This is a genomic window from Echinicola vietnamensis DSM 17526 (assembly GCF_000325705.1).
GTDB classification, from domain to species: Bacteria; Bacteroidota; Bacteroidia; order Cytophagales; family Cyclobacteriaceae; genus Echinicola; species Echinicola vietnamensis.
Genome location: NC_019904.1, coordinates 2028657 through 2086327, shown reverse-complemented (window position 1 = coordinate 2086327; position 57671 = coordinate 2028657). Strand labels below are relative to the sequence as shown.

Sequence of the window (57671 nt, the reverse complement as noted above, 5' to 3'; positions counted from 1 at the left end):
GGGCTGGATTCCCGTTACATCCAACCCATTGAAGTGGCCAAAAAGGTGATCGACGGCCTATATGACGGTGTCACCACTTCAGAGCTGGATAACCTGGCAGCAGAAGTCTGTGCGTCCATGACCGTAAAACACCCGGATTATGCGATTCTTGCTGCACGGATCGCCATATCCAACCTGCACAAGACGACAAGCCAGTCTTTTTCAAACACCATGAAAAGACTCTACACCTATGTCAATCCAAAAACTGGAGACAATGCCGCCCTCATCGCGCCAGACGTATACGGTATCGTTAAAAAACATGCCGCTCGTCTTGATGAGATCATTGACTACAGCCGGGATTTTAACTACGACTTCTTTGGGTTCAAAACCTTGGAGCGAAGTTACCTTATAAAGCTAGACGACAAGGTAGTAGAACGTCCTCAGCACATGCTAATGCGGGTGGCCATCGGAATCCATAAGGAAGACTTGGATGCAGCCATCGAAACCTATCACCTACTTTCCGAAAAATGGTTTACGCATGCTACGCCAACGCTGTTCAATGCAGGTACACCAAAGCCACAGCTTTCTTCCTGCTTTTTGCTTACGATGAAAGAAGACAGCATTGACGGCATTTACGATACCTTAAAGCAATGCGCCAAAATCTCCCAATCAGCCGGAGGAATTGGCTTGTCCATTCATGATGTGAGGGCAAAGGGCTCCTATATCCGAGGCACAAATGGTGTTTCCAATGGCATCGTTCCCATGTTGAGAAACTTTGACATGACGGCTCGTTATGTGGACCAAGGAGGCGGAAAGCGAAAAGGAAGCTTTGCCATTTACTTGGAGCCTTGGCATGCCGATATTAAGGATTTCCTTGAGCTTAAGAAAAATCACGGAAAGGAAGAACTACGGGCTCGAGACCTTTTCTATGCGCTTTGGATTTCTGATCTGTTTATGAAAAGAGTGGAAGCCAACGAAGAATGGTCACTCTTCTGTCCAAATGAAGCGCCTGGACTTTCGGAATGTCACGGGGAAGAATTCGAGAAATTGTATGAAAAATACGAAAAAGAAGGCCGTGCACGGGAAACGGTAAAAGCACAGGAACTTTGGTTTGAAGTCTTGGAGTCTCAGATCGAAACGGGAACACCTTATATGCTGTACAAAGACGCAGCAAACGGCAAATCCAACCAAAAAAATCTCGGAACGATCAAGTCATCCAACTTGTGTACCGAGATCATGGAATACACATCTCCGGATGAGGTGGCCGTATGTAACTTGGCTTCCATCGCCTTGCCAAAATTCATCAAAACGGACAGCCAAGGCAAAAAGTCATTTGACCACCAAAAGCTCTACGAAATCACCAAAGTGGTCACCAAAAACCTCAACAGGGTTATTGACATAAACTATTACCCTGTAAAAGAGGCAGAAAAATCCAACTTCCGTCACCGACCAATCGGGATCGGGGTGCAAGGATTGGCAGATGCCTTCATTATGCTAAGAATGCCATTTGACAGTGCAGAAGCTGCTGGCCTCAATGAAGACATCTTCGAGACCATCTACTATGCTGCTATGGAAACATCCATGGAACTGGCCAAAGTCCATGGCACTTATGAAACCTATGAAGGCTCACCTGTATCCCAAGGCCAATTCCAGTTTGACCTGTGGGGAGTAACGCCTAAATCCGGCAGATGGAACTGGGCTGACCTAAAAGAAAGAGTGGCCAAATTTGGCGTGAGGAACTCCCTATTGGTGGCTCCAATGCCTACAGCCTCTACTTCTCAAATCCTTGGCAACAACGAATGTTTCGAGCCGTACACGTCAAATATTTATACCAGAAGAACCCTTTCCGGAGAATTCATTGTGGTGAACAAACACCTGATGAAAGATTTGATCAGATTGGGGCTTTGGAATGATTCCATGAAGAACAGGCTCATCGCCGCCAATGGCTCTGTACAGGATATGCCTGAAGTGCCACAAAACATCAAGGATCTCTACAAAACCGTTTGGGAAATCTCCCAAAAAGTGGTCATCAACATGGCCGCTGACCGGGGAGCATACATCTGCCAGTCCCAAAGCATGAACGTTTTCATGCAGGAGCCAAACTTTGGAAAGCTGACCTCCATGCACTTCTATGCTTGGAAAAAAGGACTAAAAACCGGTATGTACTACTTGCGTTCAAAAGCCGCAACCAGTGCCATCCAGTTTACCGTGGACAAGGAAAGCCTCAAAAACTCCCAGCAAGCTACGGCAGCGACAGAGGAGCCAAACAAAGCCAACAGTCAAGACGCGATTGCTTGCTCATTGGACAATCCGGATGATTGCGAAATGTGCGGAAGCTAAAATTTAATCCATACAACAACAAAAAGCCTGGCAATCGTCAGGCTTTTTGTTTTATTAATGGTGACGTCACTGCACCTTTAGGTTTTTTTAAACCAAAGCTACACCATCCTGGAAATAAAAGTGTTATATTTCGAAATTACAATCAACCACATGAGCTAATCATATCGTATTCTCAATAGGTATAATAGATTGAAGTACAAGCGAAATGCATATTGAATGAAACACATCACACTGGTCATTGCTTTTATCACCCTGATTCCTTTAACGTCTTTTTCTCAATCCCGAGAAGGAACGGATCGGTTATACAAACCTTTTAAAGTCGATGCCAGTATTAACCTCACCTTCCCTACAGCATCCGATCTTACCACGGGAGGAGGTTTTTTTGTGGAACCGCGATATGGTATTAATGACCACTTTAATATAGGACTCCAGCTCGGAAGCAATATTCTGGGAGAAGGTGAATCGCTTTTCAACCACCAAGAGGCCACTTACAGGGCTCAGGCCATTTCCAATCTTTCCTTAACCGGTGAATACCTCTTTGGAAAAGAAAATACCCGCCCATTTGTGGGCATCATGGCCGGAATGTACCGAAGAAGCGATTATGAAATCGTGGATTCTGACGACGGCACCATTTTTAACAAAGAAGGAAATGAAGTGAACTTTGGCTTTGCCCCACGAATAGGGGTATTGACAGGGAAGTTTCGCATGAATGTCACCTACCATGTTACCGGTCAAAACATCAGTAACTTTATCAGCATTGGATTGGGCATCCAATTTGGCGGGGGTAGGATCAAAAATGAACCCAAGAAAAATTATAGTACTTGGGAATAGTCCTAATCCCCAGTCAACTTGGAAAATTCTCTCCGCAAAATCATCCAACGTAATCTTTCAGGACCTTTTCAGCTCCTGTTTAGAAAACCACCTTCATGTAAGTGTGTCGTAAATCATAATTTCGGATCAAGCAGGAAAGATGGGGGGGAGCCTATTTCGATGGGAAAATATCTTCTTCGCCACCTTTGGTGGCTATTTGGCCACGGATGAACGCTGATAGAATGCTTAAGGCGTTGCAAATCTGTGTTCAAATCTTTTATCAGTAGCTTACTTAACTTAAAAGTTTACGATGCCCATGCCTTTGGCTATGAAAAGGACTTCTCGGCAACGCTTGGATTCATCCAGTTCATAGATGAAATAGCATCCTTTTAAATAAAGCTGCCCTCGGAAATATTGCTTGATCCGTGGTGTTATGTATGAAGTACACTCGAAAACCAGAGGTTATCTCATAAGTTCTCGTCATTGCGATTCCGATGGATATCGGAAGAAGCAATCTCGTCATACGTGCAATGAAAGCACATCGAGATCACTTCACTCCGCTCGTGATGACGGATTATTTATTTTTGAAACAACCTAGGCACATTCATAGCCATGGGTGAAGCCCATGGTAAATTAACCCATTCAACGTTTTCCGTTTTAGCCGCATTGACCGCCCTATTCTCCACCACTTCCCGCTAAAACCCATTCGAGCGGATGGAGGAAAAGCATCGTTTTAGCGGTGTGAAATTTTCTTTCATAAGAGCATGTCGAAAATCATCCCCCAGAAACATTGCTTGATCCATAATTTCTTCTTTCTACTGGCTTCTCGTACTGATTTTTCCTAAATTAAGTCTGTTCCATTTTTAACCCATTACAAAACCCTATGAACAGAGCCCATAACCTCCGCCCTTTAGCAAAAAATCAACTTTGGGATATTGTCATTATTGGTGGGGGCGCTTCCGGGTTGGGAGTGGCGCTGGATGCACTATCAAGAGGGTTGAGCGTAGCACTTTTTGAAAGAGCTGATTTTGCAAAAGGCACTTCCAGTAGAAGCACTAAATTGGTGCATGGTGGCGTCAGGTACCTGGCACAAGGCGATATTTTGCTGGTATGGGAAGCCCTTCGGGAGCGGGGAAGGATCTTAAAAAACGCTCCGCACTTGGCCCATGCCCAGCCCTTCATCATTCCCATTTACAGTCATGCCACCAAGTACTACTACACCGTTGGCCTGAAGTTTTATGATTGGATGTCCGGCTGGCTCAGCTTAGGAGACTCCAGCTTTATTTCAAAGAAAGAAACCATAAAGCGGTTACCAGAAATAAAAACAGAAGGATTACTAGGTGGTGTCGTGTATCACGATGGAGCGTTCGATGACGCCCGCCTGGCCATTGCGGTAGCTCAAACGTGTGATGACATGGGCGGATGCATCCTCAATTACATGAAAGTAACCAGCCTTACCAAAGACGGTGCGGGCATCATAACCGGTGTCAAAGTAAGGGATGCCATCCATAAAAAGAGCTATGATGTGAAAGCGAAAATGGTGGTAAATGCCACGGGGGTTTTTGCGGATAAGATTTTACAGATGGATCAGAAAGGAGCCCCCAGAATGATTCAGCCCAGCCAAGGAGTACACTTGGTATTGCCGCAGCATTTCCTTGGCGGCCAAGACGCCCTGATGATCCCCAAAACCTCCGATGGCAGGGTGTTATTTGCTGTCCCATGGCAAGGAAAACTTGTCGTGGGCACGACCGATACCATTCGCGCCAAGACCAAAATGGAACCGGAAGCCCTTTCCCGTGAAATCAATTTCATCTTAGCCAATGCAGGACAATACTTGAGCAAAAAACCAACGAGAAAAGACGTCCTGACCGTTTACGCAGGATTGCGCCCCCTTGCCGCGCCAAAGGGAGAAAGTGTAAAGACGAAAGAAATATCTAGAAACCACAAAGTCATCATTTCCGATTCCGGCCTGACCACCCTCACGGGAGGAAAGTGGACCACATTCCGCAAAATGGGAGAAGACACGGTGGACCATTTCCCACGAGTCACCGGGGAGGAAATAAAAGAAAGTCATTCTTGGGAGATCAAACTTCACGGCCATGGTGACCCTACATTAGATGACAAACACTGGAAAATTTATGGAACGGATGCTGTGAAAATTCTCCAACTCATCAAAGAGAATCCGCCATACGCCAAACTGCTCCATCCCCAATATCCCTATGTAGCCGGAGAGGTGATTTGGGCTATCAGGGAAGAAATGGCCATGCATATAGAAGATTTCCTTGCGAGAAGAATCCGTATCCTCCTGCTGGATGCTGCGGCTGCCATAGCCATGGCTCCCTTGGTGGCCTCACTCATGGCCGCAGAGCTCAAAAAGGATAAAAACTGGATAGATAACGAAGTCAGTGCATTTACCAAAATCGCTGAAAAATATTTGATCAAACCATAACATAATGACCCAAAATAAACAATTCATCATGGCGCTGGACCAAGGCACTACCAGCTCTAGGGCCATACTTTTTGACCAAAGCGGCCAATCCATTGCCATTGCCCAAAAAGATTTTAAACAACATTTTCCGAAAGCAGGCTGGGTGGAGCATGATGCCAAGGAAATCTGGACTTCCCAAGCAGCTGTCATTCTGGAAGCCATTGCACAAGCTGAAATCGAGCCCGGCCAAGTAGCGGGCATTGGTATCACCAACCAACGGGAAACGACCATTCTCTGGGACCGAAAATCAGGAAAGCCGCTGTACCGTGCCATCGTCTGGCAGGATCGACGTACTTCCGCTTATTGTAATCGACTCAAGCGGGAAGGATATCGTGACATGATCAATCAAAAAACCGGTTTGATCATTGACGCCTACTTTTCGGCTACGAAAATCAAATGGATACTGGACAATGTAGAAGGCGTGAGGGAAAAGGCCGAAAAAGGAGAGGTTTGTTTTGGGACAGTGGACAGCTGGCTGGTATGGAAGCTCACCAATGGCCAACAACACCTCACAGACATCACCAATGCCAGTCGTACCATGCTGTTTAACATCCATGATAAACAATGGGACGAAGAGCTATTGGAGCTATTTGACATTCCCAAGTCCATTTTACCGGAAGTACGGTCCAGTAGCGAAGTATACTGCACCACGGCAGGAGATATTTTTTCTGCAAAAATACCCATTGGCGGCATCGCCGGAGATCAGCAGGCCGCCCTCTTCGGCCAACGCTGTACCCAGCCCGGAATGGTCAAAACCACATACGGTACCGGCTGCTTTATGGTCATGAACACAGGTGAAAAACCCGTACAGTCCAGCAATCAATTGCTAACGACCATCGCTTGGGAAGTAGCGGGAAAGGTCCATTATGCCTTGGAGGGGAGTGTCTTTATCGGTGGTGCTGCTATCCAATGGCTCCGCGATGGACTCGCCATCTTTGAAGAAGCTGAGCAAAGTGAATCGCTGGCCACCAGTGTAGAAGACAATGGAGGCGTCTATTTTGTACCAGCCCTCACCGGCTTAGGAGCACCCTACTGGGATCAGGATGCACGAGGGGCGTTTTTCGGCATCACCAGAGGCACTACTCAAGCCCATTTCGCCCGCGCAGCTTTGGAAGCCATTGCTTTTCAGGTCTTCGATGTCTTGGCTGCCATGGAAAAAGATGCTGGTGCCAAGACCAAAGAAATGCGCGTGGACGGAGGAGCATCTGCCAATAATTTCCTGATGCAATTTCAAGCCGACTTGCTCAGAAGTGAAGTCAAACGCCCACAGATCACGGAAACAACCGCTTTGGGGGCTGCATTTTTAGCCGGTCTGGCCGTGGGCTACTGGAAAGACCAAACGGAACTGCAGCAGTTATGGAAAGAAGAGGCATCATTTCCCCCAAAATCTGATCGAAATGTTACCGATGAGCTGCTTCACTTTTGGCACAAAGCTGTCCAAAGGAGTAAAGACTGGGTGGAAGAATGAGGTGAAAATTTTCGCGACAAAATCGTCCTCACAAACCGGCAGCCTATTCCATGTAAATCCATCTTCTTACTACCCAACGAAAGTCTCGGACGCTTTACATACCCAAAACCCATAACCAAATGAACATATACATTGCTGAATTCATAGGTACAGGCCTACTCCTACTCATGGGGGCTGGTGTCGTCGCCAATGTCGTCCTGAAACAAACCAAGGGAAACAATAGCGGTTGGATCGTCATTACTACGGCTTGGGCACTCGGAGTGTTTATCGGGGTGGTGGTCGCTGGCCCTTACAGTGGTGCGCACCTTAATCCTGCTGTCAGTGTTGGTTTGGCTGTAGCAGGATTATTTGAATGGTCATTGGTACCGGGTTATGTGCTCGCACAAATCTTAGGGGCCGGTGCTGGATCATCTTTGGCTTGGCTGATATACAAGGATCATTTCGACCTTACGGATGACCCCAACCTGAAATTCGCACCATTCGCAACAGCTCCAGCCATTCGAAACCTCTCCTCAAACTTCCTTTCGGAAGTGGTTGGCACCTTTGTCTTGATATTGGTAATTCTTTATTCCACCGGTGCCAACCTGGAGGATCCAAACAATACCCCTATTGGTTTGGGTGCCTTGGGTGCATTACCTGTGGCGTTACTGGTATGGGTGATTGGATTGGCATTAGGGGGGACCACTGGCTATGCCATCAACCCTGCACGGGACCTTGGTCCACGGCTTGCCCATCAATTTTTACCCATAAAGGGCAAGGGAAGCAGTGACTGGGCATACAGCTGGGTGCCGATAGTAGGCCCTCTCATGGGAGCCTCATTGGCTGCCGCCACATTTCTTATTTTAGGATCCTAACGACGACTTAACCTCATATGATTTTTACACAACACTTTCCATTTTTGGCTACCCTCATGGCCTTCTTCATATTTTCATGCACAAAAAAACAAGCGAAAACTGAAGAAGACGGGCTACAAAATATTGTCATCAACACAAATGAGGTAAAAGACACCGTAGACATTTCCAATAGGATCAAAAACGTCACCATATCCCGACTCGAAGAAACCGAGGGAAACCATTTGGGTATGGTGGGAAAGATACTGATCGGGCCTGACCACTATATCGTTATAGACAGACATGAAACCAATCAAGCTTTTCTTTATGACAAAAAAGGCAATTTTATCAAAAACCTTATCCCTCTTGGCAATGGGCCCTTGGAAATAAATCAGCTAAACGATTGCTGGATCAATCATACGGGAACGCTAGAGGTTTATGATTACTCCCTTAAAAAAGTGGTGGTTTATAATGAGCAATTTGAACCTGACAGCACCTTTAAAACTTCTCCATCAATCATCTTTTCTAACATCTCCCCACTAAAGAACGGCGGCTATCTGGCCTACAATGAATATAGCGGATACAACGGCCCCTTCGAAGGAAAAAACTATAAGGTAGGATTTTTAAACGGCAAATTTAACCTGCAAGCCATCGCACTTCCTTATCCTGAAGGATTAAATGAAGCCCTGATTACAAGTCCGCTGAATCCGTTTTGGAAAGTAAAAGACAGCATCCGGTTTTACCAAAACTATAACCCCTATATCTACGATGTTCTGCCCAATCAACAACTTGCCAAACGGTTTAAATTAGATTATCAGCCAAATCCACTCCCCGATAATTACGAGGAAGAAATTTTCCTTCCAAACGTCAAGCTCATCTCTGACATCAGTATTCCTTTCCAAGATAAAGCCAAGGTTTATGAAGGGTATGCTGGATTTAGTGGAGCATGGAACGAATCACAGGATATTATCATGTTTTCATCTTTCGATGAGAAGCATAAGCGATTCATATCGCTGTACGATAAAAGAAAAAAAGAATCAATTGTCTCAGCCCATTCACTAGTAGAAACAGAGCGGTTCAAGATAGCGTTACTACCCTATCTGGCGTTTGATGCCGGAAAAAAAGCCTTTATTGGCGTATTGCAAGGTTGGATTCTGGAAGAATACCTGTTATTAGAAGGAAGTCCATTTAAGCCGCAAATCGGCACTGATAAAGAAAGTAATTTTCTCATCGAAGTGGTTTTCAAGTAAACATTAAGACACGTTTAATATGGAAAGGGTTAGTTCCTTTATTACAGTTCCTTTTGAAAATAAAAAAAAGCGAACCATTGCTGGTTCGCTTTCATTCATATCATTATTCTTGGATCAATCCAGCACCTTTTCAGCGAGCAGGACGATTTCATTTTCTCTCACTTCCACTACGCCTCCATCCACTTCTAAGGACTGTTTACCGTCATTAGTGGTATAAGAGACCGTTCCTTTTGCCAGTGCAGATACTACAGGAGCGTGGTTTTTCAACACTTGGAAAGCACCTGAAGCGCCAGGAAATGTTGCTTCCGAAACCTCTCCTTGAAATACCTTTTTGTCTGGTGTTATGATTTCTAAATGCATGTCTACCATTAGTTTGGTGTTAAAAAATCACAGGAATGAGCTGACGAATATGCTCATTTCCTGTGATTTGTGCCCCTCATTACAGTGGGAATAATTATTTAACCTCGGCAAGCATTTTCTCACCCTTAGCGATGGCATCATCAATGTCACCGACCAAGTTAAATGCTGCTTCAGGAAGATGATCAAGTTCACCGTCCATGATCATGTTAAATCCTTTGATGGTATCTTTGATATCTACCAACACCCCTTTCAATCCGGTAAACTGCTCGGCTACGTGGAATGGCTGGGACAAGAAACGCTGTACCCTTCTTGCTCTGTGTACGACAAGCTTATCTTCTTCAGAAAGCTCTTCCATACCAAGGATGGCAATGATATCTTGAAGTTCTTTATAACGCTGTAGCAATTCTTTTACGCGCGTAGCACATCCATAGTGCTCGTCACCCAGAATGCCTGGCTCCAAAATCCTAGAAGTAGAATCCAAAGGATCCACCGCAGGATAAATACCTAGCTCGGCGATTTTACGGGAAAGTACCGTAGTGGCATCCAAGTGGGCAAACGTAGTTGCTGGAGCGGGGTCAGTCAAGTCATCCGCAGGTACGTAAACGGCTTGTACGGAAGTAATGGAACCGTGCTTGGTAGAGGTAATTCTCTCCTGCATGGCACCCATTTCTGTTGCCAATGTAGGCTGGTAACCTACCGCAGATGGCATACGTCCCAGAAGGGCTGACACCTCAGAACCTGCTTGGGTAAATCGGAAAATATTATCAATAAAGAAAAGGATATCCTTACCAGCACCATCGCCTTCACCGTCTCGGTAATATTCAGCAAGTGTAAGACCAGTCAATGCCACACGTGCACGGGCACCTGGAGGCTCATTCATCTGACCAAACACAAAGGTTGCTTTGGACTCCTTCAATTTTTCAACGTCTACTTTAGAAAGATCCCAGCCACCTTCATTTTCAAGAGATTCTACGAAATCATCACCGTAAGTCACAATACCTGATTCGATCATCTCTCTAAGAAGGTCATTTCCTTCACGGGTTCTTTCTCCTACCCCGGCAAATACCGAAAGACCAGAGTAAGCTTTGGCGATGTTATTGATCAACTCCTGGATCAATACCGTCTTTCCTACACCGGCACCACCGAAAAGACCAATTTTACCACCTTTTGCATAAGGCTCGATCAAGTCGATAACTTTAATACCTGTATACAGCACCTCTGTCGAAGTAGAAAGGTCTTCGAACTTAGGAGCGTGTCTGTGGATAGGAAGCTTGGTAGTGGACTCTACTGCAGGAAGGCCGTCGATAGGCTCTCCTACTACATTGAAAAGTCGGCCTTTGATGCCTTCTCCTGTGGGTACAGAGATCGGAGCGCCTAAATCGATCACTTCCAAGCCTCTTCTTAAGCCTTCGGAAGAATCCATTGCAATCGTTCTAACACGATCTTCTCCTAAGTGCTGCTGAACCTCCAATACTACTTTTTGACCGTTCTCCTTAGTGATTTCGAGTGCGTCCAGGATATTCGGCAACTTCCCCCCTTCGAAAGAAATATCTACTACGGGGCCAATCACCTGAGTTATCTTACCAGTATTCGCCATTTTTGTGTATTAATGTAAAAGGAATTAATGCATTACTATTATTCGACTGCAAAATTAACTAATAAAGATTAATACCAAAGGATGTTTTAAAAATTAATCCACTTTATTGGCATTTTCTTTTTGCTAATTCCCTAAAAATTAATGAACAAACATCCCTTCTCCAAACGTCCCTCTCCTAACCAGGGTTATTCCTGGCTAAAAATACCTCCTTGCCCTGACAAACCTTGGTTTCCAGTAGGGTGAGGCCAAATTATCCTCCGTGACACCCAAAGAGGAGGAAGAATGGATAAATTGAACGCCTCGCCTTCCCTTATCCGTCACAATGCCCGCATGGGTCACCTTGTTCTTTCTCCTTCCAGTGGCAAAAAACACCACATCCCCTTTTTCCAATTTTCGCTTGGGAACTTTCTTCCCTACTTTACTTTGTGCTGATGAGCTTCGGGGAAGCTGAATGCCTGCGCGCTGAAAGGACAGGTAAAGCAGGGCCGAGCAGTCCATGCCTGACCGTGTGGTACCTCCATAGCGGTAAGGGGTCCCCCGATAGGATTTGGCCGTTTGGATGACCGTGTTGACATTTTTACGGTATGCTTTTTTTGAAGCCGAACAGGAGCTCAAAGCCATGGCAACCCATAGCGAGCAAATAATAACCAGGGAGATCTTTGGACGTCGGACCGAATACTGACTCATGAAGATTTCAAATTTTCTCAATAATAGTTAAGTCTTGGCCATGATGCAACTTTTGTACAAAAAGGGATATTTCCAAAAATGTAAATAAATTATCCCACCGTGAAACTTGAACTTCAAACATTAGGTTTATAGCTTTATAGCTTCTTGAAAAGAAACCACCCCAATACACTGACTACAAGATGATTAGAGAAGAGTTCAAAAAACTACCTTTGCATAAAAAGATCCATAAACTCTATACGGAAGGGACTTTCGTAGTAGGGATCAGGTATTATGCACATAAGGTGAATTTATACCTTCTCGACAATGAATACATTGAGGTTTTCTACAACCATAAACTGGACAAGATCGACAAGATCGATTTTCTGAATCAAGACCATACCCGAATGAAATTTTACCTTGACCAGATCAACCTTAACATCTAACCAACTGCCTGTTCCGGACATCTTTTTCTCAGGCTTTCTCGGACAATGCCTTGTGAACTTTCATCACTTGAGGAATCAACATTTGATTTTCCTTATTAGAGATCGTAAAATCGGCCTGTTTATTTTTTTGGGTATCGGACCATTGCCGCTCCATAATGGCCAGAACCTGCTCCCTTGATCGATGGGCATCCCTGGACAACACCCGCGAAATCCTTAAATCCACAGGGGCAAAAACATGAATGACATGATCCAAATCCTGATAGGAACCGGTCTCAAAAAGCAAAGCAGCTTCCTTCAGCACATACGGGGCATCTTGTCGTGCTGCCCAAGCTTCAAAATCATCCTTTACAGCAGGATGCACCAGTCCATTGATGCGTTTGGTCTGTTCGGGATCTGAAAACACTTTCCCAGCCAAAAAGGGCCTGTTCAGGGTCCCGTCTTCATGGTAAGCCTCCTTCCCAAACTGCGCAGCAATTTGCTCCTTTAGCGAAGGGGAATTTGCCATCAACCATTTGGCACGGTCATCTGCATAGTACACCGGAATCCCCAGCGTTTGAAAAATTTTGGCGGCCGTGGTCTTTCCTGCTCCAATACCTCCAGTAATCCCGACCAGTAAGGGCTTATGGTTCTGCATATAATAACTTAAATGTGTTTGGCTCCACCTCTACGGAGGTAATATAGTCAGGCATTCCTTTTACCTCCAGCACCACGGTACTGTCTTCCCGATTCCTTTTCCGATAATCGACGACCGCTTCCAGCTCCAGTTCCCGCAATGACTGAACCTCTCTTTCATCCACTCGATAGGTCATTAAAACCGAATTGAGCTCATTATCAAGGGTTACGTTTTCTGGAAAGTTAACCTTTTTCAGCTTCAAGCGTTTATTCCCCTCCAAAAAAGCCACCACTTCAAATTGCACATGAACAGTCTTGGGCGTTACACTTACCAGTGAGTGGTACCGCTCAGGAAGTATCAAGGGAACATATTGGTCAAAATCATCCTCTATATCGGTTTCTTCAAGGGTAAGCACCAACTCCTCTCCCAGTTCCGCTACTTTACTCTCGGCACCCTTTAAAACCACCGTAGCAGGATCCCACGAAAGGTCTCCCCCAAACTGATGGTGAGGGGCCAATGTCATCCCTCCGGTATCCAGCACAATTTCCGTTTCATGCTCCACAATCCTATCAAAGTCAAACTTCAAACTGTCAGTTAAAACAGCCACCAGACTGGTCGGCTCCAAGATCTCCGCCAGATTGCGCCTGTATTCAGATGAGAGCAAATAATTACGTTCATCAGGATTGGTCAGCTCAATATTAAAGGGCGTTACATTGAATTTGAAATATTTTCGAAAAAGGTCCCAGCCATTGCCATTGATTTCAATCCTTATCTCAGAAGGCAAGTCCTCGATGGCCATGTACTCCTCTGCATTATATTGAAAAGCAATCGGATAATCCACCACCGTCACGTAATTATCCTTATTGAGGGCATTTAAAACCCAAAAAGTGGTGGCCGCTATAACGCAGAGGACCACCACTTTGATATCAGAAGTTTTATTTTTCTTTAACTTTCCGAAGTATTTTTGAAACCTGTTCAAGACCCCGTCCTATTTAGTTCCGCTGGATTTTTTTGAAAACTCCGCTGATACGGCTGATTTTTCCACTTTGATTTTCAAGCCTTTGTCCAGTTCAATCAGGACAGTTTCACCTTCTATGGCATATACTTTTCCATGGATACCTCCAATGGTCACCACTTGGTCGCCCTTTTTGATGGACTCTATAAAGTTCTTGGCGTCTTTTTGTTTCTTTTGCTGAGGCCTGATCATAAAGAAATACATAATCAGGATAATTCCTCCAAAAAGGAATACTTGCCCCATAATGCCGCTGCCTCCGGCTCCTTGTGCTTGTAATAAAATTGTATTGGTCATGGTTACTTTTTCACTGGACCAGCTACATTGCTGGCTGTACTGTTTGTATTTACGGTTCCTTTTAGTTTAAGCTTGGTGATGCTTGGAGAGGTATTGGCCGTAATGGTCACCGTGGGGCTTTGCGCACCGGATTTATGTGCGGAATTAAACCTGACCTTTACATGTCCCTCTTCACCCGGTTTGACAGGTTGCTTGCTCCAATCGGGCGTGGTACACCCGCATGAGGCCTGTACATTGGAAATAATCAATGGAGACTGCCCGTCATTGGTGAAGGTAAACGTATGCTCTACTACTTTGCCTTGGTCAATGGTACCAAAGTCAAACTGCATGTCATCAAATTTAAATTTGCCCAATGAAGACGGATCTATTTGGGCCACGCTCTGTACGTTGGAGGGTTGCCGAGGCTGGGCGGCTTGATTTTGCTCCAGCTGGGCGATTTTCTGCTCCAACTCCTCTATTTTCTCCTTGTTTTTGCTGTCACAACTTCCCACAAAAAGAGAACCTGCAAGTAATATTGCAGGCAAGAATGAATATTTCATAACTGAAACTGGTTAGTTATTTTCTTTATTGATCTGGTCAATAAGCTTATTGACATCGGTCAGCAGGTTTTCTGCTTTGTTTTTCGCGTCTGTGATTACCTTTTTACCTTCAGACTTCGCCTCATTTAGCGGAAGGTCTTTCCCTTCTACCAAGTCCTTGATAATATCCTCCAGCTCTGCCTTGTATTTTGACAGTTGATAGGACAGCTTATCCCTGGTATTGTTACCGGAATCAGGTGCAAATAAAACCCCGAATGCCGCACCTACACCAGCACCGAGTACAAAAGCCAAAATCGAATTACTCTGTTTGCTCATAGTTAAATAATGTTTATTTGTTGTCCAAAAGCCCTCTGCCACTTTTACGGATTTTTCCCTGATCGGTTAGCTCTTTGGCTAATACATCTAGTAAACCGTTGACAAATTGCTTACTTTTAGGCGTACTGTACGTTTTTGAAATATCAATATACTCATTGATGGTTACTTTCACAGGGATACTTGGAAAAAATAACATCTCTGTGACCGCCATTGAAATGATAATCTTATCCGTAGAGGCGATTCGCTCGATATCCCAATTCTTGGTCTTTTCTGCGATCAAAGCCCTATTTGCCTCGTCGTTTTCAATGGTCAAGTTAAAGATATTTTGAAAAAATTCCTTATCCTCTTCCCAGTTTATCGCAATTTCAGGAAGGCTGTATTCCTCCTGATTTTCTGCTTCCAGTACATTCTTAAGTACCTTGATCGCCAAACTTCTTACCACGGCCTTGTTTTCGGTCCAACTAAGGTCTTTCTCTGAAAAAAGGCTTAAAATAGCATCTGTTTTAAAAAGAATCTTCTTGGTCAAATCCATTAAAATATCAAGATCCTCTTCCATGGTCGGCTCACTCAGCTGCATGTATTCTTGATAGCGCTCCCAAGGTTTTACGTACTCACGATACCACTCTTGGATTTCCATTTCCAGATCTTCCACATCGGCCTGCTGACGTATACTGGCCGTCGTAAAAGCCGGAGCTCCTTTCAAATAATCAATGACTTTGTTATTTGCCAAATTCAGCTCTCCACTAACGGAGGAGACCTGCTCTTGGTTCAGCTTCCGCTTGCGGTCATACTCCCGCTGAACGTGCTCACTGAAACCGACAAGGATCTGAATCGCCAAAAGGTAAAGTGCTGGAATATGCTCGGCCGCATCCACCATGTTGTTGCGCAGAAAATCCAAATCCTTTTGGTTTTTCTGATGGTAGAGATTGATGGCCTTGATGGCTTCTGATTTTACCTTGGTGGCATAATCCCCGGAAGCAATCAACGCTTTATTGTTCAGGTTTTTGGAAAAAAGGGTGATGGTCTCTTCGGCATCCTTCCGCAGTTGACCCTTATCCTGCACTTCCATGCTGTTCAGGTCAGGCTGAAACGCATCTCTGACATAATCCTTGGCTAGATTGAGATTGGAAGCCTTGCACTGCTCGTAAGCATACAAACTTTGGAAAGCCTTGACTCTAAGAATTCTTCTGTTTAACATTACCTGAATATAAAGAACGTAATTTTGATTTGGTTTATCAGCAAGGACCTCTATGGCGCCCCCACTGTTTGGTTAAGTGCAAAGTTATTAAATAAAAAAACCAAATGCACGGAATTTATGTTCCATTGCATTTGGTTTCTAAAAGAGTTAATATTTCAATAATCTTTTAATAAGATGACTTCACCTTTCCGATGCTCTGGATCCTGTTCCAAGCCAGTTCGATCGCTGCTTGCTGTGCAGGAATACGCTCTTTCTCTGATTTGTTAAGAATGGCCAAACAAGTGTCATAGATTTTTTCTGCCTGTTGATAGGCTGCTTCCCTATTGTATCCACCCAGGTATTCCGCATAGACATTAATCAGTCCACCTGCATTGATCAAAAAGTCCGGTGCATACACCACTCCTTTTTCCAACAACAACTGTCCATGCTTCTGCTCATCTTCCAGCTGGTTGTTTGCCGCACCAGCAATCACCGAGCATTTCAACCGATCGATCGTCTTATCGTTAACCGTCGCACCCAACGCGCAAGGAGCATAAATATCCATGTTTACATCATAGATTTCATCCGGGGCCACAACCGTAGCACCGGTAGCTGTCGCCACTTCTTTCAGCCGGTCTTCAAAAATATCGGTCACATAAATTTCAGCGCCTTCTTTTACCAAATGATCGATCAAATGCCTTCCCACTTGACCAATCCCCTGAACGGCCACTTTTTTTCCTTTCAAAGCATCGGTTCCAAAGGCTTTTTTAGCAGACGCCTTCATTCCCAAATATGCGCCGTAAGCAGTTACGGGAGAAGGATCACCACCTCCACCGTGGATTTCTGGAAGCCCGGTTACATGGGACGTCTCCATGGCAATGTACTCCATGTCCCTCGTCTTCATGTTTACATCTTCGGCAGTGATATACCGACCACCGAGACTCTCTACAAACCGTCCAAACCTTCTAAGAAAGGCCTCACTTTTGAGCTTGGGATCACCTATGATCACGGCCTTACCACCCCCGATGTTCAAACCGGAAATAGCAGCCTTGAAGGTCATCCCCCTCGAAAGGCGCAACACATCCGTAATGGCCTCCTGCTCGGAAGTATAATTCCACATCCTGGTACCGCCCAATGCAGGCCCAAGTACCGTATTGTGAACGCCAATAATGGCCTTCAAACCGGTAGGTTCATCATAGCAGATGACCAATTGCTCATGTCCTAAAGAAGTGATCTGTCCGTATATCGATCCCTCTTTTATTTTTTCCTCCGTTTTAACCTCTATCATATGAACTTTGACGTTTAGATTGTGTTATATTTGGGTAAGTCTTGCCGCAAAGGTAATGCTTTAAAATTAAATTCTAAAGCATGCTACAATAAAGCTAATAAAAAGACTATTGTAAAACAAAATTAACTATTTAAAAATTTTTATTTCGTGAGCTCACTCTGGAGACTGAACAAATACCTCTATAAATATAAAGGATATCTGCTTTTAGGGATACTCTTTACTATTATTTCCAATATTTTCGTCATGATCCCTGCCCAACTGGTAAGGGTCGCCATCGATTATGTCGTGGAAAGTTTCAGCTTTTATCAGATGTTTGAGCAAGGAGCAAGTACCGCAAGCATTCGTGCTGCTTTCCTGGATTTCATCTTTGTATTTGGGGTACTGATCCTCGCCATGGCCTTTCTAAGGGGGTTCTTTCTATTTCTGATCAGACAAACCATCATTGTGATGTCTCGATTGATCGAGTATGATTTGAAAAATGAGATTTTCGCGCATTACCAACAGCTGCCGCTAAGTTTTTACAGGAAAAACAGCACCGGAGACCTGATGGCCCGCATTACTGAAGACGTAAGCCGCGTACGAATGTATTTCGGCCCTGCCTTAATGTATGGCATCAACCTACTGGTACTCTTCCCATTGGTAATTGGCTACATGCTGACCGTCAATGTTCCGCTGACCATTTATTCCCTTTTACCGCTTCCGGTACTCTCCATCAGCATTTACATTGTCAACAACATGATCAATGAGCGCTCTGAGAAGATCCAGCGCAGCCTTAGCGGACTGAGTACCTTTGTACAGGAATCCTTTTCCGGCATTCGAGTGCTCAAAGCTTTTGTCCGGGAGGAAGACAGCAGCCATAAATTCGCAACAGCAAGTGAAGATTACAAGGAAAAATCCATCAGCCTCACCAAAGTACAAGCGCTATTCTTCCCCCTGATCATGGGACTGGTCGGCATAAGCACCATCATTACCGTATACGTAGGTGGAAATCAGGTGATCGACGGCACCATTGGCTATGGGGTAATCGCGGAGTTCATCCTCTACGTCAACATGCTGACCTGGCCAGTAACTTCCCTAGGATGGATTACCAGCATTGTGCAGCGGGCCGCTGCTTCCCAGACCAGAATCAATGAATTCCTGGATGAAAAAAACACCATCACCAGTGACGAACACCTTACCGAAGACATCCATGGCACAATAAAGTTCCAAGACATATCTTTTGAATACCCTGATTCTGGAATCAAAGCCCTGAAAAACGTCTCCTTCTCCATCCATGCTGGAGAATCACTCGCAATCATCGGCACGACGGGATCCGGAAAATCCACCATCGCCAACCTGCTCATGCGAATGTACGACCCTGTATCGGGTGAGATTATCGTGGATGACCATCCCTTAAAAGCTTACGACCTTTCACACCTCCGTAAAAATATCGGCTACGTACCTCAAGATGTTTTCCTTTTTAGCGATAGCATTTCCAACAACATCGGCTTTGGACTGGACCACATCCCGCAAGAAGTAGTCGAAAAAGCGGCAAAAGACGCCGATGTATACCAAAACATCATGGATTTCCCTAATGGATTCGAAACCCGACTTGGAGAACGGGGCATCACCCTTAGTGGTGGACAGAAACAACGAGTCTCCATTGCCAGGGCCATTGCCAAAGATCCTTCTATTTTATTGCTTGACGACTGCCTTTCTGCAGTGGACACCAAAACGGAAAATGTCATCCTCAATGCTCTCAAAGGCATTATGGAAGGCAGAACCTCCATCATCATCTCTCACCGGGTATCTTCTGCCAAACTGGCCGACAAAATCATCGTACTCGATGATGGCAAACTCGTGGAAGAAGGGTCGCACGAAACATTGATGGCCAGCAAAGGTGTGTATGCTGAACTTTACGAAAAGCAAACACAATCCGGCGAAACCATGGAAAAGTAACGTACCGGAAAAACTCATATATAAAAAAGGCTTTGGCAGGGTTTAACCCCGCCAAAGCCTTTTTTCATTTCATAACTGCTGCGCTGTGCCCTTGACCTATTGTCAGTTTAGCTAGCTGACACCACTTATCAAAGCTCCTCTTCCCGCTCCAGCATCAAAATGGCACTTTGCGAAACAATGTAAAACTTCTCTCCCTCATAGATGACTTCATGTGCCCCGTTTAATAGAAATATAGCCAAATCACCCTCTTTGGCCTGCAAAGGCACATAACGGATATTCTCATCTTTCTCTTTCCAAGGCTCATCCTCTTCTACATGCATGGGAATGGGATAACCAGGACCAGCTTTCATGATATAGCCTTGCTGTACCTTCTCTTTTTCCTGTACCCCTGGTGGCAGGTATAAACCACTGGAAGTTTTCTCATTTGCCTTTTTGAGCTTGATTAACACCCGGTCTCCCACGACCACCAATTTTTTCAATTTATTGTCTTCTGTCAAACGCATGGTTTCCTGCTTTTCTCAAATTTCTACCAAAACGACCCCATTACTTAAGGCGTTGCTTCACCGAAACCGCAAGGAATCACCGCTAGACGCCAATTCCTTTAAGTCCAAGATATAGCATCCATTTGGTGTCTTTGGGACGTTATGGCATTTTTATTTATTCGTGGTTTTACCAGTAAGCAAACTGCCAATCCCCAACTTTTCGGATTGATCCTCGAAAACCGAAAGCGGCATCACCGATGCCTGACTTGCTCTTGGGGAAACTAATGGGGCCAAACAAACAAAAAGCACCTCGATTGCTCGAGATGCTTTTGTTTTAGGAATCCCGAAGAATATTATTTCTTATCTTCTTCGTTTACTTCTTCATAATCTACATCAGACACGCCATCACCAGATTCCGCTCCGGCATCAGCAGAGGCTCCCTCTCCTGCACCAGCTCCAGCAGCACCTTCCGCACCGGCAGCTCCTTGGGTGGCATTGTACATCTCAGTGGATGCTGCTTCCCAAGCTTTGTTAAGCTCCTCGATGGCTGGTGTGATAGCAGCCAGATCCTGTGATTGGTGTGCAGTCTTCAGTTTTTCCAACGCACCGTTGATATTGGTCTTGTTAGCATCGGATAGCTTATCACCAAATTCTTTCAGCTGCTTCTCCGTTTGGAAAATCAAGCTGTCTGCTTGGTTAAGCTTCTCGATTTTTTCTTTCTCTTCTTTATCAGAAGCAGCGTTAGCCTCTGCTTCTTTTTTCATTCTTTCGATTTCGTCATCTGAAAGTCCAGAAGAAGCTTCGATCTTGATCTTTTGCTCTTTTCCTGTGCCCTTGTCTTTGGCCGACACATGAAGGATACCGTTCGCATCAATGTCAAACGTCACTTCAATTTGAGGAACGCCTCTTGGTGCTGGCGGAATATCCGCAAGTTGGAACCTACCGATGCTTCGGTTGTCCTTCGCCAATGGACGCTCTCCTTGAAGCACGTGGATGTCCACAGCCGGCTGGTTATCTGCAGCTGTAGAGAACACCTCTGACTTCTTGGAAGGAATGGTCGTATTCGCCTCGATCAACTTCGTGGACACACCACCCATGGTCTCGATACCCAAGGAAAGTGGCGTCACATCCAATAGCAATACGTCTTTCACCTCTCCGGTCAATACACCACCTTGGATCGCTGCACCAATGGCAACTACCTCGTCAGGGTTTACGCCTTTGGAAGGCTTCTTACCAAAGAACTTCTCTACTTCTTCCTGGATTTTAGGGATACGGGTAGAACCCCCTACCAAGATCACTTCATCGATTTCAGAAGCAGATAGTCCTGCATCAGAAAGCGCTTTCTTACATGGTTCGAGAGAACGTCTCACCAAATCTTCGGAAAGCTGCTCGAATTTTGCACGGCTCAGGTTTCTTACCAAGTGCTTCGGACCGCTTTGGGTCGCAGTGATGTATGGCAAGTTGATTTCTGTAGAGGAAGAACTCGAAAGTTCGATTTTAGCCTTTTCAGCAGCTTCTTTCAAACGCTGAAGGGCCATTGGGTCTTGCTTCAAATCAATATCTTCTTCACTCTTGAATTCATCCGCTAGCCAGTTGATGATCACTTGGTCAAAGTCATCACCACCCAAGTGTACGTCACCGTTGGTAGACTTCACTTCAAATACACCATCACCCAACTCAAGGATTGAAATATCGAAGGTACCACCACCAAGGTCATACACCGCGATTTTCATGTCTTGATCCTTCTTGTCCATACCATAGGCCAAGGCTGCGGCAGTAGGCTCGTTAATGATACGTTTCACGTCCAGCCCGGCAATTTGGCCAGCCTCCTTGGTCGCTTGACGCTCAGCATCATTAAAGTATGCTGGAACGGTAATCACGGCTTCTGTGACTTCCTGACCCAAGAAATCTTCTGCTGTGGACTTCATTTTTTGAAGAATCATAGCAGAAAGCTCCTGAGGAGTATAGCTTCTGTCGCCTATCTTTACGGCTACCGTATCGTTAGCTCCTTGCTCTACTTTATAGGAAGCATGCTTTTTCTCATCGGATACCTCAGAGAATTTTTTACCCATAAACCTTTTCACGGATGAAATGGTATTGGCTGGGTTGGTGATAGCTTGTCTTTTGGCAGGATCACCTACTTTTCGTTCTCCATTTCCATTGTCCAAAAATGCCACAATGGAAGGAGTGGTTCTTCTTCCCTCACTGTTTTGGATAACCACCGGTTCGTTACCCTCCATTACGGCTACGCAGGAGTTTGTGGTTCCCAAGTCTATACCAATAATTTTTCCCATAACTAATTGTATTTCTTAATTTATTTCTTGTTTTCGTAATTCGCTTATTTGCTCGAAAACATAATTAACAAGTCATGTGCCAACCCATTTTTTGACTTTACCTGTGCCAGATTGGCAGCAAATATGACATCCTCTCTTCCACTCCGGTCATTATGCTGTCAAGGATCTCCTGAAATCATGCATCCTTGTCACCTTTTTTGGATCTTCACCACACTACTCACCCCATCCCTTCATTTTTCTATTCCCTTTTTCGCAGTTTTCCTGTTTAACTGCCCCTTAATTTTCTTCTTGTCCACATGCTTTTATCATCCCATCCCTTTCTGCCAGCAGTTGGTCACATTTATTTTAAAAAAAGCACGATTCTGAAGAAATTCATGCAACCATTTCACCTAAAGGTGCATCTATTCTTTAGAAGGGCATGACTAGCACATGCTCGGAGCCACTTGGGCTAGGCACTTTTGTTTTGAAATCACGGCACATTATTAAGAACATTAAATAAATTTTGACATGAATGCTTCGCGGCGGAATGAACGACTTAGATGGTTACTGGTACTGCTCATCGGGATGCTTGTGTCCTTTTTCATTTCTGAATGGAAAGAAGCGTCTCTATCCGAAAACAATATGACACATGTCAACCCCAAGACAAGCACTTCATCCCCTGAACACGTCATATCAAAATGTTTCCCTATCCCCCCTGACCGACCACAGGAATTCCTGAAAAGTTGGGAATCACTTTAAAAGCGGCAGTTGCACTCGGGCCGTGTACCTTTTACCTCACCTCTTTTTCCAATCTTGATGCTTTCTTTCCATGATTTTTTCAGTCCAAAAACTTAAATTAGACCATTAAAATAAAGACATGGAAGTTCAGGACTTATACATCTATCCCATAAAATCCCTTGGAGGAATCCGATTAAATACCTCTACAGCATTTATCAAAGGCTTCCAATGGGACCGAAGATGGATGTTGGTGGATCATGCGGGTAAATTCATGACCCAGCGGTCGTTGCACATCATGGCCCTATTGCAGGTGGAACTCACTGACCAAGGGCTCACAGTACACCACAAACACCATCCGGACCAGCAAATTTCCGTCCCCTTCACCCCTGAAACCGACCATTTTATGGAGGTGGAAATCTGGGACGACGTGGTGCTGGGGCAAAAGGTCAAGCCCGAAATAGACCAATGGTTTTCAAAGATGCTGGATATGCCATGCCATTTGGTGTTCATGCCGGAAAACACCAACCGGTCAATCAAGGAAAAATATGCCGTCCATGATGAAACAGTCAGTTTTGCAGACGCCATGCCCTATCTCCTGATCAGTCAAGCCTCCCTTGACGACCTGAACGGCCGCCTGGAACACCCCGTCCCCATGGAGCGCTTCCGCCCAAACATCGTAGTCAATGGATGCGGAGCATTTGAAGAAGATCAGTGGAAGTCTATCCAAATAGGATCATGTACTTTCAAGGTAACCAAACCCTGTGCTCGCTGTGTCTTGACCACCGTGGACCAGCAGACCGGCACCAAAGGAAAAGAGCCCCTGAAAACCCTGTCTAAATATCGGCTTAGAGAAAAAAAAGTCCTTTTCGGCCAAAACTTGATCGCCCTGGGAAAAGGGGTGGTAAAGGTAGGCGACCAGCTCAAGGTCCTCCCTTAACCGTCATCAATACGCCAACAGGGCCATTAATTTATCTTTAAAGCGATTTTCGGGGAGGAAATTCTCCTCTAAGTTTGCCGCGAATGGCACTGGCGTATCCAAACTCCCCTCCCGCATCACTGGCGCATCCAAGCACTCAAAACAATGCTCGCTGATCCAAGCGGCTATTTCTGCCCCGATGCCGCCAGTCAAGCAGTCCTCGTGCAGGATCATTACTTTGTTGGTTTTCTTCACGGATTTTTCCACCGCCTCCTTGTCCCAAGGCAACAAGGTCCTCAAGTCCAACAAATCAACACGGACATCAAGGGACTCCATGACCCTTTTCGCCCAATGCACGCCCATGCCATATGTCACCACGGTCGCTTGGTCGCCTTCCTTCACCAAGTGTGCCTTCCCTATTTCCACGGTATAATATTCATCCGGAACTTGACCTATAACGGAACGATAAAGGGCCTTATGTTCAAAAAACAGGCAGGGATTGGGGTCCTCAATGGCGGCGGCAAGCAACCCCTTGGCATCCTGCGGAGAAGATGGATAGAGAATTTTCAGCCCAGGCGTATGGAAAAACCAAGCCTCATTAGACTGTGAATGAAAGGGACCTGCTCCCACTCCAGCACCCGTCGGCATTCTGATGACCACATCGGCATGCTGTCCCCATCGGTAATGGACCTTGGCCAGGTTATTGACGATCTGGTTAAACCCACAGCTTACAAAATCCGCAAACTGCATTTCCACCACCGATTTAAATCCTTTTACGGAAAGCCCCAATGCTGCGCCAATGATCGCACTTTCACATAGCGGCGTGTTGCGCACCCGTTCCGCACCAAATTCACTTAAAAAACCTGCTGTCACCTTGAAGGCCCCTCCATACTCGCCAATATCCTGCCCCATCAGGACCAAATTTGAAAATTGCCGCATGCTTAAACGCAAACCATCGCTGATGGCATCCACCAATCTTTTTTCTGTCGTAGCGGAAGAATGTGGCTCTTTGGGCTTCCCCTCAGAAGGGCAATACACATCCGCAAGTTCTTCTTCACCTGCCACAGGAAATTCTGCCGAAAAGGCAGAAGCCAGTCCTGCCTCTATCTGCTCCGAAAGTCTCTTCTCTATCACACCCTTAGCAGACTGGTCAAGCACTCCTATTTCCTGCAAGTAGTCCTCAAAATTGCGTACTGGATCGTACTTTTCTCCTTCCTCAAAATACGCTTTTGGCACATATTTGGTCCCTGATGACTCCTCATGCCCCCGCATGCGGTACGTCATGGCCTCCACCAAAAAAGGCCTTGGGCGGTGCCGAATGTCTTCAGCGATTCCGGACAATGCATGATACAGCTCCAGCACGTTGTTGCCATCCACTTTCACGGCTTCCATGCCATAGCCAGGCCCTTTATCGATAAATTGCTTAAAACGAAATTGCTCAGCACTGGGAGTGGAAAGCCCGTAGCCATTATGCTCTACTACAAAAATCACCGGCAGCTGCCAAACAGCAGCTACGTTCAGCGCCTCGTGAAAGTCCCCTTCAGAAGTGGCCCCGTCTCCGGTAAACACCAACGTCGCCTTGCGCTCTCCTCCCAGCTTGCTCGCCAATGCAATCCCGTCGGCCACGGCTAACTGTGGTCCCAAGTGGGAAATCATCCCCACCACATGATGAGCGACCGATCCAAAATGGAATGACCGGTCACGGCCTTTCGTAAAACCGGAATACTTCCCTTGAAATTGGGCAAACAACTTCCCCAAAGGAAGCCCCCTGCCGGTAAAAACACCCAGATTTCGGTGCATGGGCAGCAAAAACTCGTCCTCTCTCATGGCCATCACCGCGGCGATGGAAATGGCTTCCTGTCCCCAACCACTAAACCATTTGGATATTTTGCCTTGCCGGAGAAGCAGGAGCATCTTCTCCTCGATCTTACGTGGCATGAGTAACATTTCATAAAAATGAAGGAGATCGCCATCCGACAAATCCTTCCTGTCAAAAACCATGTTTGGAGCCATAATCTAACAATCTGGTTACAACAAAGCTACTCCAGTCCATCCAATTCTTCAACATTGCCCCCAAAATATGTTTGCAGCATCATAACCATACACCTCCACGCAAAACCCATCACCTATCCACCACTCATCTTCCCTTAAACCAGCTTCATCTCTTCCCGAAAAAACAAAACCTAGCATGCCTAATTTCGGTATAAGAGAGTATGGCTGAATTATTAGTTAGAAACATGGTCTGTCCACGCTGTATCATGGCTGTGGAAAGTACATTAAAGGAACAAAACATATTTTTTGACAAGGTAGCACTTGGCAAAGTGACGCTGCCAAGCCTACCAGAGGCCTCCCAAATCAAAGCACTGGAAGCCCAATTGGAGAAGTTGGGGTTTGGGCTAATACAAACTCCTGAAAACCGCCTCATCGAACGCATCAAAAACCTGTTGCATGAACTGCTGTTATTGGAGGAAATTCCAGCATCCCTGAGTCTGGCCAAGCACCTTGGAAATGAAATTGGTGAAGATTACAGTAAGATGAGCCACCTTTTCAGTATCCGAGAGGGCATCACCATCGAAAAGTACTTCATCAAACTAAAATTAGAAAAAGTAAAAGAACTCCTTTTCAATCAAGAGCTTCAATTGAGTGAAATTGCTTGGAAGCTTGGCTATAGCAGCGTCCAGCATTTGTCCGGACAATTCAAAAAAAACACCGGAATGACGCCTTCTTCCTATAAGAAGCTGAAGGAAAAACCGCGTGTCGGGCTAGACAAACTAACTTGACCGCCAAGGAGGGTTTGAACCCGCATGATGTGGGATCAGGCATTATTTCTGGGGGGATGAATTTTAATATGTTCTTGTGAAAGAAAATTCCACACCGTTAAATGATGGTTTTGCGCTATCCGCACGAATGGGTTTTAGCGGGAATTTATGGGGAATAGAGAGGGAAATGCGGTTAAAACGGAAATGTTGATGGGCAAATTTACCATGGGCTTCACCCATGGCTAGGAAGGTGTTGAAGCAATCTCGTCATACGTGCAATGAAAGCACATCGAGATCACTTCACTCCGTTCGTGATGACGGATTATTTATTTGTGAGACAGCCTCTTTGTGGCATTTTTTTTACTAGTGATTTTGCCATGTCGTAAAACTGGCAGCCCCAACTTTTCCGCTTGACCCAAGATGTGATGCATTATTCTATGGAATGCGAACCCATGAGCAAAAAAAATGGCGGCCCTCTACGGACCGCCAATTGGTGATTTTTAGCATCGAGTTAAAATAGCCGGAGTCCCAGCGAAACAATGAGCTGATTCTGTCGCTGATCGGTATCAAATCCGGCAACACTTTCCGCCTGATTGCTCAGCGACCCTTCATATTTCAAATCGATAATCATATTCGCTATATCAAATCCGATCCCCGCTTGATATCCTACCGTAGCATTCTTATACTCGGGCTCAGGATCTGGAGTGATGTTATCTTTAAATTTTGAATTAAGCAAGAAACTGGCCACCGGCCCGCCTTGTACCCTAAACACATCCCCAATTTTGAACCCCACCATAATGGGCACATCAAAACGATTGAAGGAGGCTTCATAGGTCCGATCACCCGCCCCTTGGGTTTCCTTGATCTCCCCACCTGTGTTTACATACAGTACTTCAGGCTGCAGGTAGAGTGAATTTCCTCCCATTCTCACGAAAGCACCCACATGGTACCCTAACTTTTCACTGCCACTTTCATATCCGTCGCCATCTACCTTAATATTCCCTTGGGAAATCCCCAATTTAGGTCCGATACTGAAATCCTGTGCTTGGGCAGCTGTCCCCATGCTTATCAGGGCGAGGACCAAAATCCAAAATCTTTTCATTTCTCTGCGATCATTTAAATAAACACTTGCTTGACAAGTATTCTAAATTTCAAATACCTTGCCAATAGGAAAGACTTTCCCTAAATGGTAGACAAAGCTTCTATTTTTGTGATTTTATAGCAGCCAAATACCTTTTCAGCTCAAGTTTCACTTTTGGAAACAAGAAAAACAGCCCGATCATGTTCGGAAACACCAAAGCAAGGATCATGGCATCGGAGAATTTCACCACAGCATTCAGGGTGGTAGATGCCCCGATCACAATAAACGCAATGAAAAGCAACTTATAAGTCAAATCAGCGGCCTTGCTTCTTCCAAACAGATATTTCCAAGATTGAAGTCCATAGTATGACCAAGAAATCATTGTGGAGAATGCAAACAAAATGATGGCCACAGTCAGCACATATGAGAAATGAGGAATAACTGAATCATACGCCATGGTGGTCAGTTCTACACCGCCAATGGAAGCACCAGTTTCCTTAAGGACCACATTTCCACTGCCGTCACCACCGTAGTTAAAAATACTTTCCACATTGTTCAACCCTCCATCGATATTAAAGAAGATGATTACTAAGGCGGTCATGGTACACACGATCACGGTATCAATCAAAGGCTCCAATAATGCCACCACTCCTTCACTAGCTGGAAACTTCGTCTTTACAGCTGAGTGAGCAATGGCCGCAGAACCTGCACCTGCTTCATTGGAAAAGGCAGCTCTTTGGAAGCCTACGATGAGGACCCCTAACATACCTCCTAGACCTGCCATCGGCGTAAATGCACCTTCAATGATCAACCCAATGGCATCGTCCACATAATCATAATGTGCCCCCAGAATAATCAAGGAAGCCAACACGTAAACGGCTGCCATAAACGGCACTACTTTCTCTGTGATGGTCGCAATCCGCTTGATCCCACCGATGATTACAATGGCTACCAAAACGGCCAATACTACCCCTATCCAGAATCCATTGGTTTGGAAATTAATGTTCAGCAAGTTAGCCAACTGGGATGATGCTTGATTGGACTGAAAGGCATTTCCACCTCCAAAAGAAGCGCCCACACAAAGCACGGCAAAAAGGCCACCTAAAAACTGCCCCAAACGGCCTTTCTTCAGGTCATGCCCCAATCCACGGGAAAGGTAGTACATCGGGCCACCATGCACCGTGCCATCATCTTCAATGTCTCGATATTTTACACCAAGGGTACATTCCACGAATTTGGTACTCATCCCCAACAATCCGCAAACGATCATCCAAAACGTAGCACCAGGGCCACCCAAGGCAATGGCCACGGCCACACCTGCAATATTTCCCAAGCCGACTGTCCCGGAAACTGCGGTAGCCAAGGCCTGAAAGTGACTCACTTCGCCGCCTTTGGCCTCATCAGGAATGACATCGGGATTTTCAGGATCTCTATAGTTTCTTTCTAGGTCATCATACTTACCCCTTACCGTATTGATAGACAAGGGCATTTTGGTAATCCCCGGCACAGCAAAATAAATGGTAAAAAAAGTAGCGCCGGAAACAAGTAAAATCAGCACAATGGGAATGTCATACCCGGCAATTGGAATAGGATAAAGTACTAAGCTCTCCCAAGCATCCGCTAATGGCTGGAAAGATCGGTCAATTCTTTGTCCAAAACTCAATTCTTCGGTCGGAACAGCCTCTTGCGCCAGAAGGGACATCGGGAAAAGAAAAATCAAGAAGGATAGAAGTTTTCTATACATGATATGTTTATTATATGATTGGAATATTAAAGCCTTTTAAAACACAAACCTCCATCTATTTCATCCCAACACCACGGTTACCTGACTTGAATATTCCTTCATCCTTCTTTGGAGAACGCATTATAACACGAACGCCCACCTTCCCTTGTTGGGGACGTTGCCTTTGTCACAAAGGAAACCATTGATTTCGGGGATATAAGCCATAAGGTAAAGAGGCAAAATTGGATTAATTCTGATGAATGTTCTTTTTTTCAATTGGCTAAATTAAGCTGTTTTGCTAGAATTTCAATTCCTTCTGTAAAACTTTTTGGTTTAAAATTCAACTGATCTTTAGCTTTTTGAACGACAAAACCCGTTTTCATGGGTCTTTTTGCCGTCTGACGAAAGGCACTCGAATCCGTTTTGTTGATCTTGGTTTTGTCCAATTTAAAAAATTCAGCCGTTTGAATGGCCATATCATATGGCGTAAGGAGCTCGTCTCCGGAAATGTTAAACACGCCCTTTGCACGCTGCTCGGCCATGAGAATGCACCCCTCTGCCAGATCTTCCGCCAAGGTAGGGGTCCGCAACTGATCATCCACCAACTGAAGGTCCTTTCCCTCTTCCAGCGACTTCTTCACCCACAGCACAATATTGGAACGGCTCATGTCATGTGAGATTCCGTACACCAGCACTGTCCGTGCGATTCCCCAGTTTAAAGATGACTGCTGAATCAGCGCCTCGGCCTGTAGCTTGGTCTCCCCGTAATAGTTGACTGGATTGGGAACGGCATCCTCTGTATAAGGCCCGGCCTCTCCATCAAAAATAAAATCCGTGGACACATGGACCAAAAAGCTATGGTATTGCTCCGCCGCAACGATGATATTTCCTACCGCCGCTACATTTTGCTGATAGCAGGCCTCCTGGGCCGTCTCGCATTCATCCACGTTGGTCATGGCTGCGCCATGGATGACGACCTCAGGGCTGTACCGCTGAAAGACTTCCAACACGTTCTCTTTATCGGTAATGTCCATGGAAGCATAAGTAAACCCTTCCCATGTTTGGGGCAACCTGCAAGCGCCCCTGCCTGTGGCGATCACATGGAAGGAATCTTTCTCAAGGAGTCGATTGACCAACTTTTGGCCAAGCAGGCCATTCGCGCCCGTGACCAGCAGGGTTGGTTTATTTTTCTTCGGGGTATTCAAAGCCGTATTCTTTTGTGATTTTCTTCTTCAGTACTCTTTCTACTTCCACCGTAATATATATTGGATCCACAGGCCTGTCCATGGCAGCCGTCTCTACTGCAGAAATCTTCTCCACTACATCCATCCCATGGATGACCTTCCCAAATACCGTATACCCGCCCTCATCCAAATGCGGGGTTCCGCCTACGGTCGTGAAAGTCTCAATGGCCGCTTCGTCCATTTCTTTCGACAAATTGATATGCAAAAATTCCTCCATCTCTTCTTTCTTGGAAAGCATCAACTGGGTCATTTCTTCATACTTTCCCCCTTCATACAGCGCGGCATACTGCTCAGCAAGTGTACGCTGGCTTTCGAGGGAAATGAATTTCATAAATTCCTTTTGGAGCTTTTTGACATTGGTCGTAAGCTCTTCTTCTGTATACTTTCTGCCCTCCACGATATAAAACTGGCATCCGCTGGATCGTTTTTCGGGATTGACATGATCCGATTGACGGGCGGCTGCAATGGCGCCTTTCTCATGGAGGTAGCCTTTGTCCAATTCCGCAGGAATGGTACACCACTTTGATTCTGGAAGTCCCTCTTTGGTAAAAACGTCTCCCCCCTGAACCATAAAATGATCGATCACCCGGTGAAACTCCGTACTGTCAAACCGTCCGGCTTCGGCAAGCTTGATGAAATTCTCCTTGTGCTTGGGGGTTTCATCATAAAGGATGGCGTATATATCGCCATGTTTCGTGTGAATTTTTATTAGCGAATCCTTTTGTGACGAACAGGAAATCAACAAGGACAGCAGCAATGCCAGTCCAAGGGAATACTTCTTCATGTTACTTGTTAAGTTGCTGTTTAATTGCTTTCAAAATACGATCCCCACCAGACTGGATCACCTTTTCTGCCAATTGTTTGCCTACCATTTCGGCCTCATCTGCAGGCCCGGAAACGTGATGTTGAATGCGTTCCTTTCCGTCCAGACTGACCACACCTCCAGACACTTCGACTTGCCCTGACTTATACGTGGCGAGGCAAAACACAGGAATACTGCACCCGCCTTCCAAAATTTTCAAAAAGCTCCTTTCTGCCCGTAAGCGGTAACCGGTTTCGGTGTGATGGGTCGCTGCGACGATCTGCTTTCTGAGCGCTGGATCCAGCCGATCGTTGGCCTCCACCGCTATGCTTCCCTGTCCCACCGCCGGAGTAAATTCATCCAGCGAGAGCTCATGCCTGATCAAGTCATCATAGCCCATCCGGTGCGCTCCCGCATAGGCCAACAGTAGCGCGTCACAAGCACCCGATTCCATCTTTTGGATTCGGGTTTGGAGGTTCCCCCGCACCTCCACGGTTTTGACATGGGGATAATAGTGCTTGAGGGTCGCTACCCTACGCGTGGAAGATGTCCCCAAAAGCAAAGGCTTTTCCGGATCTTTATAAAAAACATCCTCACGATGGCTCAGTATGATGTCATTGACTTTTTCCCGTTTGGTAAAGGAAATCAGCTCGAAGCCCTCTGGTAATGAAGAAGGCATATCCTTGGCACTGTGAACGGCAATATCCACCTCTCCACTGGCAAGTTGCTCCTCTAGCTCCTCGGTAAACACTCCCTTGCTGCCGATTTTGGAAATTGCCACATCCAGGATTTTATCTCCTTTGGTGGTAATGGTAACAATTTCCGTTTGCAGGCCCTGGGCCTGTAAAAGGTCTGCAATATGATGGGCCTGAAAAAGGGCTAATTTACTGCCCCGGGTTCCTATTCGTATAGGCTGCATTATTCTTTTATTTTTCTTTTCGATAATTTTCTTTGGGCTGTCTCTTCAATGTACTGAATGATTTTGCCCGCAATGTTTACTCCAGTCGCTTTTTCGATGCCTTCGAGTCCCGGTGAGCTGTTCACCTCGAGGATCAAAGGCCCTCTCGAAGACTGCAGCATATCCACTCCGGCGACGGCCAGCCCGAGGGCCTTGGCCGCTCCCAAAGCAGCCTTACGCTCTGTAGCGGAAAGTTTGATGACGGTCGCCTTGCCGCCACGGTGCAGGTTGGAGCGAAACTCGCCTTCCTCCCCTTGCCGCTTCATGGCGCCTACGACCTTGCCATTCACCACAAAAGCCCTGATATCTGCTCCCTTTGCTTCTTTGATAAATTCCTGCACGATAATCCGGGCCTTCAGTCCGTGAAAGGCCTCGATTACGGATTGGCCGGCCTTGCGCGTCTCCGCAAGCACCACGCCCAGCCCTTGTGTACCCTCCAGTAGCTTAATGATCAAAGGGGCGCCCCCTACTTGATCGATGAGCTGCTTCTCTCCTCCTTTGGAAAAATTGGTGAAAGCCGTTTTGGGCATCCCCAACCCTTCACGGGAGAGGATCTGCAAGCTGCGCAACTTATCCCGGCTCCGCACAATGGCCTGTGACTCCACCGCTGAGATGACGCCCATGAGCTCAAATTGCCGGACCACGGCCGTTCCATAGAACGTCACCGATGCACCAATTCTCGGAATGATCGCATCGATATTGGACAACTTTTCTCCCCTGTAAAAGATCGACGGCCCTTCCTGCTCGATCACCAGGTCACAGAGCGAGTGATCGATGATCAAGGCTTCATGGCCAGCAGCGATGATGGCCTCACGTAATCTACGTGTTGAGTAGAGGTTTGGATTTCGGGAAAGTACGGCTATTCTCATTGCTTAGCTACTTTATATTTTTTGGATAAGTTTGTCTGGTCTACATCTACTAAAAACCTGCCTCGAAGCATTTTTCTCCCCAGTAGGATGGCATTTCGCATTTTTGAACGGTCTGAAAGGGTGAACTCCACGTCAAAGGCTTTATCAAACATGATTACTCTGGTGGTGACCTTGTACCGCAACTCCGCATTCCCAAAAGAATTCTTTACTTTCTTCTGCGTGTACTTCTTGGTCTTAATAACCTTTCCGGTATACAAGCGATGTTCCGGTTCCAAGAGCTTAAACACCAGTAATTCCTGTCCGTTCTCCACCTTTTCTTCTACCCATTCACAGTGTATTGCATTGGTATAAGCACCCGTATCTACTTTTGCAGAAATCATTTTCAACCCCCAATCAGGCAGGCTGATCTTTTCTCTTCGGCCGATAACATGCTTTTTCATGCGGATTCCTTTTTACGAAGTACTTTGGCCATGTCAAAAGAAAGGTCTGCAAACAATATCTTGGCATTTGCATTTCTTTCCAAATGGTAATGTGCTGCATTCAACAGGCGGTAGATCTGGAGGATTTTCTCCTCTGTCAAGGCTTTCAAACTGAAATTCTCCACAAATTCCCGGTCCGCAGGAGCAGTCCTCATCAGCTCTTCCAGCTGACTTCTCTTCAGAAGGCTTTCCCTGAGGATGTTGAGACCAGTGAGAAAAAGTGCTTTTTGCCCTTCTTTGTCAGCCCCTTGAAAACCTTCTGCCAATGACATGATACTATTGATATCCAAGGTAAAGCAAATTCTCATCCAATCCCTAAACTTTGCCGTATTTTCATCAATTACCTGATCTACCAAGCGGTACGCCTCCCGCATGCTGCCATTCGCCAACGGCGCCACCTGCAAGGCTCCTTCCCGTGAACACAGCCCCTCGCTGATCAGGTGTTCTTTGATTTCCTCATCAGAAAAAGCCCTGACTAGCACCTTTTGGGTACGGGAGAGGATCGTGGTCAGCAACTGCTCCGGCTGGTGGGCCACCATCAGAAAAAGTGTCTTCGCTGGCGGCTCTTCCAACACCTTCAGCAGTGCATTCGCAGCGGCGGTATGCATGTATTCAGGCATCCACACCAAAATCGTCTTGTACCCGCCCTCAAAGGACTTTAAGGAAACCGTTTGGATGATTTGCTTGGCCGCAGCCTTGGAGATGTTCAGCTGCTTTTTTTCAAAACCATTATGGTAAATCCAATCTTGCAGGTTGCCGTAGGAACGGGTAAGTACAAACTCCCGCCATGGCCCCAGAATATCTACCTTCTTGTTTTTATCATCGTCCTCTTTGATCAAGCTCCCCGGCACAGGAAAGGTAAAACTCAAATCCGGATGGACGAGCTTGGCCATTTTTTGGCAGGAACTGCAGACCCCACAGGCATCCTCTGCCCCTTTGTCCTCACAGTTTACATATGTCGCCAAGGCCAAGGCCATCTTCAAGTTGGCCGCTCCTTCTGGACCGTGAAACAACAGCGCATGAGCGAGGTGATTATTGTTAATGGCCTGAATGAGCCGCTGCTTGGTTTCATGGAGGCCGGGTATGGATGAAAATAACATGATATGCGCTTTTGCTTATTATTCCTTATCCCAAATGCGATATGCTTTGGTCAAATCAAACACTTTCTCTAAGATGGATTTCTCTTTTTGGTCAAATGCCAGCCCCCTTCTCTCCATTACTTTGGAGGCCGTTTCCTCAAATTTATTCATTCTGAAAGTGGTACGCTCCTCGGCACCCCATGAAAAAGACGGGACAAATGTCCGTGGAAAACCCGCTCCAAATACATTGGCGCCCACGCCCACCACAGTACCGGTATTAAACATGGTATTGATACCTGTTTTGGAATGGTCCCCCATCATGAGGCCACAAAATTGCAATCCTGTATTGACAAAACTGCCCTTCGTATAATCCCAAACCTTTACGGGAGCATAGTTGTTTTTCAGGTTGGAAATATTGGTATCGGCACCGAAATTACACCATTCCCCGATCACGGTATTGCCCATAAATCCATCATGTCCTTTGTTGCTAAAACCAAAAATCACGGAATTGGACACTTCCCCACCCACTTTAGAGAATGGGCCGATGGTGCTGTCCCCACGCATTTTTCCGCCCATATTCACCGTAGATCCTTCACAAAGCGCAAACGGCCCCTTGATCAACGCCCCTTCCTGAACCTGTGCGTCTTTGCCAATATAAATCGGGCCATCCTCAGCATTGAGCACGGCGGCCCGGATCTTGGCGCCTTCCTCCACAAAGATCATTTCAGGATTATAGGCAATCGTATGCGGATCGTTTATGCCCGCAGACGTGCGTCGGGCCGTGAGCAGTGCAAAATCTTTGCGCAGCTCCAAGGCGTTATACTGAAAGATATGCCAGTTGCGGTGGATCAAAGTGATCTCCCCATCATAAGCCTTTATTTCCCCACTTTCTTTGACCGCATCCATGCTAAATGCTGACGGATCCGCGGGGTAAGCTGCCAGCAAAGTGCTGTCCTTAAAAAGACACTGGCCCTTTTCCAAGGATTTAATGGCCGTAAGCAGGCCTTGATCGGGACAGAGCCCCCCATTGATAAACAAGCGGCTATCCGCCAAAGGGGGGAATTTATCCTGTAGGTAATCCAGGGTCAAAAAACCAGCCGAAGCATCCAAATACTTCTCCCATTTCTCACGGATCTTCAAAATCCCCACCCTTATCTCGGCTACGGGACGTGTAAAAGTAAACGGCAACAGCGACCCTCTGTAAGCAGGGTCATCAAATAGTGTAATTTGCTCCATGCTACAAAAATAGAAAAGTCTCTTGGAATACAATTTCCAAGAGACTTTTTAAAGTTGCTTTTGCTACAAAGAAATGAATTATTTCTTTTTGTATCTTCTGTTGAATTTCTCCACACGACCGGCGGTATCAAGAAGCATTTTCTTACCGGTGTAGAAAGGGTGGGAGTTAGAGCTCACTTCCACCTTATAAAGAGGATATTCGTTTCCATCTTCCCAAGTGATGGTCTCGTCAGTTTCGATCGTAGACTTGGTCAAGAACTTATATTCACTGGAAGTGTCATAGAAAACAACCTCTCTGTAGTTTGGATGAATGTCTTTTTTCATGGTAATCCCTATTTATATTAAATGTCGCTTTTTCAAATGGAGGCACAAAGTTATTCTTTTTTACAAAAGCCTCCAAATGTTTATCAATGAATTATTTAACCCAAAGGTTATCAGCGTGCTATTTGGCTGCAAAAATGCGAAAAAAATCAAAAAAAAGCCAGTGTCCCAGGGAATTCCCGCTGCCTCTCCTATCTTTTTCTGATCAAAAATCCCAAAACTTCATGGCAATAAGCAATTATTGTTCTAAGTTTTGGGGCTGAAACCGAGTTTGACGTAAACCAACGACACCTATGTTAAGGAACTTTCTACTGGCCATAGGACTTCTGTGTGGCATCATAGAAGCCGGCCTAGCGCAAAGTGCTCTGATACCCTATGACAGGGAATATTATCACTTGCTGGATCGCTACGAGATTTTGAAGGGTGCATTTGTGCCCCATTACCAGACAGGTTTCAAACCCCTAAGAAGAGATCACGTAGCCACTTTTCTCGATGAAGTGGATGAAACGGCCACCGGCAGGGTGGATCAATTCAATTTTCGCTATTTAAGAAATGACAACTGGGAATTTGTAGACCAGGAGACCGCCCTTTCCAAAAAGCCCTTATGGAAAAAAATCTACCAAAGGCCTTCGGACTTTTATTATCATAGGGACGAGGACTTTGATGTTCATGTCAATCCGGTCATCTATTTCCGTGGCGGAATGGAGTCTGCTGCAGAAGGCACTAATTTCAGAAATACGCGGGGCATCACCCTCCGAGGAAGCATCGACAGGAAGGTAGGCTTCTACACCTACCTTACCAGCAATGAGGTAATCTTTCCCACATGGGTAAAGGACTATGTCGAGCATAATGGCGCTGTGCCGGGCCAAGGCTTCTGGAAACGGTATGGAGATCACGGGTACAGCTATTTTGCCGCCAGAGGATACCTCACCTTTAAAGTCTCCAAACACATCGATGCCCAAATGGGTCATGACCTGAATTTTGTAGGAGAAGGTTACCGCTCCATGATCCTCTCTGACTTTTCCAACCCCTACATGTTTTTTAAGCTCAATGTAAACGTCTGGAAATTACAATATACGACGATGTGGGCGCAGATGACGGCAGACGTCTTTTTGAACAGCCGTAACAGGCCTGAAGATGGCCGCTATCCCCAAAAGTGGTTTTCCCTCCACCGGCTGGGCATGAACATTGGGAAAAAACTGAATATTGGCATCTTCGAATCAGTCATGGCCAATCAGGCCGACTGGAATTACATGAACCCGGTGATCTTTTACCGGTGGGTGGAGCATCAGCTGGGAACGCCGGATAAAGTCATGTTGGGCACAGACTTCAAATGGAACTTCGCCCATGCCATGCAGCTTTATGGACAGTTTGCCCTCGATGAGTTTGTGTTCAGCGAGTTCTTTGGCATAGATGGCAAAAACTCCAAGCGGAATAAACACGGACTTCAGCTGGGCTATAAATACATCAATGTTTTCAGCATTCCTAACCTGGACTTACAGCTGGAGTACAATCAGGCCAGGCCTTACACGTATCAAGAGAAATTTGAACACCAATCCTACACCAACTACCGAACCCCTATCGCCCATCCACGGGGCGCTAACTTCCGCGAAGCCATTGGCATCGTCCGCTATCAACCCATTCCAAAACTTTCCCTTAATTTTACAGGTATATACCATATATATGGCACCGACCCTGACGAAACCATTAACATGGGAGGAGATTTACTTAAAAACAGGCTGGAAGGCGAAGACGGGCTGGGACTTTATGGACATAAAATTGGGCAAGGGGTCCAAAACAAATTGCTCATGGGCAATCTCGTGGCTTCTTACATGCTAAAGCATAATTTGTTTATTGACCTTGGTCACAGCTACCGCAGGCATACAGCAGAGGACGTGGACAAACCAACCGTCAGTAACTATTCCCATCTTTCACTGCGCCTCAACATTGCCAGGGAAGCGTATAATTACTGATTGGCCCTTATCTTTGGCCTTCGGCCCAAATCTATAACCGAACAACTGCAAAGATGAAGACTTATTTAAGAATATTGGCTTATGCACGGCCATATAGAAGGTACTTTCCACTTTATGTGGTGTATGCGTTATTAGCCATTATTTTTGGCTTGCTGAACTTCACCTTGCTAAAACCGCTGTTTGACGTCATCTTCGAACAAGTCGATCCTGATGCGCTACAGCGCTACGCCGAGCAGCCCGACTTTTCATTTACCATCGATTACTTCATGCACTTGTTTAATTACTACTTTATGCAAGTAGCAGAAATCTACGGGAAGTTCGGAACCCTTGTCTATGTATGCATCATCATTGTCGTTTCGGTATTTCTGTCCAACCTTTTCACCTATTTGTCAGGCGTACTCTTGGCAAAAGTCAAAGCAGATGTCATCAAAAAAATGCGCATGCATATCTTTGATCAGGTAAGCCGCATGCACATCGGTTATTTCACCAACGAACGCAAGGGAGACCTGATGTCACGGATCACCAATGATGTGCAGGAAGTGGAAAACAGCGTCGTCCAATCCCTCCGCGTGGTCTTTAAAGAACCCGTTACAATTGTCTTATACTTCGGAGCGTTGTTCTTTATGTCGGTAAAGCTCACCTTGTTCACCATCTTGATCATTCCGATTTCTGGCGCCATCATTGGCGGCATTACCAAGAGGCTCAAAAAGAAAGCCGTCCAAAGCCAAGAATCCCTCGGACGCATTGTCAATATTCTGGATGAAACCATCGGGGGCATGCGAGTGGTAAAGGCATTCAGTGCCACTGGATATGTCTACGATAAATTTGACAAAGAAACCGATGAATATTCGAAGATCAACGTTTCCATGGCCAAGAGGAATGAGCTCGCTTCTCCCATTTCTCAGTTTTTGGGGGTCTTTGTGGTCGCGGGCATTTTATTGTACGGCGGAAGTCTGGTCCTGAACAATGCCGCTGATCTCTCGGCCAGTGAGTTTCTGGCCTACATCATATTGTTTACCCAAGTGCTCAATCCCGCCAAGGAAATTTCCCGGGCGATGGGAGCCGTCCAGCGTGGCCTGGCCTCCGCAGACAGGATATTCAAAGTCGTGGATACGGCACCCGCCATCCAGGACCCTGAACGTCCCAAGGTCCTTCAGCAGTTTGACCAAGCGATCACCTTCCAACATGTCGACTTTGGTTATGATGCACAGCACTTGGTCCTAAAAGACATCCAGTTCACCTTGGAAAAAGGAAAAACCATTGCCCTGGTCGGACCTTCCGGGGGCGGTAAATCCACCATTGCTGATTTGGTACCCCGATTTTATGATCCCACGAGCGGTGAAGTGAAACTGGACGGAAGCGACATCCGAACGCTTGCCATAGATGATTTACGCAAACTGATCGGCATCGTTACCCAGGAATCAATCCTGTTTAATGACACGGTATTCAATAATATTGCCTTTGGCCTTACCGATGCTTCAGAGACAGCCGTAATAGAAGCCGCTAAGATTGCCAACGCCCACGAATTTATAGCACAGCTGGAGCACGGCTATCAAACCAACATTGGCGAGCGGGGCAGTAAGCTTTCCGGAGGCCAGCGGCAGCGGCTTAGCATTGCGAGGGCGGTATTGAAAAATCCTCCTATTCTCATATTGGACGAAGCCACCTCCGCCTTGGATTCTGAATCCGAACGGCTCGTCCAGGAAGCCCTCACCCACCTGATGAGCAATAGGACCACCTTGGTCATCGCGCACCGCCTCAGCACCATCCAGCATGCAGATGAAATCCTAGTGGTCCAAAACGGTGAAATCGTCGAAAGGGGCACACATGATGCACTGATAAGTCAAGAAGGATTATACAAGAAACTTTCCACTATGCAATCAGTTTAGTATATTGGATAACAAATCTAATTTTAAATGTATGAAAAAGGTATCAAGTGTATTTCAGCTTTTGGTAGCACTTTTTTTTGGAGTAGCACTGGTCTTCTTCCTGGTTTTTGACAGCATCAAGAATGGCTTTGGAATCCAGGAACTTACCGCTGGGAAAGTGGTTATCTGGCTTCTTGCTGGTTTTGTCCTCTATCTGATTACGTGGCTGCTCGTCTCCATGTACTCCAGTAGCATGGGGAAAAAGATCAGAAAGCTAGAAGCGGAAAATGACAAACTAAAAGCCAGGCTTTATGACCATGAGCAAAAAGCAAAAGTGAGTCCTATGAAAGGCACTGCCCCACCAACCTCCGGCAGCGGACCAGAGGATGACACGGATGGCTCCGGCATCAAGCCCAGACAAAACATCAAGTGATGATGCCCAGAAAGGGAGATATAAAATGAGTTCAGCAGGAAATCTCTTCGGAGATTTCCTTTTTTTATGGAAGTAGAATTTAATTAAAAATGGTAGCAAAGACGTATGGTAGTACAGTTTCTGGAGTAGACGCCATCCTGATCACGATAGAGGTAAACGTCGGACAGGGAACCAGTTTTTACATGGTGGGCCTACCGGACAGTGCCGTAAAGGAAAGTCAACAGCGGGTAGAGTCAGCACTAAAATATTTTGGATACCGGATGCCCCGCCAAAAGGTGGTCATTAACCTTGCCCCAGCAGATATTCGAAAAGAGGGATCGGCCTACGACCTGCCCATTGCCATGGGGATCCTGAAGGCCTCTGAGCAAGTGGTATTTGCGGAGCTTGAGGATTATGTCATCATGGGAGAGCTATCCTTGGACGGGCAGTTACGCCCAATAAAAGGCGTACTCCCCATCGCTATAGAAGCGCGAAAAAAGGGTTTTAAAGGGCTCATTTTACCCCAACCGAATGCTGCAGAAGCTTCTATTGTCAATAACCTGGATGTAATTGGAGTAGAAAACCTCGAGCAAGCCATTGGCTTTTTAGAGGGGGATATAGAAATCGCCCCACTGGTCACGGACACCCGCGACATTTTTTATAATAGCCTGGAAGATTATGAATTCGATTTTGCTGATGTCCAAGGCCAAGATAACATCAAACGGGCCATGGAAATCGCAGCTACTGGCGGTCATAACGTCATCATGGTCGGTCCTCCTGGTGCAGGAAAAACCATGCTTGCCAAACGGCTGCCCTCCATTCTTCCTCCACTGACCCTTCAGGAAGCCCTGGAGACCACCAAGATCCACTCCGTGGCCGGAAGGTTGGGAAGCGAAGCTTCTTTGATCGCCCAGCGACCTTTTCGATCTCCCCACCATACCATCAGTGATGTGGCCCTGGTCGGTGGCGGCGGCAATCCCCAGCCCGGAGAAATCTCCCTTGCACATAATGGCGTCCTCTTCTTGGATGAATTGCCCGAATTTAAACGGACGGTGCTTGAAGTCATGCGCCAACCGCTAGAAGAAAGAAGGGTCTCCATTAGCCGGGCCAAAGTATCCGTGGATTACCCGGCCAATTTCATGCTGATCGCCAGCATGAATCCCTGCCCATGCGGCTATTACAACCACCCCGAGAAAGAATGTGTCTGCGGCCCGGGCGTGGTGCAGCGGTATTTGAACAAAGTAAGCGGTCCCTTACTTGACCGAATCGACCTTCATGTCGAAGTCACTCCCGTCAAATTCGATGAAATGACGTCCACCCGAAAAGCGGAAAAAAGTAATGTGATCCGCGAACGAGTAGTCAGGGGAAGGGACCGGCAGGTGGATCGTTTTAAAGACCATAAAGAAATCTACTGCAACGCCATGATGCCCTCGCACATGGTCAAGGAAATTTGCGAAATCAATGAAGCGGGCAAGAACCTCTTGAAAACCGCCATGGAAAGACTAGGGCTCTCTGCCAGGGCCTACGATCGAATCCTAAAAGTGGCCAGGACAATTGCGGATTTGTCCGATGCCGAAAATATAAAAGTCGAACATTTGGCCGAGGCCATTCAGTACCGTAGCCTTGACAGAGAAGGCTGGGCGGGATGATCAGCAGTAACTTAATATTAGAAATTGAACTTTTGGACTATAAAATTTAACCTAAAATTCCATGTAGATACATTGAAAATTCAAATAATTATATTGAATTATTTCTATGGGATTTATTGTACTTTTTGTAGTGCCAAATATTGTATTTAGCAAAACAATTCCGTTACTTTGTTATCAAAAGTTGTGATCACCCGCTTAAATAAAACAATCCAACTTGTTCAACACACTTTTTCGATTAATGAAAGTCAGTTAAACCATTAGACCATTCGCCTAGGCGAATGGTCTTTTGCATTTAAGACGATTTAGCCAATTGAATAGAAAGCTTTTTCCATATCTTCAAGCAAATCATCCAAATGCTCCAGCCCTACAGAAAGGCGAATCAGGTTTTGCGGCGTTTTGGTATCCGGGCCTTCCACAGCAGCCCTCCGCTCGATAAGGCTCTCCACTCCTCCTAGGCTCGTGGCATTCGTGTAATATTTTAGACTTGATATTAATTTATCAGCATCTTCTGGCTTCCCTTTTACCAGAAAGGACAGTATCCCTCCAAATCCAGTCATTTGGCTTTTTGCCACATCATGACCAGGATGGGCAGTCAGGCCGGGATAAAAGACCCGTTCCACTTTGGGATGCTGGTCCAAGAAAGTGGCAATCATGCCCGCATGTTCGGCGTGGCCCCGCATGCGATAGGCAAGGGTCTTGATGCTTCTCACTAGCAAATAACAATCAAAAGGTGACAAGACCGCCCCACCTGTTTGTTGCACATTGACAATTTGCTTCCAAAATTCATCCGACTTTTTGGTAATCAAGGCTCCTCCCAAAATATCACTGTGTCCTCCAAAGTATTTGGTGGCACTGTGCATGACCAAGTCTGCTCCCAATTCCAGCGGATTCTGAAAAACCGGCGTGGCAAAGGTATTGTCACAAACCACCCTGATATCATCCTCCTTCGCCATCTTGGTGAGTCGTCTGATATCGCTGATCTTGAGCATGGGGTTAGAAGGAGTCTCTATCCAGAGCAATTTGGTATTGGGCTGGATGGCCTTTTCAAGGTTCTCCGGATCGCTGAGATCAGTAAAAGTCACTTCCAACTTATCTTTAAACAGCTCCACCAGCTGCTTTTTCAGACCATGGTACATGTCCGATGGGGCTACGATATGGCTCCCAAGTGGCAAGGCCTGAAAAACCGCCATCCCGGCCGCATTTCCCGAGGAAAACGCCGCCGCAGCACTGCCCTTTTCCAATTGTGCCAACAACTCCTCCAATGCCATTCGGTTGGGATTTTGGCTTCGAGAATAAATCAGGGATTCCTCATGGTGCTCAAAAGTAGTGGATAACGTAATCGGCTGCACCACGGCCCTGTGTGGAGCGGATTTCTTTTCTCCCCCGTGTATGGCTAATGTTTCGAATTTCATAGGCTATGATTTTAACATAAAATTAGGGAAATTATAAAGGCATTCCCCAAGACCAACGGGGAATTAGTGGTTGGTGTTTAAAATTAGCTTGGACCATTTTGGGCAGGGCGGGCACCAACTGAAAAAACACTTCCCAATCATTTTGGGAAAATATCTGCCAACAATGACCACCGTTTCCAACCTTTTCCCCATTCGACGCCTCTTTTATACAGGAAGCCAAATGAAATGAAGCAAAATTCTGAGAAAGATTTAATAACACGATGCAGCAAACAAGACCGAAAAGCACAGTTTGAGCTTTTTGAGCGGTATAAGGTAGCCCTATACTCTTCAGTCTTCAGGATCCTGAACGAAGAGGATTTGGCCCACGATGCTTTGCAGGAGGCCTTTATTGAAATATTCAAGGGGATAAAAAAATTCCGGGGAGAATGCACTTTGGGGTTTTGGATGAAACGGATAGCCATCAGAAAGGCCATCAAGCTGGCCAAAAGCCGCATCCTGTTCACGCCATTGGACCAAGTAACAGCCCTTCCCGACCGTACTCCCCTTGACGGATGGATTGACGGGGAACTACTGGATGTAGCCATTAGGGAATTGCCGACGGGATGTAGAAGTGTCTTTCTCTTGATCGAAGTGGAAGGGTACAAGCATGCGGAGTGTGCAGCCCTTCTTTCCATCTCCGAAAACACCTCGAAGTCGCAACTTTCCTACGCCAAAAAGCTATTGCGTGGTAAACTAAATGAACTGATAAAGGCATGAAAAAGCAATTCAATCTCCCCGATCATCAACCAAACAGCAACAGCTGGGAGGCCCTGAAGGCAACATTGGATGTGGATGCCCAACTCAAAAGGGAAGCCGGAAACCTTCCGGAGCATCATCCCGAAAAAAATGTTTGGCCAGCCATCGAAGCCCAGCTCGAGCAAGAGCGAGTGCGAACGGCATGGTGGCAGTGGACAGGGATGGCAGCTGCCATTGCCGGAATAGGGCTGATGCTGGTCGTCCTCCTTATGGACAAAAAAGTACCGATCCAGCAGGAATACCTGGGCACTACCATTTCCATACAAGACATCCCATGGAAAACCGCTATGCCCCAGAAGCCTACTCCACATCCGGAGGAAGCTGGATCCCTATCACCAACGGTGAGGCAGGAACATGAACCAGTCAATATCCCCATACCGCCTGTGTTATTGGATCCATCGGACATACCGCAGCTCCAAATGCCGATTTTACCTGTCCCTGCTCCTGCTTCAGTTACGGGGACATTGGCAGAAAACGCCATGAATCAAGACACTTTAAAAGCGGCCAAATCCTTCCATCAGGTGAGCATTTCCTGGGGGATCAATGACCGCATAAAGCTAAAAACCGATTATGCTCCCAACACCGCTCGGCCACAAACTAAACTGCATCAGGTAGCCAAGTCACCTGGGAAATTGGTACTCAGGCTTTCCTCAGAAAAATAGGTTCCGTTCGTTTGGCCTTCCTAATTCCAACGTATGAACCTTTTAAAACGATGAATCATGTATAAATCAATCATAATTATCCTTTTCGTGACGCTAACGACATCCGTCTGCTTGGCACAGGAAGTAGAAAACAGCCTATCCAAAAACCAACAAAAATGGCTGGACACACAATGGCCCATCACCGACACCCTGCAATTCAATTTGCCCAATGAAGGCCAATTGATTTTCTATTATAATGATGAAGAGCTGCCCACCGATTCTTTGCAGGCAGCATTGACTCCGCTCATCAAACGCGCTACCCGATTCCCTGAATTTGAAAAAGAGGCGTATCGCTTAGCCAATAATTTTAGCGCTACAAGCCTTCAAAATGTAAAAAGAAAGATCGACCGAAAATACGGAAGGCATGTCGAAAGCATTGAATTGGGCATTCCTGTAGGGCTGGACTTTACACGCGGAAACTTTACGCCGGAAGTGGGCTTTAGGGCGCATCTAGGACTGCCGGGTTACAGCATTGGAGCAGCCATTACCAATACGGTGTATTTTCCCCAAAAAGTGGAAGGGGAAATCGATGTGATGAGCAATTGGTTTATCAACGGGGAATTCTCTTGGAACAAGGGAAGCAACATTGTCAACAATGAACAGACCATCCAAATTGGCTACTTGCTCAATAGCCATCCCAGTGAGCTATTTAAGGGCACTACCTTGAGGGCCATCTATAGGCACCGGATCAGTAATCACCTGTACATTCAGGCTGGTGTGGTAGCCACAGACGGGCTGAACACCTATTACCCGGTGGTGGGGGTAAGGTTTTGGTAACCCAAAGGTTTCTTTCGGAATCACTCCTCAAGGACGCGCCAAGTTAATTGCAGAAAAAGCCTAAAAAACGTACATTAACCTTCATAATCAATCATTTATGAAGCAATCACTAATCATTGCGGTATGTTTTTTAGGTTTGGTTTCGTGCACCAATGATCCTGACCCTACCCCTGCGGCACCAACCCATGAGGCATTATCGGTGTTGGATGAGGAGCTGTATACGCCCAAAGGTAAAATCAAAGCATCCCGCACCAATCATCTAACACCCCTCACAGGCTACACTTATCGCTACTATGATGCCCGCGGTAACAATGTCCTTCGAGTCCGAATGTCTCCTGAAGATAAAGATACGCTGAGCATAAGCATTTTCAAGTTTGATGAGAAAGATAGGGCGATAGAAAATCTATTTTTCACTTATGAGGCTGGAGTGTTTGAATGGACTACTTCTTTGACAAGTATTTTTTCTGATGACGGGCTTCGAGAGGACGTTTACAAAGCATCCGTAGATGCTAAAGAGGCGTATAGGTACAGCTATATCTATAATGCAGATGGTGGAAAAACGGAATGGCGGTTCGGTTATGAAGAAAACACCGAAAAATACCGGTACGTGTATGAAAACGGACGAATTTCCGAGGAACACTGGGTCCTGGAAAACGGAGAAATATTTGAACAATATCATTACAGGTATCGGGATGATGGCTTACTGGAGGCTCGAGAAACTTCTGGAACCAGAGGAAAAATGGACGATGCCACCCAATATGAATACAATGCATCGGGACAACTTATAGAAGTGAGAAATTACGATCAATATTGGGGGTTTGCCTATACAGGAATGACGGAATACGTCTATTATTAACGGCTGTCATCCCGCTAGAATTCACCGATTCAGAAAAAGTAGGTTTAAACTAGTAGAGAAAGGACTTTTCGATTTCCTGAAACTACCCGCCTTCTTTGGGAATAGATTTTCACAAATCTCATCCAAAAACATCTCTACAAGGAGGCCAGTGTTTATCAACGAATAAAAAAGGATCAAGCGGTATTTCCGAAGCCGCTTCCCCAAAAGGAGGGCAATTCAACTATGGACTGGATGAATCCATGGATAAAAATGAGCACGGATTTGCCATACTTAAGCATTCTATCGGCGCTTATGAGCGTTCATCCGTAGCCAAATAGAGACCAAAGATGGCAAAGAAAATGTTTCGCCATCGAAATAGGCTTGCCCCATCTTTTCTGCTTGATCCATAAAAAAGCCGAAAAACTCCACTTAGGGAAATAAAAAAGGAGACGGATGGAATCCCGTCTCCTTTTTTTGTACGGGGATATTTTTTACCGGATACGATCTACCGATTTTACCAACATTTCATCCTTTCTGATAAAACGGTTGGCAATGATATTAAAGATCATGGCCGCTACGATGCAGTAAAACCCGACCATAAATGCTCCGCTGGCGGTGGCATTGAACTCCATGTTTTCCACATAGGTCAGGTAAACGATCAGGCCTAAGTTGACGACCATCACCAGAGAATTGATCATGTTCAAAAACATCTGCTTGGTCCTGTTCTTAAATTGGCTAAGGCTATAAATCGCGATAATCGCAGCCAAAATGGCCAAAATCCCCAGATAAAAGGTCCCTGTTTGTTCCAAAACGGAGCTAGAGGCGATATCGGTATGGGTCAAATTCCAAGCTGTTAATTTCAGCATTTCGGTCTGGTCAGGATTTACCTGAGTCCAGATGGGAAAGAAGGTCTCCAGCAGCATGGCTACGGCCACCAAAAGAAGAAAGATCGTTTGTACGCGTTGTATCATTGTCTTATTTTAAAACTTTTGACAAAGAAACGGGGTAATTTGAATATTCGCAAGCTACATGTGTTTAAGGTTGGAATTGTTTAAATGTTACAAGGTTAAAATGAAGAACATCCAGCCCATTTTGCCGCTGACTCCCTACCGCCCCCATCCACATCTCACCTGCTTTTTGACTTTGGCCATTCATTGGAAACCACCTTGATTCAAGTATCTTTGTGAATTCATGGAGACAATCAGACGTTACTTTCTGGAAGTGGCCTATAAGGGCACCAATTACCACGGTTGGCAAGTCCAGCCCAATGCGCAGACCGTTCAGGAAGCCATCAACAAGGCCCTGAGCACGATTTTACGCAAGGAGGTGGATACAATGGGCAGCGGAAGGACAGACACGGGCGTGCATGGTAAGCAGCAATTCTTGCATTTTGACTGGAAGGGGGAGCTGGACAAAGGTCTTTTTCTAAAAAAAACCAATGCTGTCCTGCCCAAAGACATTAGCCTCTATGACCTTAGGGAGGTGCATCCTGATGCCCACGCACGGTTTGATGCAGAATGGAGAAGTTATGAATACCACATCTCTTTGCGAAAAAATCCGTTTGAAGAGACATTGTCCTGGCATTGTTTTTATCAACTGGATATCGCCAAGATGAACGACGCCGCTGACCTCTTGCTGTCCCATAGGGATTTTGAGTGTTTCAGCAAGGTAAAAACAGAAGTCAACCATTTTGAATGTGAAATAAAAACAGCTTTTTGGGAACAAAAAGACCAGCATTTGGTATTCCATATAACGGCCAATCGGTTTTTACGTGGCATGGTCAGGGCCATCGTAGGCACCTTGGTGGAAGTAGGCAAAGGCCAATTGGACCTTACTGGCTTTCAACGGATCTTGGAAAGCAAAGACCGGGGGAAAGCTGGCGTAGCCGCCCCACCCCATGGGCTGTTTCTCAGTAAGGTTACCTATCCGGAAAAAATATTCATCTAAAAGACATTAAATTTTGAGTCTGGAAAAAGAAAATGTAAAAAGCGGAGACATCATCGACACCCAGGTGCTTGGTAAGCTCTATCAGTTTGTAAGACCCTATCGTGGCCGGTTCTTCTTTCTGATCTTTCTTACGGTGGCCTTGGCTGCTTTAGCGCCTACCAAGCCGCTGTTTATCCAAAAAGCCATTGACGAACATGTGGCCTTGGGAGACCAGGAAGGGCTACTGCGGATCATTTACCTGTTGGTTGGATTGTTGATCCTACAGGCAGTGGTACAATTTGCGCACACTTACCTTTCTGGCTGGATCGGGCAGGTCATCATCCGTGACATCAGGGTCAAACTTTACCGGCACCTGCTCAAAATGCGGCTGAAGTTTTTTGACAACACCCCCATTGGGCGTTTGGTCACCCGTAATATCTCCGACATCGAATCCCTTTCCAATGTATTCAGCGAAGGCCTTGCGGCAATCATCGGAGACTTGCTGCAACTATTCACGATCTTGGGAGTGATGTTTTGGGTAGATTGGAAACTCACCTTGGTCAGCCTAAGCACCTTGCCGTTATTGATCATTTCTACGTATATTTTCAAGGAAAAGGTCAAAGTAGCGTTTAACGAGGTCAGAAATGCAGTTTCCAACCTCAATTCCTTCCTGCAGGAACATATTACCGGCATGAACATCGTGCAGGTATTTAATCGTGAAGACAGTGAGTACAAGAAATTTGATGCGATCAATACCGAACATAAAAAAGCCAATGTCAAATCGGTACTTTACTATGCCATTTATTACCCCGTAGCGGAAATCATCCAGGCCGTGGGAATCGGACTTGTGGTCTGGTATGGAGCTACGGGCGTATTTGGACTCGACTTAAAAGTGGGCGTATTGATCTCCTTTATCATGTACCTGCAGTTATTCTTCCGCCCCATCAGAATGCTTGCCGACCGCTTTAACACCTTGCAAATGGGCGTGGTAAGCTCCTCCAGGATTTTCAAACTGCTGGAAAGTGACGAGCACATTGCCAATGAAGGCAATTACAGCCCGGAAAAGCTCAAAGGCAACATCAAGCTTGAAAACGTCTGGTTCGCCTATAATGACGAAGAATGGGTACTGAAAGACATTAATTTCAACGTGAAGCACGGGGAAACAGTCGCCCTGGTGGGAGCCACAGGAGCTGGTAAATCCTCGATCATCAACCTGATCAGTCGTTTTTATGAAATCAACAAAGGCTCCATCAAGATAGACGACCAAAACATTCGGGACTTCGAACTGGGCACGCTCAGAAAACACATTGGCGTCGTATTACAGGACGTATTTTTATTCTCAGACACGATCTACTTTAACATCACCTTGGGCAATCCAGACATCACCCGTGAACAAGTGATGGAAGCTGCAGAACTGGTAGGAGCCAAGAAATTCATCGAGCGGCTTCCAGGTGGGCTGGACTATAACGTGATGGAACGTGGCGCCACCTTGTCAGTTGGCCAGCGGCAGCTGATTTCCTTTGTCCGTGCCATGGTGTACAATCCGGAAATTATCATCTTGGATGAAGCCACCTCTTCCGTGGATACCGAAACGGAGGAACTGATCCAAAACGCCATTGAGAAAATGATGAAAGGCAGAACATCCATTGTCATCGCCCACAGGCTCTCTACCATCCAAAAAGCCCATAACATCATCGTGCTGCACAAAGGGGAAATCAAGGAAATGGGCACGCATGACACCCTGCTCGAAAAAGAAGGCTATTATGCCCAGCTTCACCAAATGCAACTCAAATCCATGGTGAGTGAATAGTTTCAGGTTTGAAAGTTGGAAGGTTGGCTATCGGGGTCGGTTTGCCATCTGATGAAACAGCCTCTCGTGTCATGCCAAGCGTGAACATTCCGAAGGTCATGCTTTTCCGCCATTGCGAGGAGGCACAGCCTGTCCTGCATGACTATCGGGAACGAAGCAATCTCGTATCTCGAAGTCGGGATTACTTCACTTCGCTATCGCTTCGTTCGCAATGACGTGATTATTACACTCGCCCGAATTATCATACTTGACTTATCACTAGTATAAAAAAATCCCTTGTCGAAAAACAGACCTTTCCATAATAGGTCTTAATTTTGCGCCGTTTAAAGGTAAAATCACAGCTAAATTCACAACACATACCTATGAAAAAAATCCTGCTATTGTTTATCTTTAGCTTGCCCGTTATGGCATTCGCACAAGAACAATCCATTGGCTTGCGAATTGGGGAGCCCATCAGCATTACGTACAAAACCTTCTTGGACGATAAAGTATCCTTCGAAGGGATGTTGGGACGGGGCAGTGCCAACAGCACCGCCTATTACCGGAAGGTTTTTGACAGCAACAAACCAATGCCCGGAGCCTTTTACCTCAACCACAGCGCTGGAGGAGGTATCTCCTTGAACGGTCGCGTGGCCTATCATGAAGACATTACGGCAGAATTTGACATTACGGAAGGCACACTGCTCGCTTTTGGCGGAGGTGGATTGCAGTTCAGAAGCATCAATGTAGATTATGCCTACCAAGAATCTCCTGATGCCACCATGGTGCGCTATGAAAACAAGGACAATATCGACTTTGGGCTCGAAGTATTCGGTGGAGGTGAGTATTATTTCGAAGACCAGCCCATCAGCGTTTTTGCTGAGCTCGGCCTGATGATGGAAATCGCCGACCGCCCCGGTCATGTCAAGCTCCAGGGCGGAATAGGCGCCAGATACCATTTTTAGTGGCAAGATAGCAGTATCAAGACGCTAGATATAAGACTTGAGAATTGAAACAGAGTAGTACTGTTGTGCCGGGGCTCTGCCCCCGGCACCCCTTAACGGTGAGTCTCTGACTAAAATGAATAGACAGAGACAACGGGATAACGGAGGTATTTGGCACGTAGTACAGGGTAGGCAGTATAACAGCCATGAATTCTTTTGGCAGGGAGCCCTGAGCGGAATAGGCAACAGATACCATTTCTAGTAGCGAGATAGCAGTATCAAGACGCTAGATGTAAGACTTGAGAATTGAAACAGAGTAGTACTGTTGTGCCGAGTCTCTACCCCCGGCACCCCTTAACGGTGAGTCTCCGACTCAATAAGGTGCAGTACAATCAAGTAATTAGAACATGAAGAAAACATTAATTGTCGTCGGTATATTGGCAGCACTAGGGTTTAGCATCTTTGCTTACTTGGGCGGTTTTAAGGACTATCCCATTGCCGTAAAGCAGCAGGAAAACCTGCGCCTTTACGGACTCACGTATAAGGGCACACCACAGGATGAAGGCTTAAAAAACACTTTCAAAACCGTAGAAGCAGCCATGAAGGATGCTCCTGAGGCCATTTTACATACCATTTATTATGTAGAGCCTGCCGGTAAACTGGACACCATGAGTGTCTTCGTGGGGCTGGACCAAGTAAAAGGCACCACAAAGCCCACATGGGAAGAACAGGTGATCACGGCAGAACAATTCCTAGTAGCAGACCTTCATTATCACAAGCTGGTCATGCCGAGGCCCGAAACCATCAAATCGGACCTGCAGGATTATGCCGAAACGCATGAAATCAAGCTGCAAGGAATCTTTATCGACCGTCTGCTCCAGCCAGACCATGTCCAAGTCTGGGCCCCTATTGCCAAAAAGAAATAATCCATCAGTGCTTTTTGGTATGATTTTGGTAAAATGAATTTTATAGGCGATCTTAAAGAAGGATATAAAACATATTTCCGAAATGACCGTCTAATAAGAATATTGTGACACTAACCCCCTCAAATATGAGAAGACTATTTTTGTTTTTATTTGTAGCGACCACCCTGATGATACAAGGTTGTGAAGGACCTCCAGGGCCTCAGGGACCTCCGGGTGAGCCAGGTGGATTATTTGTAGGCGAAACTTTTGAAGTAGAGGTTTCATTTAATAATGAAAACGCCTATTCAGAGCTATTTGATCTGGATCCACCTATTGAAGAAGGAGATGCTATTCTAATTTATATGAATGAAGCATCGCCGGTATATGACAACAGAAATGCTTGGAGGTTGCTACCGCAAACCTTCTACCTGGAACAAGGTACTTTAGTTTACAATTTTGACCATACACCTAGTTCATTCAGCATTTTTATGGACAACTCACCTATAGATTTTGCACAATTAGAAACTTATTGGACCAACAATTTACTGTTTAGGGTAGTCATTGTGCCATCGGATTTGTTCAGCGCCAACGCCAGAATGGATTTCTCGGATTATGATGCCACGATGGAATTCTTGGATATAGAAGAAAGTGACTTTGTGAAAATCAAAAAGTAATTAAAAAAACGACTTTGATATCAAAGCCACCGAAATCACTTTCGGTGGCTTTCTTATTTCCCAAAACATGCCCCATAACCAAGCAATATTTCTGGGGGATACTTAAATTAACCCCGGAGGAACACTGAGGGCACTAAGGCCAACTACATTTCAATTAAATCAACGGTAGATAATGCTTGGGCAAAAAAAAGGAAGCCCCCTAAAAAATTCTCTGTGCTCCCTGCAGGGAAATCGCCTTTAAAAATGATGTCAGCCTGAGCTCTTCACTTCGACAAGCTCAGTACAGGCTAGCTCAGGATAAACTAAAGTCGAAAGCTAGACGTTGGACCTCGACTGCCAGACAGGCAAGTGTTCAGAATGACAAGCGAGGCGGTTTGATATACCGATTCACCCCAACCTGACGTTAATTTACACTTTTAAAAAACCAGCTACATCCATTTCCCCTGTACAGTTCGTATAATTTAGCGCAATCAACTATCTTTGCGCCATGCAATTGAAGAACGACTTGTTATTGAGAGCGGCCCGCGGCGAGCAGGTGGAACGCACCCCCGTTTGGCTCATGCGCCAGGCCGGCAGGATTTTGCCCGAATACCGGGAAGTACGAAGCAGTGTCAGCGGGTTTATCGAACTCGCCCAGACCCCAGCGCTGGCGGCAGAAGTCACCTTACAACCGGTGGATTTGCTGGGCGTGGATGCGGCCATTATCTTTTCGGACATATTGGTCATTCCGGAAGCCATGGGACTGCCCTATGAGATGATCGAAAAGCGAGGGCCTAAATTCCCCCAAACCGTTTCTTCGGCAGCAGACCTCAACAAATTAAGAATAGCCGATGGCGTAGACGACCTGAGCTATGTCATCGAGGCCATCAAAATCACCAAAAAAGCCTTGAATGGACGTGTGCCCTTGATTGGCTTTGCAGGAGCCCCATGGACGATTTTTGCCTATATGGTCGAAGGATCAGGAAGTAAGACCTTCTCAAAATCCCGCGCCATGCTATACCAGGAGCCAGTACTTGCCGAGCGTCTGCTGGACATGATTACCAAGTCCACTATCAATTACCTGAAAGCACAAATTGCTGCCGGAGCGGATATTGTCCAGATCTTTGACAGCTGGGCAGGCATTTTACCGCCAGACCATTATCAAAAATATGCCCTAAAATACATTTCTCAAATCTGTGACGCCATCACAGAAGTGCCCGTAACGGTATTTGCCAAAGGCGCATTCTTTGCACGAGAGGAGATGGCCAAACTGAACTGTGAAACCATCGGGCTGGACTGGAACATGGGCATTGCCGAATCCAGAAGACTTATCGGCGACCAAAAGACCCTTCAGGGCAACCTTGATCCTGCTGCACTGTACGGCTCCGCTGCCGAGGTGGAAGCAGCTACGAAAAGGATGCTGGACCAATTTGGCACGGGGCGGCACATCGCTAACCTGGGCCATGGCGTATATCCAGATATCGACCCCGAAAAAGTAAAGGTATTCATCAATACCGTCAAAGAGTATAGCAGCCAGCTTAGGGAAAAAGTATAACTCAAGGCCCTTCGTTTCATAACATAGAAAAAGGGCTGTCACGTATTGACAGCCCTATGCCCAAACCTATGCTAATTTGTGGGATCTTAGAAATAAATATACTTCTTTCTCCCTTGGGCATCCTTTATCCGCACATAAAGGCCTTCTACGTCTCTGTTGGTAAAACGATAGTTTCGTTCGAAACCCTCTTCCACATTCACCTCATCAGAGGCAATGCGCTTGTTGGACTCATCGAAAATGTCCACCTGTGTACCCGGCACCTTGATCCCTAATACTTTCAGGTTAATGGTGTGTTGGTCCTTGGCACGGCCGTAGGCTACGATTGGCATGTCCATGACCACCTTTTTTTCTTCCGTCAGCACCTCATAAGTGATTTCTTCATCCTTGGTTTTGATTTTGATCTTATAAGCTCCTTCTGGAAGATCATCCAAGTTATAAGGAATCTTCAGGGCTTGATTTGCTCTATATTTATTGACAGCCAAGATCTTATCATCTTCATTCAAAATGTAGATCTTAACTTTTCCCACCGGTGCACCCAGTGTCACTGCAACGTGCTTATCGGTAGCCTCTACCATGGTATTGGCCATTAAACTTTCTTTTTTTACCAAAGTATCTGGGTTAGCAGATGCATTGGCGAGGAAAATCATTCCTAATACAAAAACGGATGTGAATAATGCTTTCATGACGGTATTTGTTATGTTAATTGTAAGATTAAAATTTGATTGTGTTTGTGATTTCCTACATACGAATCGCATACCACAACTATTTTTCTCCCTTTGGCACGGCAAAAAACGTCACTCAAAAAATCATCAAAACATTAAAATATCATAAATCAACGGATATTGGCATCTGATTTCTGGACCAAAAGTGTATCAAAATCAACAAGGTGTTCGGAGAAATGATCGGTAACAATACAGTTTTTCGGGATTTCACGACTTTCGGCCCTGCCGGTATTATTGTATTGTGATGAAAAAAGAAATTTCAAAAAATATTTTTTTCATAACACACTCGACTGAATTTCAACCCATTGCCCGTTCATAACTGTACTATTCCGAACACATGAATGTTCTATTCTGACACAAAACCTTCCGCACGTCCCTAAAAAAATGCTCCACACATTATCCAAAAGCACCACAAATTCCTGCATTAAAGTCGGCATGTAGAAATTCACAGTCCTTTATCACCACGCCTATACCGCCATAGAAGGCTTTTTACCGCTTTGGATCGCATAAAGACACTATTGGCATTCTGCTTGGATGCTACTGCTGACAAACCAACTATTAATGAGATTATGAAAAAGCACTTATTATTCATCGGACTATGGACCGCTGGAACACTCGGATTCTTTTCCTGCACCAATGAAGATCAGGACGAAATGCCCACCGCAACTGTAAATGTAAAAGCCCGGGCTATCGCCGAAAACAGTGCCCTGGAGGAAAGCAATCCAGAAGAAAATGCCAGGACCATCGCAGGAGCCAATATCATCAGCACAGCACTGAGTATTGCCAATGTTAGCCTGCAAGGATCAGGTGAAACCACCACTTCCGCCGCCATACCACTCGAGCAGCAGTCAATCGTCGGTCTTAGCATAATAGAAAGTGCCCTACCCATGACCAAAGCAATGGGAACGGTAAACCTGAAACAAGGAGACTATACAGGGATCACCCTTCAGTTTAAACAGGACACTGAGCTTACCGAAACCAATCCCATGTATGGAAAAACTTTAAAAATAGAAGGGAATGTCAATAACCAGTTGATGTCCATCCATACAGATACCGAGGAAATGCTCGCTGCAGTGGCCGCCTCGGGAGCCATCAGTATTTCAGGTGATCAAGAAGTTTTTCTTAATTTCGATTTAAATCGATTACTGGAAAACGTGGACTTGACTTTAGCCATGGACGGCAATGGAAATGGGACGGTTGAAATTGAACCGGACAATTTAGACAGAAATCGTGACCTTTACCTGACCATTATCGGTAATCTTGAAAATGCACTTTACATTTCTTCTGAATAAAAAATAAAAAAAGGGTGCTTCCAACAGTAGGAAACACCCTTTTTCGTCTATTAAATATGTTTGCTTACAGGGCAGAAATGTATTCTCCGTCTCCTGATTCGTTTCTTACTTCGAATACCAAATCGTCCAAAGAAGCTACTTTTTCGAATTTAAATACTTTACCGAATTTGTCACCTTCAAACGTTTCTTCGAAGATCACATTTCCTTGGTCGATGATTCTTACGAACTTTTTGCTATCATCTGAAGACTTCAACAAGAAAGCTACATTGTTCTCATCCAATACCTTCACTTTAGTAAAGTAATCAGCCTTAACTCTTTTGGTTCCTACAAAAAGGTCCTTGTTTTGGATAGTTCCTTGCTCTGGAGTAAACACTTCAAAGTTGTACTCACCATCCTCTAGAGCGGTAAGGTCATATTTCTTAGCAAATAGCTTATCACTTGAGATGATATCCTTATAGATCACGGTACTGTTCTGGTCTTTGATTCTTACCAGTACTTTGCCGGTAGGCACAGCCATGAACTTCAATTCTACTTTCTTGTCTCCTACTTTCTCGATTTTAACGGTTTTCTCGTCCAGGTCAGATCCTGTCTTCGCGAATGTACTTACTGAAATACAGAACGCTACTAGTGTTGCAATAATTAATCTCATAACTAGAAAATTTTATAGAGTTTTTAGATTTCTTTTGTCCCTTCAGCCTCTTTGGCTTTCCAGGTGTTTAGTTTTTTTGAGCTTAATTATTTTGGGCGTGTAATTGCTTTTGGTTTTTGATTACACTACAAATGTAATACAGGATCGATATAATTACCAAATACTCAATGAAAAATATTTAATATTAACGATTCGATAATATTTACATCAAAACATTAATTATATCGCATTTTTAAAATTGATTCACAGACCTAAGCGAGATCATTTTAAATTCGAAATATAATTTTACCAAATCCCGACAAAGAAAAATATTAATGTAAATTAAATTTTTTGAAAAATAAATTTCAGCATCAAAATGCGGCATCCATTTCAAACGATTGCATAAATACACTACCACAAAACCAAGGTTAACGACCTAAAATACAACCATCATTTACCACTTTC

52 protein-coding genes (1 of these 52 only partly in view) are annotated in these 57671 nt (G+C 45.6%); 25 read left to right on the top strand and 27 right to left on the bottom strand.

The annotated features are described in order from the left end of the window. From ECHVI_RS08690 to ECHVI_RS08665, 6 genes are all read left to right on the top strand, one after another. Window positions 1–2319 carry the 3' portion of a ribonucleoside-diphosphate reductase subunit alpha gene (locus ECHVI_RS08690; RefSeq protein ID WP_015265600.1) on the top strand. 81 nt of this gene lie to the left of the window's left edge, so the window shows 2319 of its 2400 coding nt (coding positions 82–2400); its start codon lies beyond the left edge, outside the window; its stop codon occupies window positions 2317–2319. 216 nt (window positions 2320–2535) lie between these two features. Beyond that, complete coding sequence (locus tag ECHVI_RS08685) at window positions 2536–3150, top strand: hypothetical protein (RefSeq protein WP_015265599.1); 615 nt, start codon at window positions 2536–2538, stop codon at window positions 3148–3150. An 862-nt stretch (window positions 3151–4012) separates the two neighbouring features. After that, complete coding sequence (locus ECHVI_RS08680) at window positions 4013–5578, top strand: glycerol-3-phosphate dehydrogenase/oxidase (protein WP_015265598.1); 1566 nt, start codon at window positions 4013–4015, stop codon at window positions 5576–5578. Window positions 5579–5582: 4 nt separating this feature from the next. Further along, a complete protein-coding gene (gene glpK / locus ECHVI_RS08675) occupies window positions 5583–7085 on the top strand; it encodes a glycerol kinase GlpK (protein WP_015265597.1) in 1503 nt (500 codons plus the stop codon). A 119-nt stretch (window positions 7086–7204) separates the two neighbouring features. After that, window positions 7205–7939 carry an MIP/aquaporin family protein gene (locus ECHVI_RS08670; RefSeq protein ID WP_015265596.1) on the top strand — a complete coding sequence of 245 codons (735 nt, stop codon included), beginning with the start codon at window positions 7205–7207 and terminating at the stop codon, window positions 7937–7939. A gap of 17 nt (window positions 7940–7956) precedes the next feature. Beyond that, entirely contained in the window at window positions 7957–9165 is a 1209-nt protein-coding gene (locus ECHVI_RS08665; protein WP_015265595.1) for a 6-bladed beta-propeller, read from the top strand. A gap of 114 nt (window positions 9166–9279) precedes the next feature. Here the strand turns inward: ECHVI_RS08665 and atpC are convergent, their stop codons facing one another. The 3 genes from atpC to ECHVI_RS08650 form a co-directional block, all read right to left on the bottom strand. Next, complete coding sequence (gene atpC, locus ECHVI_RS08660) at window positions 9280–9525, bottom strand: ATP synthase F1 subunit epsilon (protein ID WP_041739649.1); 246 nt, start codon at window positions 9523–9525, stop codon at window positions 9280–9282. Window positions 9526–9619: 94 nt separating this feature from the next. Beyond that, window positions 9620–11122 (bottom strand): F0F1 ATP synthase subunit beta, encoded by a 1503-nt coding sequence (gene atpD, locus ECHVI_RS08655; RefSeq protein WP_015265593.1) that lies wholly within the window; start codon window positions 11120–11122, stop codon window positions 9620–9622. A gap of 195 nt (window positions 11123–11317) precedes the next feature. Then, on the bottom strand, window positions 11318–11809 hold the full coding sequence (locus ECHVI_RS08650; RefSeq protein WP_015265592.1) for a C40 family peptidase: 492 nt from the start codon (window positions 11807–11809) through the stop codon (window positions 11318–11320). 179 nt (window positions 11810–11988) lie between these two features. Between ECHVI_RS08650 and ECHVI_RS08645 the strand changes: the two genes are divergently transcribed. After that, window positions 11989–12231 (top strand): hypothetical protein, encoded by a 243-nt coding sequence (locus tag ECHVI_RS08645; RefSeq protein WP_015265590.1) that lies wholly within the window; start codon window positions 11989–11991, stop codon window positions 12229–12231. 28 nt (window positions 12232–12259) lie between these two features. On the opposite strand, the gene coaE is transcribed toward ECHVI_RS08645, so the two are convergent. From coaE to ECHVI_RS08610, 7 genes are all read right to left on the bottom strand, one after another. Then, window positions 12260–12865, bottom strand: a complete 606-nt coding sequence (coaE, locus tag ECHVI_RS08640; protein ID WP_015265589.1) for a dephospho-CoA kinase — start codon at window positions 12863–12865, stop codon at window positions 12260–12262. Further along, on the bottom strand, window positions 12852–13823 hold the full coding sequence (locus ECHVI_RS08635; RefSeq protein WP_015265588.1) for a YbbR-like domain-containing protein: 972 nt from the start codon (window positions 13821–13823) through the stop codon (window positions 12852–12854). The genes coaE and ECHVI_RS08635 overlap by 14 nt, the downstream gene beginning before the upstream one ends. 9 nt (window positions 13824–13832) lie before the next feature. Continuing rightward, window positions 13833–14153, bottom strand: a complete 321-nt coding sequence (gene yajC, locus ECHVI_RS08630) for a preprotein translocase subunit YajC (protein WP_015265587.1) — start codon at window positions 14151–14153, stop codon at window positions 13833–13835. Between the two features lie 2 nt (window positions 14154–14155). Then, window positions 14156–14692, bottom strand: a complete 537-nt coding sequence (locus ECHVI_RS08625; RefSeq protein ID WP_015265586.1) for a DUF1573 domain-containing protein — start codon at window positions 14690–14692, stop codon at window positions 14156–14158. Between the two features lie 12 nt (window positions 14693–14704). Continuing rightward, window positions 14705–15007, bottom strand: a complete 303-nt coding sequence (locus tag ECHVI_RS08620; RefSeq protein WP_015265585.1) for a YtxH domain-containing protein — start codon at window positions 15005–15007, stop codon at window positions 14705–14707. Window positions 15008–15020: 13 nt separating this feature from the next. Further along, entirely contained in the window at window positions 15021–16205 is a 1185-nt protein-coding gene (gene nusB, locus ECHVI_RS08615) for a transcription antitermination factor NusB (RefSeq protein ID WP_015265584.1), read from the bottom strand. A gap of 166 nt (window positions 16206–16371) precedes the next feature. Then, a complete protein-coding gene (locus tag ECHVI_RS08610; RefSeq protein ID WP_015265583.1) occupies window positions 16372–17472 on the bottom strand; it encodes a Glu/Leu/Phe/Val family dehydrogenase in 1101 nt (366 codons plus the stop codon). Between the two features lie 147 nt (window positions 17473–17619). Between ECHVI_RS08610 and ECHVI_RS08605 the strand changes: the two genes are divergently transcribed. Further along, window positions 17620–19410 carry an ABC transporter ATP-binding protein gene (locus ECHVI_RS08605; RefSeq protein WP_015265582.1) on the top strand — a complete coding sequence of 597 codons (1791 nt, stop codon included), beginning with the start codon at window positions 17620–17622 and terminating at the stop codon, window positions 19408–19410. Between the two features lie 128 nt (window positions 19411–19538). Here ECHVI_RS08605 and ECHVI_RS08600 read toward each other — a convergent pair whose 3' ends face one another. Continuing rightward, window positions 19539–19913 carry a co-chaperone GroES gene (locus ECHVI_RS08600; RefSeq protein WP_015265581.1) on the bottom strand — a complete coding sequence of 125 codons (375 nt, stop codon included), beginning with the start codon at window positions 19911–19913 and terminating at the stop codon, window positions 19539–19541. A gap of 332 nt (window positions 19914–20245) precedes the next feature. Continuing rightward, complete coding sequence (gene dnaK, locus ECHVI_RS08595; protein ID WP_015265580.1) at window positions 20246–22186, bottom strand: molecular chaperone DnaK; 1941 nt, start codon at window positions 22184–22186, stop codon at window positions 20246–20248. Window positions 22187–23042: 856 nt separating this feature from the next. On the opposite strand from dnaK, the gene ECHVI_RS08590 reads away from it, so the two are divergent. After that, entirely contained in the window at window positions 23043–23840 is a 798-nt protein-coding gene (locus ECHVI_RS08590) for an MOSC domain-containing protein (RefSeq protein ID WP_015265578.1), read from the top strand. Window positions 23841–23846: 6 nt separating this feature from the next. On the opposite strand, the gene ECHVI_RS08585 is transcribed toward ECHVI_RS08590, so the two are convergent. Continuing rightward, window positions 23847–25832, bottom strand: a complete 1986-nt coding sequence (locus tag ECHVI_RS08585) for an alpha-ketoacid dehydrogenase subunit alpha/beta (RefSeq protein ID WP_015265577.1) — start codon at window positions 25830–25832, stop codon at window positions 23847–23849. A gap of 200 nt (window positions 25833–26032) precedes the next feature. Between ECHVI_RS08585 and ECHVI_RS08580 the strand changes: the two genes are divergently transcribed. Continuing rightward, entirely contained in the window at window positions 26033–26599 is a 567-nt protein-coding gene (locus tag ECHVI_RS08580; protein WP_015265576.1) for a helix-turn-helix domain-containing protein, read from the top strand. 490 nt (window positions 26600–27089) lie between these two features. Here the strand turns inward: ECHVI_RS08580 and ECHVI_RS08575 are convergent, their stop codons facing one another. The 10 genes from ECHVI_RS08575 to ECHVI_RS08530 all read right to left on the bottom strand — a co-directional run bounded on the left by ECHVI_RS08575 (window position 27090) and on the right by ECHVI_RS08530 (window position 36373). Continuing rightward, window positions 27090–27680 carry a porin family protein gene (locus tag ECHVI_RS08575; RefSeq protein ID WP_015265575.1) on the bottom strand — a complete coding sequence of 197 codons (591 nt, stop codon included), beginning with the start codon at window positions 27678–27680 and terminating at the stop codon, window positions 27090–27092. Between the two features lie 100 nt (window positions 27681–27780). Next, on the bottom strand, window positions 27781–29403 hold the full coding sequence (locus ECHVI_RS08570; protein ID WP_015265574.1) for an alanine/glycine:cation symporter family protein: 1623 nt from the start codon (window positions 29401–29403) through the stop codon (window positions 27781–27783). Between the two features lie 251 nt (window positions 29404–29654). Beyond that, on the bottom strand, window positions 29655–30587 hold the full coding sequence (locus ECHVI_RS08565; protein WP_015265573.1) for an SDR family oxidoreductase: 933 nt from the start codon (window positions 30585–30587) through the stop codon (window positions 29655–29657). Further along, window positions 30565–31410 carry a peptidylprolyl isomerase gene (locus tag ECHVI_RS08560; RefSeq protein ID WP_015265572.1) on the bottom strand — a complete coding sequence of 282 codons (846 nt, stop codon included), beginning with the start codon at window positions 31408–31410 and terminating at the stop codon, window positions 30565–30567. The genes ECHVI_RS08565 and ECHVI_RS08560 overlap by 23 nt, the downstream gene beginning before the upstream one ends. 1 nt (window position 31411) lies before the next feature. Further along, window positions 31412–32347: a hydroxymethylbilane synthase gene (gene hemC, locus ECHVI_RS08555; protein WP_015265571.1), complete on the bottom strand. Its 936-nt coding sequence runs from the start codon at window positions 32345–32347 to the stop codon at window positions 31412–31414. Then, complete coding sequence (gene rimK / locus ECHVI_RS08550; protein WP_015265570.1) at window positions 32347–33255, bottom strand: 30S ribosomal protein S6--L-glutamate ligase; 909 nt, start codon at window positions 33253–33255, stop codon at window positions 32347–32349. Before rimK ends, hemC begins: the two co-directional genes overlap by 1 nt. Beyond that, window positions 33252–33695 (bottom strand): ATP-dependent zinc protease family protein, encoded by a 444-nt coding sequence (locus tag ECHVI_RS08545; RefSeq protein ID WP_015265569.1) that lies wholly within the window; start codon window positions 33693–33695, stop codon window positions 33252–33254. Before ECHVI_RS08545 ends, rimK begins: the two co-directional genes overlap by 4 nt. Further along, the gene (locus ECHVI_RS08540) at window positions 33692–34834 is read right to left on the bottom strand and encodes a DNA polymerase III subunit (RefSeq protein WP_015265568.1); all 1143 of its coding nucleotides are present in this window, start codon (window positions 34832–34834) and stop codon (window positions 33692–33694) included. Before ECHVI_RS08540 ends, ECHVI_RS08545 begins: the two co-directional genes overlap by 4 nt. 18 nt (window positions 34835–34852) lie before the next feature. Further along, window positions 34853–36049, bottom strand: coding sequence for a GlmU family protein (locus ECHVI_RS08535; RefSeq protein WP_041738443.1), 1197 nt, complete (start codon window positions 36047–36049; stop codon window positions 34853–34855). A gap of 78 nt (window positions 36050–36127) precedes the next feature. Continuing rightward, a complete protein-coding gene (locus ECHVI_RS08530) occupies window positions 36128–36373 on the bottom strand; it encodes a type B 50S ribosomal protein L31 (RefSeq protein ID WP_015265566.1) in 246 nt (81 codons plus the stop codon). Window positions 36374–36663: 290 nt separating this feature from the next. Between ECHVI_RS08530 and ECHVI_RS08520 the strand changes: the two genes are divergently transcribed. From ECHVI_RS08520 to ECHVI_RS08505, 4 genes are all read left to right on the top strand, one after another. Next, window positions 36664–38343: a hypothetical protein gene (locus ECHVI_RS08520; RefSeq protein WP_015265565.1), complete on the top strand. Its 1680-nt coding sequence runs from the start codon at window positions 36664–36666 to the stop codon at window positions 38341–38343. Window positions 38344–38396: 53 nt separating this feature from the next. Next, window positions 38397–40232, top strand: a complete 1836-nt coding sequence (locus ECHVI_RS08515; protein ID WP_015265564.1) for an ABC transporter ATP-binding protein — start codon at window positions 38397–38399, stop codon at window positions 40230–40232. A gap of 31 nt (window positions 40233–40263) precedes the next feature. After that, the gene (locus ECHVI_RS08510; RefSeq protein WP_015265563.1) at window positions 40264–40644 is read left to right on the top strand and encodes a hypothetical protein; all 381 of its coding nucleotides are present in this window, start codon (window positions 40264–40266) and stop codon (window positions 40642–40644) included. An 89-nt stretch (window positions 40645–40733) separates the two neighbouring features. Next, the gene (locus ECHVI_RS08505) at window positions 40734–42272 is read left to right on the top strand and encodes a YifB family Mg chelatase-like AAA ATPase (RefSeq protein WP_015265562.1); all 1539 of its coding nucleotides are present in this window, start codon (window positions 40734–40736) and stop codon (window positions 42270–42272) included. 302 nt (window positions 42273–42574) lie between these two features. Here ECHVI_RS08505 and ECHVI_RS08500 read toward each other — a convergent pair whose 3' ends face one another. Beyond that, a complete protein-coding gene (locus tag ECHVI_RS08500; protein WP_015265561.1) occupies window positions 42575–43684 on the bottom strand; it encodes a trans-sulfuration enzyme family protein in 1110 nt (369 codons plus the stop codon). A 225-nt stretch (window positions 43685–43909) separates the two neighbouring features. Between ECHVI_RS08500 and ECHVI_RS08495 the strand changes: the two genes are divergently transcribed. From ECHVI_RS08495 to ECHVI_RS08480, 4 genes are all read left to right on the top strand, one after another. Then, window positions 43910–44440, top strand: a complete 531-nt coding sequence (locus tag ECHVI_RS08495; protein ID WP_015265560.1) for an RNA polymerase sigma factor — start codon at window positions 43910–43912, stop codon at window positions 44438–44440. Then, on the top strand, window positions 44437–45141 hold the full coding sequence (locus ECHVI_RS08490; RefSeq protein ID WP_015265559.1) for a hypothetical protein: 705 nt from the start codon (window positions 44437–44439) through the stop codon (window positions 45139–45141). Before ECHVI_RS08495 ends, ECHVI_RS08490 begins: the two co-directional genes overlap by 4 nt. A 57-nt stretch (window positions 45142–45198) precedes the next feature. Further along, on the top strand, window positions 45199–45957 hold the full coding sequence (locus ECHVI_RS08485) for a hypothetical protein (RefSeq protein WP_015265558.1): 759 nt from the start codon (window positions 45199–45201) through the stop codon (window positions 45955–45957). Window positions 45958–46054: 97 nt separating this feature from the next. Beyond that, window positions 46055–46813 carry a hypothetical protein gene (locus ECHVI_RS08480; RefSeq protein WP_015265557.1) on the top strand — a complete coding sequence of 253 codons (759 nt, stop codon included), beginning with the start codon at window positions 46055–46057 and terminating at the stop codon, window positions 46811–46813. 470 nt (window positions 46814–47283) lie between these two features. Here ECHVI_RS08480 and ECHVI_RS08475 read toward each other — a convergent pair whose 3' ends face one another. Continuing rightward, window positions 47284–47763 (bottom strand): DUF4293 domain-containing protein, encoded by a 480-nt coding sequence (locus ECHVI_RS08475; protein WP_015265556.1) that lies wholly within the window; start codon window positions 47761–47763, stop codon window positions 47284–47286. Between the two features lie 220 nt (window positions 47764–47983). Here ECHVI_RS08475 and truA point away from each other — a divergent pair, with 220 nt between their 5' ends. The 6 genes from truA (at window position 47984) to hemE (ending at window position 54564) form a co-directional block, all read left to right on the top strand. Next, window positions 47984–48739 (top strand): tRNA pseudouridine(38-40) synthase TruA, encoded by a 756-nt coding sequence (truA, locus tag ECHVI_RS08470; protein WP_015265555.1) that lies wholly within the window; start codon window positions 47984–47986, stop codon window positions 48737–48739. Between the two features lie 13 nt (window positions 48740–48752). Then, window positions 48753–50528, top strand: coding sequence for an ABC transporter ATP-binding protein (locus ECHVI_RS08465; protein ID WP_015265554.1), 1776 nt, complete (start codon window positions 48753–48755; stop codon window positions 50526–50528). 362 nt (window positions 50529–50890) lie between these two features. Next, complete coding sequence (locus ECHVI_RS08460) at window positions 50891–51472, top strand: hypothetical protein (RefSeq protein WP_015265553.1); 582 nt, start codon at window positions 50891–50893, stop codon at window positions 51470–51472. A 386-nt stretch (window positions 51473–51858) separates the two neighbouring features. Continuing rightward, entirely contained in the window at window positions 51859–52377 is a 519-nt protein-coding gene (locus ECHVI_RS08455) for a hypothetical protein (protein WP_015265552.1), read from the top strand. Between the two features lie 125 nt (window positions 52378–52502). Next, the gene (locus ECHVI_RS08450; RefSeq protein ID WP_015265551.1) at window positions 52503–53030 is read left to right on the top strand and encodes a hypothetical protein; all 528 of its coding nucleotides are present in this window, start codon (window positions 52503–52505) and stop codon (window positions 53028–53030) included. Between the two features lie 487 nt (window positions 53031–53517). Beyond that, on the top strand, window positions 53518–54564 hold the full coding sequence (hemE, locus tag ECHVI_RS08445) for a uroporphyrinogen decarboxylase (RefSeq protein WP_015265550.1): 1047 nt from the start codon (window positions 53518–53520) through the stop codon (window positions 54562–54564). A gap of 86 nt (window positions 54565–54650) precedes the next feature. Here hemE and ECHVI_RS08440 read toward each other — a convergent pair whose 3' ends face one another. Further along, window positions 54651–55247, bottom strand: coding sequence for a hypothetical protein (locus ECHVI_RS08440; protein WP_015265549.1), 597 nt, complete (start codon window positions 55245–55247; stop codon window positions 54651–54653). A gap of 608 nt (window positions 55248–55855) precedes the next feature. Here ECHVI_RS08440 and ECHVI_RS08435 point away from each other — a divergent pair. Continuing rightward, on the top strand, window positions 55856–56578 hold the full coding sequence (locus ECHVI_RS08435; RefSeq protein WP_015265548.1) for a hypothetical protein: 723 nt from the start codon (window positions 55856–55858) through the stop codon (window positions 56576–56578). Between the two features lie 64 nt (window positions 56579–56642). On the opposite strand, the gene ECHVI_RS08430 is transcribed toward ECHVI_RS08435, so the two are convergent. Beyond that, window positions 56643–57227, bottom strand: a complete 585-nt coding sequence (locus tag ECHVI_RS08430) for a hypothetical protein (protein ID WP_015265547.1) — start codon at window positions 57225–57227, stop codon at window positions 56643–56645. Between the last annotated feature and the right edge of the window lie 444 nt (window positions 57228–57671).

Bases quoted from the DNA above. Each gene is read 5' to 3' on its own strand.
- ECHVI_RS08685 (WP_015265599.1), top strand. From the start codon at position 2,536: ATGAAACACATCACACTGGTCATTGCTTTTATCACCCTGATTCCTTTA.
- ECHVI_RS08680 (WP_015265598.1), top strand. From the start codon at position 4,013: ATGAACAGAGCCCATAACCTCCGCCCTTTAGCAAAAAATCAACTTTGG.
- glpK (WP_015265597.1), top strand. From the start codon at position 5,583: ATGACCCAAAATAAACAATTCATCATGGCGCTGGACCAAGGCACTACC.
- ECHVI_RS08670 (WP_015265596.1), top strand. From the start codon at position 7,205: ATGAACATATACATTGCTGAATTCATAGGTACAGGCCTACTCCTACTC.
- ECHVI_RS08665 (WP_015265595.1), top strand. From the start codon at position 7,957: ATGATTTTTACACAACACTTTCCATTTTTGGCTACCCTCATGGCCTTC.
- atpC (WP_041739649.1), bottom strand. From the start codon at position 9,525: ATGCATTTAGAAATCATAACACCAGACAAAAAGGTATTTCAAGGAGAG.
- atpD (WP_015265593.1), bottom strand. From the start codon at position 11,122: ATGGCGAATACTGGTAAGATAACTCAGGTGATTGGCCCCGTAGTAGAT.
- ECHVI_RS08650 (WP_015265592.1), bottom strand. From the start codon at position 11,809: ATGAGTCAGTATTCGGTCCGACGTCCAAAGATCTCCCTGGTTATTATT.
- ECHVI_RS08645 (WP_015265590.1), top strand. From the start codon at position 11,989: ATGATTAGAGAAGAGTTCAAAAAACTACCTTTGCATAAAAAGATCCAT.
- coaE (WP_015265589.1), bottom strand. From the start codon at position 12,865: ATGCAGAACCATAAGCCCTTACTGGTCGGGATTACTGGAGGTATTGGA.
- yajC (WP_015265587.1), bottom strand. From the start codon at position 14,153: ATGACCAATACAATTTTATTACAAGCACAAGGAGCCGGAGGCAGCGGC.
- ECHVI_RS08625 (WP_015265586.1), bottom strand. From the start codon at position 14,692: ATGAAATATTCATTCTTGCCTGCAATATTACTTGCAGGTTCTCTTTTT.
- ECHVI_RS08620 (WP_015265585.1), bottom strand. From the start codon at position 15,007: ATGAGCAAACAGAGTAATTCGATTTTGGCTTTTGTACTCGGTGCTGGT.
- nusB (WP_015265584.1), bottom strand. From the start codon at position 16,205: ATGTTAAACAGAAGAATTCTTAGAGTCAAGGCTTTCCAAAGTTTGTAT.
- ECHVI_RS08610 (WP_015265583.1), bottom strand. From the start codon at position 17,472: ATGATAGAGGTTAAAACGGAGGAAAAAATAAAAGAGGGATCGATATAC.
- ECHVI_RS08600 (WP_015265581.1), bottom strand. From the start codon at position 19,913: ATGCGTTTGACAGAAGACAATAAATTGAAAAAATTGGTGGTCGTGGGA.
- dnaK (WP_015265580.1), bottom strand. From the start codon at position 22,186: ATGGGAAAAATTATTGGTATAGACTTGGGAACCACAAACTCCTGCGTA.
- ECHVI_RS08590 (WP_015265578.1), top strand. From the start codon at position 23,043: ATGGAAGTTCAGGACTTATACATCTATCCCATAAAATCCCTTGGAGGA.
- ECHVI_RS08585 (WP_015265577.1), bottom strand. From the start codon at position 25,832: ATGGCTCCAAACATGGTTTTTGACAGGAAGGATTTGTCGGATGGCGAT.
- ECHVI_RS08580 (WP_015265576.1), top strand. From the start codon at position 26,033: ATGGCTGAATTATTAGTTAGAAACATGGTCTGTCCACGCTGTATCATG.
- ECHVI_RS08575 (WP_015265575.1), bottom strand. From the start codon at position 27,680: ATGAAAAGATTTTGGATTTTGGTCCTCGCCCTGATAAGCATGGGGACA.
- ECHVI_RS08570 (WP_015265574.1), bottom strand. From the start codon at position 29,403: ATGTATAGAAAACTTCTATCCTTCTTGATTTTTCTTTTCCCGATGTCC.
- ECHVI_RS08560 (WP_015265572.1), bottom strand. From the start codon at position 31,410: ATGAAGAAGTATTCCCTTGGACTGGCATTGCTGCTGTCCTTGTTGATT.
- hemC (WP_015265571.1), bottom strand. From the start codon at position 32,347: ATGCAGCCTATACGAATAGGAACCCGGGGCAGTAAATTAGCCCTTTTT.
- rimK (WP_015265570.1), bottom strand. From the start codon at position 33,255: ATGAGAATAGCCGTACTTTCCCGAAATCCAAACCTCTACTCAACACGT.
- ECHVI_RS08545 (WP_015265569.1), bottom strand. From the start codon at position 33,695: ATGAAAAAGCATGTTATCGGCCGAAGAGAAAAGATCAGCCTGCCTGAT.
- ECHVI_RS08540 (WP_015265568.1), bottom strand. From the start codon at position 34,834: ATGTTATTTTCATCCATACCCGGCCTCCATGAAACCAAGCAGCGGCTC.
- ECHVI_RS08535 (WP_041738443.1), bottom strand. From the start codon at position 36,049: ATGGAGCAAATTACACTATTTGATGACCCTGCTTACAGAGGGTCGCTG.
- ECHVI_RS08530 (WP_015265566.1), bottom strand. From the start codon at position 36,373: ATGAAAAAAGACATTCATCCAAACTACAGAGAGGTTGTTTTCTATGAC.
- ECHVI_RS08520 (WP_015265565.1), top strand. From the start codon at position 36,664: ATGTTAAGGAACTTTCTACTGGCCATAGGACTTCTGTGTGGCATCATA.
- ECHVI_RS08515 (WP_015265564.1), top strand. From the start codon at position 38,397: ATGAAGACTTATTTAAGAATATTGGCTTATGCACGGCCATATAGAAGG.
- ECHVI_RS08510 (WP_015265563.1), top strand. From the start codon at position 40,264: ATGAAAAAGGTATCAAGTGTATTTCAGCTTTTGGTAGCACTTTTTTTT.
- ECHVI_RS08505 (WP_015265562.1), top strand. From the start codon at position 40,734: ATGGTAGCAAAGACGTATGGTAGTACAGTTTCTGGAGTAGACGCCATC.
- ECHVI_RS08500 (WP_015265561.1), bottom strand. From the start codon at position 43,684: ATGAAATTCGAAACATTAGCCATACACGGGGGAGAAAAGAAATCCGCT.
- ECHVI_RS08495 (WP_015265560.1), top strand. From the start codon at position 43,910: ATGAAGCAAAATTCTGAGAAAGATTTAATAACACGATGCAGCAAACAA.
- ECHVI_RS08490 (WP_015265559.1), top strand. From the start codon at position 44,437: ATGAAAAAGCAATTCAATCTCCCCGATCATCAACCAAACAGCAACAGC.
- ECHVI_RS08485 (WP_015265558.1), top strand. From the start codon at position 45,199: ATGTATAAATCAATCATAATTATCCTTTTCGTGACGCTAACGACATCC.
- ECHVI_RS08480 (WP_015265557.1), top strand. From the start codon at position 46,055: ATGAAGCAATCACTAATCATTGCGGTATGTTTTTTAGGTTTGGTTTCG.
- ECHVI_RS08475 (WP_015265556.1), bottom strand. From the start codon at position 47,763: ATGATACAACGCGTACAAACGATCTTTCTTCTTTTGGTGGCCGTAGCC.
- truA (WP_015265555.1), top strand. From the start codon at position 47,984: ATGGAGACAATCAGACGTTACTTTCTGGAAGTGGCCTATAAGGGCACC.
- ECHVI_RS08460 (WP_015265553.1), top strand. From the start codon at position 50,891: ATGAAAAAAATCCTGCTATTGTTTATCTTTAGCTTGCCCGTTATGGCA.
- ECHVI_RS08455 (WP_015265552.1), top strand. From the start codon at position 51,859: ATGAAGAAAACATTAATTGTCGTCGGTATATTGGCAGCACTAGGGTTT.
- ECHVI_RS08450 (WP_015265551.1), top strand. From the start codon at position 52,503: ATGAGAAGACTATTTTTGTTTTTATTTGTAGCGACCACCCTGATGATA.
- hemE (WP_015265550.1), top strand. From the start codon at position 53,518: ATGCAATTGAAGAACGACTTGTTATTGAGAGCGGCCCGCGGCGAGCAG.
- ECHVI_RS08440 (WP_015265549.1), bottom strand. From the start codon at position 55,247: ATGAAAGCATTATTCACATCCGTTTTTGTATTAGGAATGATTTTCCTC.
- ECHVI_RS08435 (WP_015265548.1), top strand. From the start codon at position 55,856: ATGAAAAAGCACTTATTATTCATCGGACTATGGACCGCTGGAACACTC.
- ECHVI_RS08430 (WP_015265547.1), bottom strand. From the start codon at position 57,227: ATGAGATTAATTATTGCAACACTAGTAGCGTTCTGTATTTCAGTAAGT.